Genomic DNA, 57,671 nt, shown 5'->3' with positions numbered 1-57,671 from the left:
GATAACCGCTCAATTCTCCGAAAACAATGTCTGTGTCCTCGTGTGGTGAGACAAAGTTACGTCCTTCGCAAGTGATCGCTATTTGATTGACTTGCTGATAATATTGTCGTGCGGAAAAGTCATCCTTGATCTGCGTTGGCAGTACATTGTATGCGACTTTCTCTAAATGATCAGCCCACTGGACATCTCCGGTTATCTCTAACATTTTCTCGAGAGAGAACATCATCTCGACAGCGGTACAGAGTTCTGATCCTTGTGTCGGGTTACCGAAACGTAAAAGTTCATCTCCCGCCCATAATCCTGTAGGAAAACCAATCGTATGGCGCATTTTCCGTACAGCTTCCTTAACCGCTTCCAGATTTTGAGGATTATGGCTCTGTTGGTAATAAATGACAGGTTCCTTGAATCCTTGGGCGAGATTTACACAATGCAGGCTGTTTTGCCGGGCTAAATGATCTTGGTTCAAGAACACGTCGGTCCAATTGAAGGTTTGCTTATGGATTAACTCTCCTAACTCCAGAAGGAAAGGATCACCCGTGATATTATAAAGCCAATATACGACCATCAGATTATCCCCTCCTCGTTGTTCAGCCCAGAAAGTCCATTTTCCCAGAGGACTTTTAGGTAGTTCAGAAAGCTGGTATTTGAAATAATTAGTGAGGAACGAGATAACTCTTTGATCATTGGTAGCGGAATAATATTGTTGCAGAACTTTGAGCATAACCATTTTGGGCCACCAATCTTGTGCGTTATCCCGTTGTAAGCCGGGTTCATAGTCTCTGTCTGTATCTGGCCCGAAATATCCGTTAGGCTTTTGAGAGGCCAATGTCCATTCAACCCAAGGCTTTACTTTTTGGATCAGGGCCTCATCATTCATGATGTAAGCCAAAGGTAGTAAGCCATCTATCCAGTATGGGCCTCGTTCCCATACGTCTCCATCTCCGCCTAACCAACCGTTACGCGGTCCCATTACTTTCGTATAGATAGAATCCAGATGGCCGGTCATTCCCGTACACATTCGTTCCATTTGGATTTTTAGCCAACCCGCAGGTTTAACATCCCCAATAGGCAACTCTATATAAGGCTTAGAGGCTAATGGATAACGATTGTTCGGGTAATTAATGTTGATAGAACCTTCATTTCCCGGCAAAGTGGCAGAAAAGGAGGTAATTGAGATTAGGCTTGATAATGTTATCGTTAATAAATACTTCATTTTGATGCTTTTTTAGTTATTCGTTATAGGGGATCCATACCCTCATTTTTCCTGCTTTACGGTTATCCCACGCATAATAGGGAATGAAGGTAGCAGATTGTGCCCTACCGTTTGTTTTAATTGTTTTTATCCCATTCAATATATCGGAAACGAAGGCTGTCTGGAATGTTGTACTTGGGCTCAACTGGATTTGATCGAAATATTCCGGGTTGTCTATTTCTTCCATGCAGTATACAAGTGGCCCTCGTTGAATCGCCCGTTTGCCGAAATTTTCCTTGACATGCGGATCTGCCGCAACAATTTCCACGGGCATATCCATATCTAGAGCGATTACATCTTGCGATTTCCAATCCTTGATTACCGCATAGCCTTTTTCCTCAGACACGTTTATTCTCTTACCATTGATACTTAAATCATAGGTTTTGCACCAATTCGGAATGCGGAGGCGTATCTCTTTCTCCAAAGGCTGAGACGTAGAAATTGTTAGTTTTACCGATCCATCCCACGGATAGTCCGTTTCTTGTGTTAATAGGATATCAGTCTCTCCTATCCGTATTTGCCCCGTATTTCCGATATATAGATTTACCCATAACGCATCATCGGAGGAGGCGTAGATATAATTTCCGATAGAAGGCAAGAAGCGTGAAAGCTGACTTGGGCAACAAGCGCAACCATACCATTCTTGTCTATGGTGATCACCCTTAGATTCCAGCGGATTGACATAGAAGAAACGGTCTCCACCCAAGGAGATACCGGCAAGCGCACCGTTATATAAAGAACGTTCCAGTACGTCGATGTATTTAGAGTCTCCGGTAAGTTGGTTCATACGTTGGTTCCAAAGCACCATTCCGACAGAAGCGCAAGTCTCGCAATAAGCATCTAGGTTCGGTAAATCGTAATCCTCCGTAAACCCTTCGTTATCCCGGGATGAACCGATTCCCCCGGTGATATACATATTGCGGTGTACCACATCATCCCATAGACGATCTATGGCGGCTATATATCCCGTATCATTCTTCAAGGCAGCCACATCAGCCATACCGCAATACAAATACATACATCGTACCGCATGCCCGGAGATATCGGTAAGTCGCCGGACGGGAACGATATCTTGATAGTAAACCGGGTCCCATTTACCTTCATCACCCATAGTGCCGTGACCGTGTCCACGTTCCTCCAGCAGCCAATAAGCGAAATCCAGATATTTCTGCTCTTGGGTGGTTTGATAAAGCTTGACAAGCGCCAGTTCTATTTCCTCATGTCCCGGTACCCAATGTCTTTTTCCCGGACCGAATTGGCTCATCATATGATCTGTCATGCGGATACATACGTCTAATAACTTGCGCTTTCCAGTAGCTTGATAATACGCCACTCCAGCCTCAATCATATGTCCGGCACAGTACATCTCATGTTTGTCCATATTGGTCCACCGTTTATCCAATCCGGTGAGTGTATAGAAGGTATTGATGTAGCCATCTGGTTGTTGGGCGGCAGCGAATTTATCAATCCATTCGTCCGCCTTCTTCTCCAGCTCGGGATCCGGATTGTTGATCAGGCTATAAGCCATACCTTCTAACGCTTTATATACATCGGAATCATCAAAGAAAATGCCGGAATGCTCTCCTTCCCCTTTCGCTGCATTCTCGAAATTACGGATACGCCCGGTTTGATTCTCTATTTGATCGATACAGACAGGCAAGGTCGCCGAGACATGTTTACTGAGTCTGGGTGACCAAAAGTTATCATTGATTTTCACATGAGAGAAATCGATCTGCTCGATCATTTTCAAAGGCTGTTCCTTTATATCTTCTTTAGAGGTCTGGCACCCTTGCAAAAGAAAGGCAGACGCAGCGAGTAAAAGGTATTGCTTCATATAGCTTTAGAAATTGAGATTAAAGGAGGGTATGTCAATATAGAGACATACCCTCTATGTTATTATTGATAATTCGGATTTTGTTCCAGATTCGGATTGGTATCTACTACTTTTTGAGGTAAGGGAAATACCGTTTTATAATCTCCATTCGGCTCATGAGATAACCATTTAGCTTTTGTGAAATGACCGAAACGTATCATATCTCTCCGGCGATAAGATTCTCCAGCGAATTCCCAACCTAGTTCATCATAGAAACGTCCGAATTTTTCCGGATAAACTTGATTTTGCGAAGTTAATACATAGTTTTCTACCGTACCGTATTTATAACAGGATTTTTCTTGTAATTGCGCTCCTGAGACAATTGCTTTTTCAGGATGTTCTTTAAAAGCTCTTTTTCTGACCATACTTACAATAGACGCTGCTTGATCTGCTTTCCCAGTACGTAAAAGGCATTCTGCTTTCATCATATGGACTTGCGTAAGTCTGAATAAGACCAAATCATTATTTAGTTCACTTCTGGCTCCCATCTCAACCTCATATTTTAACCAGCGATATCCTTCTGCCTCACCAGTGAAAATTCCGTTGGGCATTTTGTTGACGAAGATAAGCGGTTGTCCCATTAAGTCATAAGAGCCTGTGAGAGGTGTCCGGTCAGATGCGTATTGGGGACCTCCTAGCCAAGTCGCATTTAAACGTTCGTCATCTGGATCATAGGTGTCGATGAATTGAGGTATTCCTTTATAGGCCCCAGCTCCCCAAGGGCTTCCAACTAGATCATACGTTTTTTGGTTTGCTCCGTGTAAGGCGGCTAAATGATAGTTAAATCCAGTGGCAAATATTTCATCATAAGGAATGACTAATATATTTTCTAATGAGTTTTCATTGTGTGCCTTAAATGGATCGCTATAATTAATGTCTAAACTATATTTTCCGGAATTAATAATATCATCACACTCTTGAATACAAGCATTCCATTGGGGATCACCTGTATATACTTCTGCGTTCAAATATACGTTAGCGAGGAGGGCTTTAGCTCCCCATAATGTGAATCTTCCATAATTAGATTCATTTTTCTCTGTTGGGAGATCGCTGAAAGACTCTTTTAGTTCTTTGACTATAAAATCATAAAGATCCTTCCGGGATGTTTTTACAGGTAATTCTGAGGTGGGTTCCGTTACTAAAGGAGCATCTCCGAAATTATCCATGATGTACCAGTAATAGAAAGCACGTAATGCTCGAGATTCAGCGATCATGGCAGCCTTGTTTTCATTTGCGGCAAAAGGAAAATCATCTTGGTTGATAATGCTGATAGCCCGGTTTGCCAAGATAATTCCGGAATAGCAAACTTCCCATAAACGATTCACTTGTAATTGTTCGGAGTTCCATGAATGTTGATGCATTCTACGAAATACACCTCCATCATCCCAACCGGAACCATTAGCGGGGAACACTGCGGCATCGGTACATATTTCTTGACTCAGCATTGGAGCTTGTCCGGAACCGCAATATCCCCAATCTTGAAGATTGGTATAAGCGGCACCAACCACTTTAGTTGCGTCTCCAGCTTCATATTTATAACTATCTTCAGTAATGTCAGAGAAGATTTCTTCGGTTAGGTCTGTGCAGGAAATAAAATTCAATGAACAGCAACCTAATAATAAGATATTTATATGTTTTTTAATTGTATTCATGAGTTTATTTATTTTAAAAAGTAAACATTGCGCCTAAAGTAAAGGAACGTGTAGAAGGGTAACGGCCTAATTCATCACATCCGGGATTAAGTCCTTGCGTATTAACCTCAGGGTCTAATCCACTGTATCCTGTAAATGTGAATAGGTTATTACCGGTTGCGTATATACGTATCCTTTTTAAATAATCATTCTTAAGTTTTAAGGTATAACCAATGGTGATATTATCAATTTTCCAAAAGTTTCCTCTTTCGATGAAATAGCTAACATATTGAAGTTCCTGTTGGTCGTTTAGTACAGTCTTTCCGTACTTCGGTTCATAAGCTGTGGCAAGCAAATTTCCCCGGGTCAAGTTTACAGGACATTCATAAAACATGCGGGGGTAGTTGAGGATGTCATAGTCGAATGCACCTCGCATAGTTATACCTAAGTCGAAATTTTTGAAGGTAAAACTGTTATCCCAGCTTAATAGGTGTTTGGGCAGGCCATTTCCAATAATTTTTTTATCTTCTGCTTGTTGCTCTGAGATCGGTTTTGGATTACCGTTTTTATCTTCAATAATCCAACGTCCTTCGCTATCTATATCAATAGTTTTAAAACCGTAGAAATTACCAACCTCACCCCCTTCAAATATTCGATGGGTATATTGTTGGATAGGTTCGCCAGTCCAGCCATCTTCTATATAACCGGATTTTAATTGGAATTCCTCGTTGGATAAGGCAACCAACTTATTTTTGTTAGTCGAATAATTAAAGCTAGTTGTCCATGAGAATTCTTTTGTTTGTACTGGGATTGCACTGAGGTGTATCTCTAGTCCTTTATTTTGCATAGTTCCTGCGTTTGCGAGGATTTCCTGATATAAATAAGGAGGAGTGGCTACTTGATAGTTCCATAGCATATCTTTTGTCGTGCGTTTATAAAGGTCTATAGATCCACTGATACGGTTATCAAGGACACCGAAGTCTACTCCTAAGTTCCACTCTTCTTTTTTTTCCCAACGCAGGTTTGGATTTGCGTTACTTGAAGGTTTTAATGAAGGGAGCCAGCCAGAACCAGTATAGAGATTCTTATCGCTGGTCAAGCGGCTTAATGACATATATGGATCTTCAGGAATGGAACCCGTTACACCAAAACCTAAACGAGCTTTCAAGCTACTGATAAAACGTAAGGAGCTCATGAATTCCTCATTATGTATATTCCAACCTACGGATACGGCCGGAAAATTTCCCCATTTATAATTAGCTCCGAATTGTGTAGCTCCTTCATGACGGATACTGACAGATGCTAAATAACGATCATTGAAACTATAGTTGATACGAGCAAATACACCGATTAACTTAGACTTGTTTTTTTCAGACTTTTCCTCAACTTCTCCTCTTTTTAAGGCAGCTCCAGCCCCCATATTATTATAGCTATATTGATCGGATGGAAAATCCCAGTTTTGCATCCAATAATTTTCATAAGTATTGTCTTGATAAGAATAACCCGCTAAACCAGTAAGATTATGAGCACCAAAATTATTTTTGTATTGGGCTGTGATCTCTAACAGATTATCGATAGAAGCAGTTGTTCCGCGAGAAGCAAACCCGTTTTTGCCATTGCGGACAGTTGATATGTGTTTTTTAGTTTCAGCATATCCGCGGGTTTGATTATAAGAGGTTCTCGACACTAATGCTTTTACGAAAAATTCATCCATGGGAGTCAATGTAACGGTTCCGAATGTACGTAATTGGGTACTTTTATTCTCGCCATTACTTTCATATAGCGCAGCTACCGGATTCATATATCCGTTCATTGTCGGATGTTCAATCCAGTTTCCGTTATCGTCTTTCGGACGTTCAGTTGGAATATTGATTAACGCATTTCGGTAAATTTCCCCATTGAAGCTTTTGCCATCTCCTAAGGCTGTATATCTTTGTTCTTTACCCATGATGTTTAAATTAAACTTTAATAAATTATCCCACATAGAATGGTTGATTTCCAATCGTGTGGTTAATACTCTATTGTCTGAGCGTTTGATAATGCCTTGGCCAGACTTATAGTTTATGTTTGCGATATAATTAGAGTTGCGATTACCTCCGCGTAGACTGGCATTAGTTACGTAAGAAATAGGAGTCCTTAATATCTGGTCTAGCCAATCTGTGTCGTAACCATAATCAATAGCGCCGGGTTTCCCTTGTTTTACTAATTGACGGTATTGATTGGCATCCATCATATCTAATCTTTTTTTGATTTGCTGGGTAGTGACATAAGCTTGAATATCAATAGTTACAGGTATCTCTCCTTTCACTTTTTTTGTGGTGATGAAAATAACACCATTATTTCCTCTGGTTCCATAAATAGCGGCGGCTGAGCCGTCTTTTATAACATCTATGCTTTCGATATCTTCTGGTGCAACAGTGCTCATATCACCCGGAACTCCATCGACAATAACTAATGGCACCCGGTCTCCTTTTAGTGAGCCGATACCACGCAATACAATTTGGGATGAAGACGTCGGATCACCATTTGGCATGACAATGCCAAGTCCCGCAACCTTTCCTTGAAGCAACTGGGCTGCGTCTTGCACTGAACCTTGAATGAATGTTTCACTTTTTATGCTGGAAATAGATGAAGTTAATTCCCCTTTTTTCTGTGTACCGTAGCCAACCACTACCACCTCGTCTAATTGTTGCGTATCTTCTACTAAACGGATATTGATTTGTTGTTTCCCATTTACAGGAACATCTTGTGTCAAATATCCGATATAGGAAATCTGTAAGATGGCAGAAACAGGAACATCTAACGTATAATTACCATCTATATCTGTAATAGTTCCGTTAGTTGTTCCTTTTATAACGACGTTAGCACCGATAATAGGTTCTCCAGATTTATCTGTAATTGTTCCTGAGACCTTATTGTTATCCTGTTGTTGTTCTGCTTTTTCATCTTTCTTCATCAACATGATATTACTGCCTTCAATCGCATATCCAATATTCGTGTTTCTGAAAATTTGTGACAAAACATCCATTACCGTTTGGTCTTGAGCGTGTACGGATGCTTTACGGTTTAAGTCGATTTCATTTGTATTATAAATGAATAAATAATCAGTTTGCTGTTCTATCTGTTCTAAAATTGAATGCGTAGATTCATTATTAGCATTGATATTGATGCGCATCGTTTGTGAATGTACGGATGCGAGTAAGCTGAAACTGAATACAAATAATGCAATGAATGTTAATCTCATTATTCGAAATGTTTTGTCTTCTGTGTTAAAAGGGGACATAAAATGCCCGTTACAAATTTTTTTCATACATTTGTAATGTCTTATTTGTTAGTACTAAATGAATTTATTTTCGCAAGTCTGGTACTGACTTACGGAAGGGGGATGTTGCAGCATCTCCCTTTTTGTGTAATTTGTGCTGTTAATTGTTTGTTATGTTTTCATTCTCTATATTCTGTATTTAAAAGGTTAACGACTAAATATTTATTTTATCACGATTAGATTCGTCTCTTCATTTTTTGTATAAGTGAATTTATGTTTTAATTGTAATACTTTCAATACATGGTCAATTCCGTCTTTGATACGGAATTTGCCGGAATAACGGTATTGAAGTAAGGATGGTCGTTGAACATCAATTTTAATATCATAATAAAGCTGTAACTTTTCTATTAAACTTTGGATCGACTCGTCTTCGAAACAGAATAATCCCTCTTTCCATTTAAAGTAGTTGTAGTCAGGAATATGGGATGTATTTAATCCTTCCTGACTTGCGATCGCCATCTCGTTCGGCTTTAGGCGTAATCTTTTCGGCATAGTTAAGGAAGATATTTCTACGCTGCCATTTAATAATGCTGTCTCAAATAAAGGACTGTTGTGATATGCCTTAACATTAAATTCGGTACCCAATACATGAATTGCGTATTTTTCGGTTTGTACGGTAAAAGGACGTTTTTTGTCATGATGTACAGAAAAATACCCTTCTCCGTTAAGTTCTACGTTCCGTTTATTTGTACCGAATTTATTAGGAAATTTCAATGTCGAGCGAGAGTTGAGCCAAACATGTGTCCCGTCCGCTAAAGTTAACTCAGCTCGCTGACCTGTGGGTACATGGATGGTTTGTATTTGTATATCCTCTACTTTTTGTTCTACGAATTGTTTAGTAACAAAAATTCCAATTAAAAAGATCGCTGCTATTTTTAGTGTTTCGATTGCGATACGTCGAATTGTTGGAATGAATTTTTTATGAAGTGTTTTTTGCTCTGTATCCGTATGCCAAAGTGAAATATCATATAATTTACGTAAAGCCAGAAATTCACGCATGTTATCAGGACTTTCGTCCAGCCATGACACTACTTTCAGTCTCTCTTCTTCGGAAACTTTACCTCTTATGTACCGTTGTAGTAATTGCTCCATGAATGTCTGTTAATTTATTTTCTATTATAAAAACAACGCTGTGCGCTAAATCCCTAGTGGAAAAATGAAAAAAATTAAGAAAAAAGAAAATAAAATAAGGGTAGATAGTCTTTCAAGTTGATACGCAAAGCTTTTAAAGCCTTGGTTATGTGGTATTCTACACCTTTTATGGTGAGGTTTGTCTCATCCGCTATTTCTTTTACGGTTTTATTTTCGAAGCGGCTCATCTCGAATATTCGATGAGTTTGTTCTGGTAAGTTTTTTAAAGTTTTGTGGATGATCCTATTGACCTCATCAGAGAAGATCTCTTTCGGATCGCAAGCCTCGAGTGTGGAAATTCTAATGCTTAGTTCTCTATTTTTTATTTCCTCTAAATTTTCAATAGCGGCATCATGTATGGCTTTATGGCGTAAATAGTTAAGGGCTTTATTTTTCAAAATCGTGAGCAATAAGGCTTCTGTTATCTCGTTTTCTCCAGCAGAGACCAGTCGCCAATATTTTACAAGCGATTCAGCTACGATATCCTCAGCCACCATGTCATCATGTACATATGATTTGGTGAACAGGAATGACCGTCGGTAATTCCGTTCATAAATGATATTAAAATCGTCTCCTTTCATCTTCAATACAGATTTAGCGGTAAAAGTAGGAATTTTTGATAGAAAAATAGTTAAAGTAATCATACTTTCATTTTCCCCGCTTTCCGGTTATCTCAAGTATAATATGGGATGAAAGAAATTGATTGTTGTCCATTTATCGCATTGATAGTAAAAGGTTAGAGTGGAAAGAGGTCTTGAATACGGAATTCAGACTAAGTTCTATTTACTCAAAATAGTTGGGGTTATCTGCTTTAATTTTAGATCATTATGAGGCGGTGTCTATATGTGGAGACGGGGCATGCCCCGTCTCTCTCTAAATCCGTTGTTCCTTACCATTCACGATAAATCGCTTGATAGGTTGTTTTACTGGTCTTAATAGGTAACTCCAATCCTTTTCAGTTGTATCTAACGTGATTTCCAATCCATCTTCCAGTTGTTTTACTTTATAATTAATCTTATTATTTCCAACAGGAAGATCTTTCATTTCAATAAAGTCCCAATCTGATGGTAAATTAGGACTTAGGGTCAAGGTCTTTTTATAGGCTTCTGGTTGTATGCCATATATATAACGAATCAAAGGTGTTGCTATACCATAGATGGTCCATGCTTGAACAGGGCAGCCATAATCAGGCATCATCTCATTAATTGATCCCGGAAGTGTACGGCCAAATGTATCGACGATGCGATTGATATACCATAAAGCCTCATCTACACGTCCGTAAGCGCATTCGGCCATCGCTTGTACGCCTGTTGCGATAGTCATCATACGATCTCTTTCGACTGCGGATAAATAAGGACCATATTCGCCGCAATGCTCTTTTCGTACTTTATCCAATTGCCGAATAGCTCTGTCTTCTGAGGCAATATGAGTTTCTATTGGAGTGCTTATTACCCAATTCTTGTTAGTTAACCATCCTTTCATAATACCAGTTGGATACGCTTCAAATTGTTTATACATATCCTCATACATTGCGATATGCTTTTTCTTGCTATCCTCATATTCCTGTAAGGAAACCTCGGCAACATCCCACCTGTATTCTGTATTACGAACCTGTTCGATAGCACCTTTAGTCGTTTCTAAGGCTTGCTCTCTCGTTCCATAAAAATCACAATAAATTTCTAAATCCTTATCCCAAAATAGGTCGTTTATCCTTTCTTTCAAATCGATTGCTTGCGAGGCGCACTCACTGGCAAATGCTTCTTCTCCCATTATTAAGGCAATCTGCGACATAACTTCCAGTGCTTGCTGGGTATAAACAGAGACATCAATCAATTCCGCATTTAATCCTCTAACTTCCATGATTCCATACCCTTCGGGGAACATATTCTTATTTGTATCCATATCTTTCAAAAGGAAGTTCAGACCTTTTTGCATATAAGGATACATATCTGCAAGGAATTTGTTATCACCAGTCCATTTATAAACATTCCATACAGCGATGACAAAATGAGCAGTCTCTTGAGTATTTCCTTTGTGGCTGACGAATGCGTTGAATGCCATTTCATGCAAAATACGGCCATTCCCATTGGCTTTCTCTGACATCTCTTTGATAACTCTCAATGTCTCTTTTGCTAATTTTTGGTCACCTGTAGCGACAAGACCTTGTAATGAATAAGAATTATCACAACCGAATAACCATGGATATTCAATTGCGCCCGCTCCCAGAAAGCGTCCTGCACTTTCCATATCTGCCGCAAGCCATTCCGTATTGATTTTGCACCAGTTATAAACCTCTTGTAACTTTTTATATGGAATGCTAATCCGTCCTCTCTCTAATAGTTGGGTGTAATACATTTTTTTATCTTCCAACATTTCGGAATGGTTCGCTAAGATGTCTTTGTAACTTTTTAGGGCATCCTCCTCACTGTCTTTTGATCCTGCGATGACGAAAGAAAGTTTTTTCTCCTGATTCTTAGGAAGTGTAATCGTATAAGTAGAAGAGGCACTTTTACCCGTTCCTTGCGTATTTATATAAGTAGGTGCATCTAGTTGATAAATACTCGTATGTTGATCCGCTCCCCAAATCACGTTCCAGTTATTACCTAAATCTTTCGCTTTAAAAATGGCATCTTGGGCATCCCAGTTCACGACATCATTTGCGTCTTTTAACCCGATTGTCCCGGATGACCATACAGGCAACAAATCTGTTTTTGCGACAAAATCAAAAAGGACCGTTTGCTCTGAATCCGATACATTTTCGATGGTATAGGTAATAACAACACCATTTTTTCCTTGTGGGCAAAATTGGAAACGATTGACACGGATACTATTATTAAATAAAGGAGCGTACTCAAATTTACTTCCAAAAGGATAATTCGTATATTGTATTGCGTTTTCCAACCAACAAGAATTACCTTTATTATCTGTCATTTTTACCCAAAAGCCATCTAATAGCTTGATCAAATGATTCCAAACTCCTCCCATCTCTCCGGGAGTATGTCCGCCAAGATCAGGGAAGTTTCCATCTTGCGTACCTATTATGTAGGTTTTATCTCCTGCTGTCAGATAAGGATTTTTTTCTTGACCCGCTTGATTCGAGATTCCTTCCATGATTGTTTGTATCTCCTCATCTTGAGTGATACTTTCATTTGTTTGACAAGATATAAATCCCCCCAGTAAACAAATGCATAGATAAAGTGACTTTAGATATTGTGTCATATTCAAATCTTTTGTAGATAAAAGTGGAGGGGATATTATGATACCCCCTCACACTTACTATAATTAATATCCCGGATTCTGTGTCAACGTCGGTTTACCATCGACATAGCTTCTATCTATTTCAGTTAGGGGAATAGCGTAATAGCGATGGTTCTTATCAAAAACGGCTCCATTTAAATATTGGATATGTCTTTTTTCTCTTTCGACATATTTATTTAAAAAATCCTCAGCGATATCCCAACGTACCAAATCGAAGAAGAAATGACCTTCTAACGCAAGTTCCAAGCGTTCTTCAAATCGTACACGTTTTCGTAATACGTCTTTACTAAGTCCTGCCCATGAATCTTTATAGATATTCACTTTGTAATTGGCGGCAACTGGACCATTGCCAAAAGGCGCTTCATCTCCTAATCTCACGTAAGATCCGTCTTTTGCCCTTTGACGAATCATATTGACATATTCTTTTGCTTTCTCAGGGTTACCAATCTCCACCTCACATTCCGCTGCCCACAATAATACTTGAGCGTATCGAATAATATTGAAATTCATTGCGTTAAATTTTGCTGTATTGTCATAAGCGTATGTAGCAAGTTGGCTTTCTAATATAATCCATTTCTTTTGGTTATAAGGACCTGCGCTGACTTGATCCCTGATCCAAGCTTTTCCCGGGTGCAATCCCCAATCATGATATGGAACGCCTCTACGACCAACGACCCAGTCTAATCTCGGATCTACAGGGGTTTCCATATCCGGTTCCCATGCCTCGCTAGATTCGATATCTTGGTCGTTTTTGAATTCATGGTCAGCGTAAGTGTCAATCATGGGTAGGCCATTTTCGTCTACTTGATAGGCATTTACTAAGTCGAAAGTAGGTTGTTGGAATCCGGCTCCACTTAAGTTTGGTTGATCTGGAGCGTTGGGATAAGATAAGTCGAAACCACGTTGGCTACGATCGTAACCAGCTCCCGCTACATTTACCGCTACCTGGTTAGACCATACCACTTCTGCGTTATTGTTTTGCTCCGCATTGAAGTTATCAAAATAATTGTCAAGTAACTTATATTTTCCGCTAGTGATGACTTCGTCTAATAAAACTTTTGCCTCGCTGTATTTTTGCTGGAATAAATAAGCCTTGGCCAAGAACGCTTTAGCGGCGTTTTTCGTAGGTCTTCCAGGCTCACTCTGATTATCCGGTAAAATTCCGGTAGCAAAAGAGAAGTCTTCTTCAATATTAGGCCAAATATCTTTGTCATTGGGAACCCTTCTTTGCGGATCTTCTACGTATTCATCAATATAAGGGACCATGTTCCAGATTTTTTTCGCTTCAAAATGATAATATCCTCTTAGGAAACGGGCTTCTGCTCTAATTTCCATTTCACTTTCTTCTGATAAGCCATCAATTTTATTATCATTCAGCATACGAAGTACGTCGTTGCAACGCTCAATAGCTCCATATACCAGTATCCATTTATCCCGGATACGACCATTTTCAGCAGTAGCGACATAACGCTCCATCTGTAGCAGTTCGCCTTGATCGCCGGTAGTACTTCCTTTATGGATATTTCCAGCGCACATATCTCCATAGAAGACATTATCCGGCCCACTTGTTATTCCCCAAACTCCGTTGATAAATCCGTTTAATGGACTATAGCAGGCAATAAGGAGTTTATTCACGGTACTTTCATCTGTTAATACAGACTCATTCAATTTGCCTAATGGTTGTTTATCCAAAAAATCAGAACAACCATTAAACAGGCTAACAGCCATCGTGACGGTTACCCATGTGAACGTTTTTTTCGCTATATGAAATAGATTTTTCATGTTTGTTTAATTTTAAGTATTAGAATGATAAATTGAAACCAATGGAGAATACACGTGCTAGTGGCATATTATTCATATAATCGACACCCATATTCTTGTCATCGCCGTTCTTAACCTCGGGATCAATGTTGTTATACTTTGTCAATGTCAATAAGTTTTCCGCGTTCAAATAAACACGACATTGCTGGAGTCCAATTTTCGAAAGCGTTTGTTTCGGAAAGGTATATCCTAATTCTAATTGTTTCAAACGAATATAAGAACCATCTTCAATTAAGTATGAAGAAACCTTACCTGCCTCATCATTTGGATTCAAGATATTGATCTCCGGCAGTTCCGCATTTCTGTTTTCAGGAGTCCAAGTATTCAATATACGGGTACTTTTATTGAAATAATCTCCCCAGAAATCAAGGCCATCCCTACCGCCTTTCGATGCGAAACAAATATCATTTCCTTGACTGCCTTGGATATAAAGAGACAAATCGAAGTTCTTGTAATAGAAGCGTGAACTCAAAGAGTACTCGAAATCAGGGTGAGGATTACCGATATAGGCCCTATCTTGGCTGTCTATTTTTCCGTCATTATTCACATCTCTATATTTCCAACGGCCGATTGCTTTGTCTGACTGTTCTACATGCGAGTCGACCTCGCCTTGTGTTTGGAAAATACCATCGATCACATAGCCATAGAAAGAGGAAATCGGATGACCTACTTCTGTTCTTGTATATGTGTTCGATATGAATTGATTTGAAGCTAATTTCTTTACCTCATTACGATATCCGGACAAAATGAGCCCTAATTCGTACCGGAAACCATAGTCTGTCGTATTCTGGAAATTGATATTCAATTCATATCCGTTATTTTGCATTTCACCGATATTCATAAATGGGGCACTTGCCACTCCTCCGGTAGAAGGATAAGTAATTCTTTGCAAGATGTCGGTAGTATATTTATGGTAGAAATCGAATGACAAATTCAGTTTATTATTAAAAAGACCTGCGTCGATACCAATGTTTGTTTGTGTAGTCGTCTCCCATTTAAGATCCGGATTACCAATGCTCTCCTTACTGATACCTTGAGTGACAGAGTTTGGATCTCCCGCTATAGGATAGCTGCTAGTTGAGATATTCGTATAATACATGGACGCAAATGCGTAGTTATCGATATCCTGATTTCCTGTCAAACCGTAACTGGCTCTGATTTTCAAATCACTAAGAATATCTTGCCCTTTCATGAAGTTTTCTTCCGTAAGTCTCCATGCGGCGTTTACCCCTGGGAAGTAGCCATATCTATGATTCGCACCAAAACGTGAGGACCCATCTCGACGAATAATAGCCCCTAAATAATATTTGTCTTTATATTGATAATTGACACGTGCGAACAGAGAGAACAAAGCGTATTCATTTGCGTTGCCTGTATTGTCCTTGTTGGATTCGCCAGCGTCAAGGTATCTATAATCGGGATCCTCGATAATAAAATTACTTCTATAAGCAGAGAGATTCTCTATTTTAGAACTAATGGCTTCTGTACCTAGCAAAACATTCAGATTATGTGTTTCACGAAATTTTTTCGTGAAGGTCAAAGTATTGTTCCAAACCAATTCTGATTTACGGCCTCTTGCTTCCTTTAAAGAATTCACTAGCGTATTTGCGTCTCCTTTGTTCCAATAAGTTTTTGGATTGAACTCTTTGGAGCCGCTATCCTCAACGTTTACGCCGACATTTGTCTTGAATTGGAAGTATTTCAAGAAATTGATATCCAAATACAAATTACCTAACAAGTTGAGGTTGTCATTGTAATTCTCTCTTTGATTATAAAGTTGGGCTACCGGATTCTTGGAATCACCTAAACCATTAGCTTTTGTTCCGGCCCAATTACCTTCTACGTCGTAAACCGGAATAAGCGGAGCCATACGTACGGCCTCATGGTCTGATTTGCTTCCTTTGTATTTAGAGTAAGTTGCGCTTAGGTTTGATCCTAATGTGGCGAAGCTCAAAATCTTAAATTGAGAATTGGCTCGTAAAGAGAAGCGATCATAGCCCGCCCATTTTACAAGAGCTTCTTGTTTATAATAGTTTGCGCTCAAGAAATATTTAGACCCATTGCCACCTCCTTGTGCGCTGATATCAATGTTTGTAGTCGGTGCGGGGCGATAAACTTCATCAGCCCAATTAGTTCCGATCTTATTAGCGCGCATAAATTGATTTTCTGCGGTATTATAAGTGCTGAGATCTACCTGGCCTTCCATGGCTCCTGCCGGTAGAATATAATCAGGAATGACGGGTGTAGCTCCGTTGCCATATTGGTCATGCTGTGGTGTTAACCCGGCGTTTCTCATCGCATTCCACAAGACTTCTCCATATTGTTGGGAGTTTAGCATTTCCGGCAAGTTGGTAGGAAGTTGTACACCTACGTTTACTTTTACGTCAACGGTAGGTTTTCCTTCTTTACCTTGCTTTGTCGTGATTAAGATAACCCCGTTAGCTGCTTGGGAACCATAGATAGAGGCGGAGGAAGCATCCTTCAATACTTGTACAGACTCTATACTTGAAGGATTTATTTGGGATGCGATCTCGCTTTTTGTAGGAAAACCATCAATGACATACAACGGGCTGTTATTATTCAGTGTTCCGACACCTCGAATACGGATAGCAGGAGCATCGCCAGCTACGCCGGAAGTTGTTACGGACACACCGGATAACCTACCTTGAAGAAGGTTCTGTATATTCCCGGATGATTGAATAGATAAATCCTTCGTAGATATGGAAGAGATAGATCCGGCTACGTCTTTCTTGCGTTGCGTACCATAACCGATAACAACGACATCATCCAATGCTTGTGCGTCATCCTTCATGGTAATTTGGATGTTCGTCTGCCCTTTGGTCGGGATTTCTTGTGTCTGATATCCGATATAGGAAATTTGCAAGATGGCGTTCTCGGAGACCATAAGGCTGAAATTTCCGTTAATGTCGGTGATTATACCGTTTGTGGTTCCCTTCTCCACGATATTTGCTCCAATGATAGGTTCACCAATTGCGTCTTTCACAACACCGGTAATTCTCCGGTTACTCTGTTGTGTAACAGAAGTGTTTTTTCGCATTAACATGATGTTATTACCCTCCATCGCATATGAGATGTCTGTTTGGGTAAAGACAGATGATAACACATCTGCTACGGTTTTATTTTGCGCCTCTACGGAAACCTTACGATTTAGATCTATTTCTTTGGTGTCGTACACAAAGAGATAGTCTGTTTGTTTTTCGATTTCGTTTAAGACAATTTGAGTGTTTGCATTGTTCACATGGATATTGACCCGTGTATTTTGCGAATTAACAGATGCAAACATTCCTGTGGTTGATAGAAATAGTGTTATAAAAGTTAACTTCATAACTCTTTTTGTTTGATTTTTCATACATTTGTAACTCTTGAATTTGATACTGATGATTTAAGTGCATGTGGTATTGATTCTTTCCGGGGAGTGTTGCCGCATTTCCCGGTTTTTATATACCGTTTCTTTTTTGATATTTTTTATCTCATAGGCATACATGATTTATAAGGTTAACATTCTGTTCTTACTTTATGATTATTAGATTCTTATCGTCATCTTTGATGTATGTGAATTTATGTTTTAACTGAAGTACTTTTAATACATGCTCTATTCCATCTTGAATACGGAATTTGCCGGAATAGTGATGTTTCAACAATGAGGGACGTTGGATCTCAATCGTAGTATCATAATAAAGTTCTAGTTTCTTTATTAGATCTTGGATTGATTCATTCTCAAAACAGAACAGGCCTTCTTTCCATTTAAAATAGTCGCTATTATTAATTGTAGATTTCTTGAGCATCCTATTCTCTATACTAACGATTTCATTAGGCTTGAGTTGTAATCCATTTCTTAAATTAGGGGAACTGATTTTTACACTTCCCTTTAAAAGGGCGGTTTCGAACAAGGATGTGTTATGGTAAGCTTTCACATTGAGCTCTGTACCTAATACTTGAATATCATGATTTTGGGTATGTACGGTAAATGGACTATTTTCATTGTGCTGGACAGAGAAGTAACCTTCGCCGTCTAATTCCACGTTTCGGGTGTTTGCGCTGAATTGTTCAGGAAATTTTAGGGTTGAGCGAGAGTTCAGCCATACATGCGTACCATCGGCTAAGGTGACCTCTGCCCGTTGTCCGGCAGGGACATGAATGGTTTGCATTTGTTTCTTGTTCGATTGTTGTATCTGCAGTTGTTTGCTTCCCCAAAAGCCGATTAGAAAGATGGCTGCGATTTTTAAGATCTCGGCCATTACCTTCCGTATGGAATAATGTACTTTCTTTACGGAATTTGTCTTATCTGTATTGGCTTGCCAAAGTGAAATGTCATATAATTTGCGTAAAACCAGAAATTCACGCATGTTTTCAGGGCTTTCGTCTAACCATGATGCTATTTTCAGTCTTTCTTTCTCTGAAACCTCTCCTTTTATGTATCGTTGTAGTAATTCCTTCATGGTATCTATTAATTTCGCTTTATAAATAATAAACGATGCTGCAAGATAGATCCCTAGTGGAAAAACGAGAAAAGTCAAGAAAAAAGAAAATAGAATAAGGGAAGATAATCTTTTAGATTGATACGTAATACTTTTAAAGTCTTGGTAATGTGGTATTCTACTCCTTTTACGGAGAGGTTGGTTTCTATAGCGATTTCTTTCACTGTTTTGTTTTCGAAACGACTCATCTCGAATATCCTGCGAGTTTGTTCGGGCAATGATTGTAGGGTGCGCTGAAGGATTGTGCGTATCTCTTCCCGGAAAATTTCTTCTGGATCACAAGCCTCTAAAGTGGATATGCGGATACTTAGTTCTCGCTTTTTTATTTCTTCTAGATTTTCGATCGCAGCATTATGTACAGCTTTATGGCGTAAGTAGTCGAGAGCTTTATTTCTCAAGATTGAAAGTAAAAGAGCTTCTGTCGCTTCTCCTTTTTGGGTGGAGATCAGTCTCCAATACTTCACAAGAGAATCGGATACGATATCTTCTGCTATCATATCATCATGTACGTATGATTTAGCGAACATGAACGATCGTTGATAGTTTCGTTCGTAAATAATGTTAAAATTGTCTTTTGCCATTATAAGCTAAATAATAAAAATAAGATTACATGACTTCTGGAGTAAAACTAAGTTCTGCAAAGTTCCCTAGGAACTATATTTGGTATTTACAAACTACGCTTCTTTCTAATTCACATATTGTATCTACAGAGCGTAAATAGACTAACCGGTGAGACTTTTATGCCCTGAAATCATATAGTTATGTCAATAAAATATAAGACAATATTGATTTAGAATAGAAAAGATTGTGTTTTGCTAAAAGAAATCAATATATTTGCCTCATCTTTTGGAGTTTTAACATAAAAGGCATTTGGCACTAAATAGTCATGAACATAGTTCCTAGGGAACTATTTTCTTCACTCCTACAGAAGACAAAAGTTTCGTGCCGAAGAAACCTTAGTTTCCCTATATAGAAACAAAAGTTTCCTAAGCGGAAAACAAAGGTTTTAGCGGTATAAAACTTTAGTTTTTCATGGATAAAAACTGTATAAGCTTATATGTTAATATTTTATCTATATCAAGAAGAGGCCGTATAATGATATACGGCGAATGTGGGGAGATCGTTCTGTTTAGAGATAGAAAAGCAGTAAATGATGGTAGATAGGGCCTGATAATTGTAGATGTTTTTTATCTACCACCATAGGCTAAACCGTCTAACGATAGATGATTACAAGGATAGTTGTAGATGTTGTAGATAAATTGGATATTTTTGAACCTTAGTCAGTAAGAGAGAGTACTGTTCGTGAGTTGATGAAGGAGATCTCCTCATTGGCTATTCGCTTATCTGGATTTGGGAAAATTACGAGATCAAATACGAAACATCCCGTTTCTTTCGTTGTTATATGGAGGATTATCCATATATTTGTAAATAAACTAGGTAAGCTTATGGCAGCGAAGAAAGATAGAGTACTTTGGGCTGATGACGAGATTGATTTGTTGAAACCGCATATCTTGTTCTTGCAGGACAAAGGGTATGAGGTCGTTCCGGTGGTGAGCGGGCAAGACGCTATTGACTGCTGTAAGGAACAATCGTTTGACATTATTTTTCTCGATGAGAATATGCCCGGCTTGACAGGATTGGAGACGCTGTCGCATATCAAGGAGATCGCTCCGAATGTGCCGGTCGTGATGGTGACTAAAAGTGAGGAGGAAAGTATCATGAATCAGGCGATCGGAAATAAGATTGCGGATTATTTGATCAAACCGGTAAATCCCAACCAATTGCTTCTCTCTATCAAGAAGAATGTCCATAAGAACGTGATTATCTCCGAGACGACCACGGTGGGTTATCAGCAGGAATTCGGTCGTATCGGTATGCAAATCAATGATTCCTTGACCACAGACGACTGGATGGAGGTCTATAAGAAATTGGTGTACTGGGAACTGGAACTGGAAAGCAGCCAAGTGGCAATGACAGATATGCTCCGTATGCAGAAGGAAGAGGCCAATAACGCTTTTGCCAAATTCGTGAAGAAGAATTATGTGGACTGGATACAGAATCCGGTCGATCGCCCGTTGATGAGCCCCGACCTGTTTAAGAAGAAAGTCTTCCCAATGTTGGATAATGACGAGAAGGTTTTCTTTATATTGATCGATAATTTCCGGCTGGATCAATGGCGGGTGGTAAAAGAATTGCTTACTGAGTATTTTACGTTTGACGAGAGCTTGTATTATAGCATACTGCCAACCGCCACGCAATATGCCCGCAACTCCATATTCTCGGGCTTGATGCCTTCGCAAATAGAGCGGATGTTCCCGGATTTGTGGGTGGATGAGGAGAGCGAGGAAGGTAAGAATTTGAATGAGGCTCCATTGATTCAAACCCAGATCGATCGGTTCCGTAAGAAATATACCTTCTCATATAATAAAGTACACGATTCCCAATATGGAGAGAAATTGTTGGCTACGATCCCTTCTCTTACTCGTAATCAACTGAATGTGATTGTGCTGAACTTCGTGGATATGCTTTCGCATGCTCGTACGGAGAGTAAGATGATCCGTGAGTTGGCGCAAAGCGAGGCAGCCTATCGCAGCTTGACTAAATCATGGTTCCAGCACTCTTCTACGCTTGAGTTGTTCAAACGAATCGCTGAGCGGGGAGCTAAGGTAATCGTTACGACCGATCATGGGACGATCCGGGTAACGAATCCGATCAAGGTGATAGGCGATAAGAATACGAATACCAATCTACGCTATAAAGTAGGCAAGAACTTGAACTACAATCCGAAAGAGGTATTCGAGATCCGGGATCCGGAAAAAGTAGGACTTCCCTCCCCGAATCTAAGTAGTAAGTATATTTTCGCTTACGGAGAGAATTTCTTCGCTTATCCGAATAATTATAACTATTACGTATCCTATTATAAAAATACATTCCAGCACGGAGGAATCTCGATGGAGGAGATGTTGGTGCCGTTTATTACGATGGAACCGAAATGATAATATGCCGAAAAGTTGCGTATATCATAAATATCACGAACTTTGCAGTCCATATAAACTGTAAACACGAATGCTATGAGCACACTGAAAATAGAAAGTTTGGATAAGATCCATGAGGCGGCCAAGGAGTTTATCGCCGGGATGGATGATCGTACGGTCTTTGCCTTCTATGGTCCGATGGGGGCCGGTAAGACTACCTTTATCAAGGCGATCTGCGAGGAATTGGGTGTGGAGGACGTGATCAACAGTCCCACATTCGCTATTATCAATGAGTACCGTAGCGATACGACGGGAGAATTGATTTATCATTTTGATTTTTACCGGATCAATAAATTGAGTGAGGCCGAAGATATTGGAACGGAAGACTATTTCTATAGCGGAGCTTTATGTTTTATTGAATGGCCGGAGAAAATAGATGAGTTGTTACCCGGAGATGTGGTAAATGTCACGATCTCGGAGAATCCGGACGGTTCACGTACTGTAGAGGTTAAGTAAGTCTATGGATCCTTCCGAATACTTTATCTTATCCTTGTTTATCGCTTTGGGATTGTTCTCAATCGTAGCGGCGATCTGTAATTTTGATTGGTACTTTAAAACCAGCGGGGCGATGACTTTCGTGAACTGGTTCGGTCGTGGCGGCGCACGTATCTTCTATGCGTTGTTGGGAATCGGGCTGATCGCTTGTGGGGCGCTGGGACTTATGTATTGGTGATAAAAAGTAAATTATACTTACTTGTCCTAGTAAGTATAATCAAAATGCCTAAGTAAGTATAACTTCGTTGTCTGATGAAGTTATACTTACTTTGAAAAAGGCCTTATTCCGCTAATTGGAAATCGAGTTGCTTACGTTCCAGATTCGCTTGCGCTACTTTGATAGTGATAGGGTCTCCCAAACGATATTGACGTTTCTTGCGACGGCCCAATAAACAATAATTCTTCTCATCAAACTCATAGTAATCGTCATCCAGATCACGGATAGGTACGAGTCCCTCGCATTTATTCTCGTTCAGTTCTACGTAAAGTCCCCATTCGGTGACACCGGAGATAACGCCGTCGAATACCATGCCGAGCTTATCCTGCATGAATTCTACTTGCTTATATTTGATGGATGCACGCTCTGCGTTGGCGGCGACTTGCTCCATGTTGGAACAATGATCGCATAAATCCTCATACTTCTTTTGTATAACGCTACGGCCACCAGCTAGATAACGTTCCAGCAATCGGTGTACCATCATATCCGGATAACGGCGGATAGGAGAGGTGAAATGTGTATAGTATTCGAAAGCCAAGCCATAGTGACCGATATTCTCCGTGGAGTAACGGGCCTTTTGCATGGCACGGATCGCCACTGTCTCGATCAAGTTCTCTTCCGGCTTTCCTTGTACATTGTCTAATAAGGAGTTGATTCCCTTGGAGACATCCGTCTTCGTGCCGTCTGTTTTCAACTTATAGCCGAAGCGACGGATAAAAGAGGCGAAATTCTCCATTTTATCTGGGTCCGGAAGCTCATGGATACGATAAACAAATGTCTTCTTAGTCTTTCCTTTAGGAGGACGGCCCACGAACTCGGCTACGGTACGGTTTGCCAATAGCATGAACTCCTCGATTAACTTATTAGCGTCTTTTGAGACCTTGAAATAAACACGGACCGGTTTCCCTTGTTCGTCGATCTCGAATTTAACCTCATAGCGGTCGAAGTTGATAGCGCCACTCTTGAAACGGCGTTCCCGCAATTTCTTGGCAAGATCGTTCAAGGCTAGAATCTCCTCTTTATAATCTCCCTCGCCGGTTTCGATCACTTCTTGTGCCTCCTCATAGGTAAAGCGGCGGTCGCTCTTGATGATCGTGCGGCAGATCCGGGAGTTTTGCACTACGGCATCGCTATTTAGTTCGAAGACAGCGGAGAAGCATAATTTTTCCTCGTCGGGACGTAAAGAGCATATTTGGTTGCAAAGTCGCTCAGGAAGCATCGGTATCGTACGGTCTACCAGATAAACGGAAGTCGCACGGCTTTGCGCCTCTTTATCGATGACACCGTCCGTTTTCACATAATGTGTTACGTCGGCGATATGTACGCCAACCTCCCAGTTCCCGTTATCCAAACGGCGTGCGGAAAGGGCATCGTCGAAGTCTTTTGCGTCCTTCGGGTCGATCGTGAAGGTTGTTATCCCCCGGAAATCCTCCCGGTTCTCAATTTCCTCCGGAGAGATCGCTTCCGGGATCTTATCCGCCGCTTTTTCTACCGAGGAAGGATATTTGTAAGGCAATCCGAATTCGGCAAGGATCGCGTGCATCTCGGCGGTATTCTGTCCGGCGATACCTAATATATCGATGACCTCACCCAGTGGATTCTTGGCTTCATCCGGCCATTCCACGATACGTACGATCGCTTTGTCGCCGTTCTTGCCCCCTTTCAGTTTATCCTTAGGGATGAAAATATCGTTTGCCAACGTTTTATTTTCCGTAATCAAGAAGGCAAAGCCTTTAGCTACTTGAAGTTTACCTACGAAAGTACGCTCCTTGCTCTCAAGGATTTCCACGACCTCACCTTCCGGCTCGGCACCTTTACGTTTGGCGAAAAGCTGTACTTTCACTTTGTCTCCATCCATGGCATGCCCGGAATTACGTTCAGCGATAAATACCGGCGTACCTCCGTCTTCAGGGATGAAAGAATTCTTTCCATTGCTGCGGCGTGCGAAAGTTCCTACGGCTAGGGTTCCCAATCCGTTGAGACGGTAACGGCCACGGTCGATCTCGGTGATGATATCCTCGGCGGACAAGTCATACAGGATGTCTACCACCTGCAATTTCTGCACTTGGTTCTCGACTCCGATGATCTTGCTGATTTGTTTATAGTTGAAAGGTTCCTTGGGAGAGGATTGGAATACGGAAATGATAGCTTGGATCATCGCTTCTTTTTTCATACGTTTACCAGATCCTTTGTCCTTTTTGCCTTTTTTCTCTTTGTTATCTTTTTTTGCAGGTTTATTCTTTGCCATTCTGTATAATTATTAGCATTTGTTAGATGTGGAGACAGGAGTATGCCTCTATTTTGCATGCTATGTCTACAAAGTAAACAATTTAAATTGATATTTGGTTTACGATTATGCTACTTTATAACCAAAAATACGGATTATTAATGAAAACAATTCGCCGGCACCCCTTTCGCTCCGGGCTTGCAACAGAATACGCTACCGCTTAGTGGATATTCCTCAAGCTGTTCCTCACTCAATCCAGCACGGGCGGTCGTTATATAAAGCGTGTCGAGCTTATCCCCTCCAAAAGCGCATGACGCTACGTGGGGGGCCGGTACGACAATTTTTGTCAACAGGTCGCCGGTATAGGGATTGTAACAATAAACACCGCCACCTCCCCATTGAGCCACCCAAAGGTTGTCGTTGCAATCTATCGTCATTCCATCCGGGGAGCCGGTGCCCTCGGGTATATTTACGGCTACGCCATCGTACAATATGTCACCGGAGCTATCGTCATACCGGAAACGTATGATCTTACGGGTAGGTGTGTCGTTGTAATACATGTATTTCTTGTTGGCGGACCATACGATCCCATTGGAGATCGTGACTTTTGTCAACTTAGTTTCGACGGTTCCGTCTGCCCATACACAATAAAGGCTGGCAGCCCCTTTAGGTGCGCCAAATCCCATGGTGCCGATCCATAAGCGTCCGGACGGGTCGCATTTCCCATCGTTGCAACGAATCTTCCCGTTATTGTCCGGGATTGGGGCGATGGATGTCGTGTTCCCATCCGTTAGGTTTACACGTATGATCTCGTTTTGTAAAGCGACGACTACCGTACTGTCCGTTTCCGGTACGACGGTAGAGACCATGCGGTCGAACTGCCATGAACGGCAATTTTGCAAGTCCGGTATATACTCATATAACGTCTTTCCTTCAATATCTACCCAGAAAAGTGTATTGCGATCGGGATGCCAAATCGATCCCTCCCCTGTAGTAGCTTCCGCCCGAAACGCCAGATCGGGGCTGATTATAATAGGATCGTTTATACAAGAGGTTCCTTCAAACATGATAAATGCCAATATTAATTTAATAACTATTTTTTTCATGGTATGCTATGAATCTGAGTTTACAAAGGTATAAATTTGTTTTATAATGCCATGATAAAAGATTATTTATGTAACTTTGCATCAAGAAGTTACGAAAAGAGTGTAATTTATTGGAAATGAGCGTAGGTTAATTGCTCTTGATAGTAATAGGTTACGATTTAGTTAGTTATCTACTGCATTATCCTTCTGCGCGTTGCGTAACCTTCAAAGAACTCTTCGTATGCAAAAGTAGCTATTTAATTCGAGATTTTGATATAAACTCCCGTTTTTTATCCCCTCATTCATAAGAATTTTCCGTAAAAGCGGTATTGTCCGTCGGCACACCATTGCCCAAAACGAGTTTGGAACAAACGTGTGCCGACTACCGCATAGCTGGAGAAAAGGGCATTGCCTCACGCCTAAACGATGTTTAGACAGATGAAGCAATGCCCCTTTCTTTTGCGCCTATGCCAAGAGGTGCTTTTACGGGTTTTCAAATGATTTTTCTTTTTTCGCTGTCTCTTTTGCCGGAAGCGGAAAGTGAATGCAGAGTGTGTCAGCCTGCCCCATGAATGAAACAGGCGCCCACACACAGCCGGACAAACCGGGAAGAATGATTGTTGCCACCCGGCTGAACAAGTTCCGTCGGATCGGAAACAATCATACTTCCTTTGTTGTGGTTTGCCCTTTTCACGCTTCCGGTGATGTCTTTTTCCTTTTGGTGATTCTTTTTTTTACGGATTTTCCCCTGAAGTTTTTTTCTACACAATCTGCCTCTGTTTTCGTTTACCTCCATTTTGCGCCTTTCAGTAAGCCGCATCAGTCAGTCATTTTCGTTCTGGGCGCAAAGGTAATTCCGGGATTGGACGGGAAAGCAAGGTCAAGCCTCCTGTTTTCGGTAAAAATCTCCAGCCCTGCGGGTAGTATTTTGACCGAAAAACCTTGCATTCCCTAATCCCTACCTTTTCAAGCACCCGAAACGAAAACGACCGATGCGACAGAAAGACGCATAAAAAAAATGTCGGATAAACGAGAGGCAGATAAGATAGTTTGAAACTCAACTCCCTCAGCTCTTGAATCCGCATTAAAAACAAAAAAATCAAAAACAGCGAAGATATGACGGCAACGGCAAATTTCAGACAAATGGCGCAACACATCGGGTTGGCGATATGCGGCTTGATGATGCGCACCGCCTTCGGGGTGTTCGGCATCCTTTGGGGCATCATCAGAGAGATTGTAAACGGAGTGTTCCGAGTGGCGATAGGTGTAATCGTGGCTATCCTTTCCACCATTGCCTTCTTTGGCTTCATCCTTTGGTTATTCACCCTTTAACCCTTACCGACATGGCAAAAAGAAACAGCAAGACGGCAGCGCAGCAGTGCAGATATTACGAGGTGGACAACATCTTCGTGTATATGGTGGAAACGTACATCAACGGCAATTTTGAAACTTTCCGAAGATTGTACCACGAACTGAACAAGGACGCACGGAGGGATTTCATGGACTTCCTTCTCAGCGAGGTAGAGCCGACCTATTGGAGAGAGATACTGAAACAGATAATCTAAAAATGACAGCGATATGAAAGGAACAGACCATTTCAAGAGAACGATATATATGTACTTGGAACAGCGTGCGGAGGAAGATGCGCTATTTGCAAAGAAGTACCGCAACCCTGCCAAGAACATGGACGAGTGCGTGACCCACATTCTGAACTATGTGCAGAAAAGCGGTTGCAACGGTTTCACGGACGGAGAGATATTCGGGCAAGCCATCCACTACTATGAGGAAAACGAGATAGAGGTGGGCAAACCGATGGACTGCCAAGTGGTTGTGAACCACGTTGTGAAACTCACGGCAGAGGAAAAGGCGGAGGCACGTCAGAACGCTGTCCGCAAATACCAAGAGGAGGAACTCCGCAAGTTGCAGAACCGCCACAGACCGTCAGCGAGAAAAGAAAACCAACCCCAACCCTCATTATTTGATTTAGGCTTATGAAACCGAAGACCAAGATACAGAAAGAGGTGGCAAGACTTTCCGCCAACCTTCGCCCCATATCAGCGACACAAATAGATTGGGCATACCGCCACTGCGTTGAGCATATCGGCTACCGCACCAAGAAAGGGAACATCACCTGTTCCGACTGCGGTCACGAGTGGCACAGCGACAGCGGACTATGCGACACCCTTGAAGGCTGCACCTGCCCCAAATGCCATGCCGAACTCAAAGTGCAGGACACACGCAGACGCATCTACAAGGAAACGCAGAATTTCAGCGTGATAACCACCTGCAAAGGGTATCAGGTAATCCGCGTGGCGCAGGTCAGATGCGAGAGCAGGAAAGGCGAACCGATGCGTTTCTACTGCCACGAGGTCGTGCAGCGTTGGATTTCACCCGACGGCAAGGTTACGGACATGGCGTTGCTCCGTGGCTTCCTTTTCTGCTATTGCGATGTGTGGGCATTAGGCAGCGATATGGAGGTAAGACCGCACAACAGCCTATACGATGATGTGGTGGCAAGAAGCTGTGCATATCCAAAGATGAGGATATTGCCCCAACTCAGACGTAACGGCTTCAAGGGCGATTTCCACGGCATCTCCCCCGTGCGTCTTTTCAAAGCCTTGCTTTCAGACCCAAGAATTGAAACCCTTATGAAAGGCGGTGAGATTGAGGTCATGAAACACTTTCTTTTCAATACCCGTACTGCCGATGAATGTTGGGCATCATATCTGATTGCCAAGCGTCACAAGTATCAGATAGACAACCTCTCAATGTGGTGCGACTATCTGCGTATGCTCAAAAAACTCGGTCAAGACCTCCGTAACCCGAAGAACATCTGTCCCGAAGATTTCATGGCGGCACACGACAACGCAACCCGAAAAATTGAAGCCATACACGAGAAGGAAAGAGCCGCAGAGCAACGCCGTTGGGAGATTGAAAGGCGTGAGCGTGAGCAACAGCGACAACTCCAACGAAAGAAAGATGCGGAGGATTTCATCGCCAACAAATCCAAATTCTTCGGCTTGGTAATCACGGACGAGGAAATAATCGTCAAGGTGCTTGAAAGCATAGACGAGTATTACAACGAGGGCAAGACGCAGGGCATCTGCGTGTTTGGCAGTGGATACTACAAGAAAGCCGACACCCTCATACTATCGGCAAGGATTGGCGATGAGATTATTGAAACCGTAGAGGTGGACTTGCGAACCCTCGAAGTGGTGCAGTGCCACGGCAAGCACAACCAGGACACCGAATATCACGAGCGCATCATAGACCTTGTGAACAAGAACGCCAACCTTATCCGTGAGCGGATGAAAGCGGCATAGCATAACCCCTAAAACAACATTGATATGGAAGTAAGAATTGAAAGTATGATTTGTGTGTGGGATGATGCAATCCCCACGATGTTCCTTGAATTTGTGAACCTCCTCACTCTCACAACGAGTGAGGGGGAATTGAGAAAGAGCGTAAAGGAGTTTGCCGAGAAGCACGAACTTGACAAGTTTTTCCTTTACGGCTTCGGCTCACACCATTTCTACCTGCACCAACGCTACACAAGCAACCCCGAAATGGTGATGAAGAACAGAGTTCTGTCAGTACATTTTTAACCATCTAAAAAGCAACATTATGACAACACGAATGACCATCAACGGAGTAAGCACCTGCGCGGAAGCAGGTACGGAGAAATACGAGCGTTTCCAATCGGGTATCGGAAGACGCAGGCGGACACTTGTGCAGTACGACTACCGCCACCCCATAGACAGAGAATTGTTCTCTTGTGTCAAACCCACGTTGGACGAGTGCCGAGCCGCACGGGACAAGTGGCTGAACGCAAAGAAGGGAAAGGAGGACAGACTATGAACACGACCTATCAAACGCTGATAGTCAAGTTCAGCGAACCTATCACGGCATTGGACGGTATCTTTGACGATACCGGAGCGTGGGGAACGGACACCCTCAAGGGGTGGATAGATGATTACGAAAGCACACGTTTCACCGCCACCGACAGCCATACGGCAGTCATCACGAGCGAGTACAATATGGAATGTGTGAAAGAGTGGCTACAACGGCAGACCCCCATTTCCGAAATGCGAGAATTTTGAACGGGATGGCGGTGTCCGCACCGCCAATACTTAAAACCCTAAAAACAAAAGATATGATAGCCAAGACGATATTACAGCAGATAGGCGGAAAACGCTTCACCGCCATGACAGGTAGCCGTGATTTCATAGATATGGGCAACGGCTTACGGATGAGCCTTGCAAGGAACAAAACAAGTGCCAACCGCCTTGACATCATCTATGACGAAGGGGCAGACCTCTACAATATGCGCTTCTACCGCAGGACGTTCAGCAAAAAGACCTTTGAGTGCAAGACAAAGGACATTGCCGTACACGAGGGTATCTATTTTGATATGCTGGAGGAAATGTTCACGATGGTGACGGGACTTTACACACGCTTTTGAGTGGCGGGGCGGCGAGAGCCGCCCTACTTTCTTTCAGTGAGCATGATGGCGGACAAAGAAAGTAGCAAAGAAACCTTTGTCCAATCTGCGATAACTAAAAAATCCGCAAGTAAAACTTGCGGAGGCTATATATTGGGTCGTTATTTTTTGGTGGAGGGGAATGATAATCTCGAACCGTTGAACTACACATTTCTGCTTCGTCTCCATTTCCCCCAACGATTTGATACGTTCAATCATTTTTGTTGTTCCTTTCTGAATTTTCCTAAATACTTTCTTCATAATTTCGCTATACTTTTTATGGTTAATAACTATGTTTTGTATTGCTCTCACAACACTTACAACTTGAAGTGTTATTTGGAAACCGATAGGCAAAAATGGCTCAACGATGTCAATTAACGAGAAAATCCTACGATAATCTATCAAGTGATAGAGCAAAAGACGTGCCAAGTTAAATATGGCACGTCTTTTGCCAGTTTTGTCAGTCCTTTTATGGGATATACAACAGCGCAAACTCCGCCTTTCTCCGTTTGAGCAGCATGGCGTGGCGTTTTCCTTTGTAGTTGCAGAAGGCTATATACTCACGGTAGATGTTCCTGTCACCAGCTTCCAGCTTCTTGATTAAGGTGCTTTTGGGGATTGTTTTGCTGCCTAACAGCTTCGCCGGTCCCACATTGTAAGCTAACGTGCCAAGCAAAATCGAATCAACCCCGAATTTACGGAACATGGCGACAAATTTGCGCAGGTCTTTCCGCAAAAGTTCATCCGCATCCCGTTTTGTCATGGTTCGTGCCGAATACTTCTCGTTTGGCAAAAGTTTGTGACCCCAACCGACGTATGGGTAGTGTTTTTCTGAGTGCCAGCCTTCAAAGTAGCGGCAGCATAAAAAAGCACGTTCCATAAGCGGCAGTCGGTAGATTGCCGCCTGCCCGTCCGTTCCCTCTTGGCGGCTGATCTGCGCGGACACAGAACAGACCGTCAGAAGTGAACAGAGCATTGTCATGAATACACGCATCATTTCAACAAGGGGCTGAAGTTGCCGATGGGAACGATGGTAAGATCGTCGTCCTTTACATTCCTGTTGTTGAAGTCAAATTCCAGTTCGTAGGAGTTGCTAAAGTTATCCTCCACCACCACGATGAAATTATGCGCCTCATCACCCGCCGCCGTGTAGTACAGGCGGAATTTTTCGTTCTCCAGCAGGTAGCGGTCGTTAGGCAGGAAGGTGATGCCGTTATCCATTTTGAGCGAGCCTTCCCCCTCGAACTGGAAATAGCGGATGGTATAGAGCGTACCCGAAAAGTCGCCCTCCTTTTTCAGTTCACAGCGGATTTCCACTGTCTGCCCCTTTACTACCTTGTTCGGCACGGGCATGACCTCCACCGTGAAGGGATAGGACTGCTGGATGTCCATGTCATCGTCACATGACACGAGGGTGAATGACATGGCGGCTATCAGGCATAACGCCACTGCCTTGAATATTGATGTTCTCTTGTTTCTGTTGTTCAGTATGTTCATTGTTCTTCGATTTTTAGATGGTTGTTTTTCTGTTTTTTCGTTGTCAGTTGCAGGTACTCGTTCAAGTCCTTGCAACCGTCATAGAGGGAGGAACGGTCGGTGACACGTTCCCCGTATCGCATGGTAAGTGCGGCAAGCGTCCGCCGTCCGGCTTCGTCACGGTCGAGGAAGCAGCCGATGCGCCCGTATCCGTCCAGCAATCCCGCCGCCTTCTCCACGTTGGCGACTGAGTTCAGCACAAGACAGTCAGCGTTACCGGTTACACCAAGCGTCACGGCAGAGAGAAAGTCCATGAAGCCCTCGAACACGAGGCACTCGTCAGCCGGGATGTCATTCGCCTTTACCAGTGATACAGACTTCGGAGGTATGCAACCCTTGAAATATCGGCTTCTGACTTCATAGCCACCTGCCATGTTCGGAAAGCCAACGGCAAAATACCGTTTCCCACGCACACCGTAGTTCAAGCGGCAGCAGTGACGGGATGCGATGGCGTAAGGGATGCCCCGTTCCTCTAAATACTCCGTCAGCAGTGAGCGGAGCAGCGGAGCGACCTCCACATCCTCAAAAACGGATTCGGTCGGCTTCGAGAGATAGACGGGCTTTTCCCATCCGGCAACCGTCATATTGGCGGCTTCCGCTATGAACTTCGCTTGCTTCATGAAGTCATCGCTTTGCAGAAACTCCCCGGCAAGCGTGAAGATGTCGCCGCCCTTGCCCAAACCGAAGTCGTACCAGAGCTGTTTCGCCACGTTCACACGGAAAGAGGATGTGCGCTCGCCCCTGTACGGGGCAAGATACCACAGCTCGTTACCGCTCCTTCTGACAGGCTCATGCCCCAGCCGTGCGAGAAAATCCGCAAGCGGCATCCTTCTGACAGCATCTATTTCCGTCCTTTCCATGCCCGTGTCAGTTGATGATGAACTTGATACCGACCCCGAACTGCGTGTGGAACTTCCGTGTGTCGCCACCCCAAAGGCAACGCTCCCGCAGGTTGGCAAGCAGGGCGATACGGTCTGCCACGTAACACTCCACATCGAGCGTCAGCGCACCGCCGTAGATGAAGGCGTCCCGGTCGTGCAGCGTGGAGCCGTCATGCAGCACCTTCTTCCCCCAATTTACCGCCTCATATCCGGCGAGAGCCGAAGCCCCGGCATAGACGAAAACAATCTTTCGGGCGTCCGACAGTATCTTGAAGTAATAGCCGCCCTCCGCCGTGAACTGCGCCACGGGTATCTTGGTGTCCTTGTAGGGATTGTTCTTCAACAGGTATTCGCCACCGAACACCCACTTGTTCCCCTTCTTCGTGTAGGTGGAGAGAGCCGCCCCGAAGCTGTACCCGCCGTCCTTGCCGCCGAGATTGAAGCCGTCCGCCATGTCCGCCCTCACCTCGATGCCCTGCATCTTCGGCAGACACCGCTGGGCGTGCGCCTGCCCTGTAAAAAGGGCAAGCGACGCGATGATTATTGCGATGTACTTTCTCATGGTCAGCGTACTTGAAGTTCGTTGATGGTACCCGCGCGTACCAAATCCTCGTTCTCAATCACGAAGGACTGGTGACGGCCGCCGTTCTTCTCGTTCAATTCCACCACGAGGCACTTGTCATCGGGGATGGTGAACTTCGCCATCGTGAAGACCGTGCGCTCGCTCTTTTTGCCCGGCACGAGGGTGGCGTAGTTCTGCGCGCGGAGCGGCAGAATAATCTGCTCCTGCACGGCAGTACGCTTCGCAACCTTCTTGTCCACGATTTTCCAAGTGATGTAGTCCACATCGAAAGGCACGTTGCTCTGGTTCTTTATCTCCGTGTGGAAATAAAGCAAGCCGTTGTGCGTGTAGATGCCTTTCAACAGGTATTGGATGCCGAAACGCTTGCAGCCGATATGCTTCACCTCGCGCTTGTTCTGTTTGTGGATGGACTTCATGATAAGGCGCACCAGCATCGGGCTTTCGCTGCCCAGCTCTTTCAGATAGATTTCCTGCGCGTTGTTCGGGCGGTTCACCGTGCTGCCGTCATGGATGAAGTCGCACATCTCCACGTTGAGCAACAGCGGTTCGGCGGCGTACTTCACGTTGAAGGTGTAGAAACTGCCGTCCTCCGTGATGACGGACATATTCGTTTCGTTGGGAAAATTCCTTACGGTAGCCTTCACACGGATGATGTTCTCCGCTCCGTCGGCTTTCCCGGCAATCAGGTCGGGCGAGCCTAAATCGACATAGCGCACCTCCGCCGGAAAAATGACGTGGACGGTCTTGTCGTAGGTCACTTCCAGACCGTGCGGCGGTATCATGCGGTCGAAGGTCAGCTTGCGTGACAGCCCGTGATATAGGTCGCCGTCCGCCTCCTTCTGCGGATAGACCTCCTTCGTCAAGGTCGGTTGTTCACTTCCGTTGGTCGTTTCAACGGTTACATTCTCCTGCGCGTTGGCAGTTATGATGCCCATAGCGAGGGCAAACATGATGATTACTTTTCTCATTACTTTTGGATTTTAGTGGTAATTTTTATTGTTTTCAATATTTTTCTTGGTAAAGCATGACCCTGTACCCGGCTTTCAGATGCACCTTGACGGTTCGCATCTTTTTGGCGATGTACTGGCTCGTGCCTTGTATCAGCCCCTTGCCCAAGTCGGAGGCGAGCTGCGCCCCGGCATTGGTGGAGATGTTGATGCTGCTTCCCAGCGAGCCGCCCATGTTGGCGGCGACCTCCCGGACGGCGTTCATCTCCATCGAGTTCGGGATGAAGATGCCGGGCTGTCCGTCCGTGTCATAGACCGCAAGCTCCACGGGGATAATCGTGCCGTCGTATTCCAGCGAGGTAATCTCGATGTCGAGCCGCTCACCCTGTATCTTGCCCGTGCCGACCACCACCGCACCCCGGGGTATTGTCCTGCCTGCCACCGCCATAGGCTCCAGCAGGCGCAGCCTTACCGTCTGCCCGTCCGTCACGCTCTGCGCCCCATGCACGCACGCCGGTATGGTGTTCCTGTCCAATACCTCCGCCGTGCCGACAGCCGTGTTGAAACCCCGGTTGCGTTCCTGCGATAAGGCGGCGACAAACTCCGCGTTACTCATAGGCTGTGAGAGTGAAGAAACTACTTGATGCTCCACCTGTCTGATAGGCATTGCCTTGTTCTTCTTCCCTTTCTGCACGGTAGTTGGCTCTGCCCTCTGTTCCGCCGATGGCTGTCCTCCGTTCTGACCGCCCATGTACTTTGCCGCCAGCTCGTAGGACTTCTCCATAAGAGCCACCTGCTCGTCCATAGAGGAAGCCTTGCCCCTCTCGCTTTCCAGTTCCGACTCCAGCGATGCGATGCGCTCCAACAATTCGTCCATCTCCGCATTGTCGTTTTTCGGCTGGTCGTAGAAGTTTCCGAGCGTGGCGTTCAGGTCACGGTAGGCGGCTGCGGAGGACTGGATGGTCTGCGGCGTGGCTGGCTTTGCCCTTTCTTCCTTGCCGCCCGGATTGGCGAGGTCGAAGTCCACTCCGTTCTCCGTTCCCGCTATCTCGCGGTCGAACATGTCGCCCAGCTGCCCGATGGCACGGTTGCGGCTCTCCTGACGCTCTTCCATCTCCCCATGCTCGTAGGCTTTCAGCTTGTCGCCGATAATCTGCCGGTTCGCCTTGTCAGCGTCGGGCATCTCGGTGTTGTATCCGTCCGTTCCCGGCGGTTGCTCCTTGCCGGAGGACGGGGCGAATATCAGCCACATCGCCCCGATGAACACCAACACCATAGCGGGCAGCACGATCATCTTCTGCCGTTTCAGCCGTTGCGCCTCTGTCAGCGGTTCGCGCTCCTTTTTCGGTTTCCCCGTTTCGGGAGCAGCTTTGTTCTCTTTCGTCGGTTCATTCTTTGTCTGTTCCATATAAATAAGGTGTTAAGTGATTGCCTGTTTCCGCCGGGGTCGGCAGTTCCACCCGTCCGGCGTGTCCCGTTTCCATATGTGAGCCGTCGTTCCTGCCGATGTCATAGACGGCTCTGCCGAAGGTGTAAAGGGCAAGCACCGCGAAGGCGGCGAACATCCCCAGCACGATGCGGCGGCGTGTTTCCGGCGGCAAGCCGTCCAGATACCCTTTGAGACTTGCCGCCAAGCGTTTCCGTTTGTCGTGGAGTTTCCAATACATGCCCCACATTGATTTTCTGATACTTTTCATGTCCTGTTACCGTTTGATAGTCTGTAAATCCTTGTTCTCAATGATGGTGAAACCCTCGATGGTAAAACCGTTCGGGTTGTCATCCGACCGCGATGCGTTCAGCAGGCGGCAGGTGGTCACGAGGCTGCGCTCGGTGACGTTGCTCTGCCGGATGATTTTCTGTGTGGCGTAGGTCACGGCACGGTAGGGATAGGCGTTGAAGTCGCACACCACGCTGTCCACCTTCAGCACTTGGTTGATGTTCCCGGCGATGATGCGGTTGTAGTACCCCTTCTCCGCGAAGTCCGAATAATAGTGGTACACGCTCTTGTCCGCCAGCAGCAAGGCACGTTTCACGTTGTGTTCAATCGCGCTTTTTTCAGGTGATAGCGTGAAGAACATCTCGTGGAAACGGCGCACATGTTCCCGTGCCTCCGCCGGGCGGTTCTGCGACAAATCCTGAGACAAGGCGAGCATCAGGCTCTTGCCGTTGTCCAGCACATAGATTTTCTCCCGTTGCTTCTCTGCGAAACGGTAGGAGTTCCACACGCTCCACACCGTCACCACGGCGCACAGCGAGAGGAAGACGATACCGAACAGGCGTATCTGCCTGAACGACGATTCGATGTTTCTAAGTGATTTGAATTCCATTTATATTTTCCAATTTATGATTGCACATTGATTATTTCAGCAATTTGCCGACACGTCCGACTGCGTTTCCTGCGGCTGCACCCGCCACGCTGCCCGCCATGCTTCCGGCTCGTCCCGCCATCTGGTTCACGTTGCGACCGTAACCGCCCATGCCTCCGGCTTGGATAATCCAGCCCGCAACGGTGGGAATGGTAAAGTAGCCGATGATGCCGATGCAGAGGAATACGATATACACCCCGTCGCTCGAATCCAGCGAGAAGTTCGGGTCTGCCTGCATCCGCTCGATGTCGTTTTGCAGCATCAGAACCTGTATCTTCGCCAGTATGGTGCTGAACATGTCCGATACCGGTAGCCACAGATAGACCTGTATATAGCGGCATATCCACTGCGTGAGCGTGTTTTGGAAACCGTCCCATACCGACAGGGCGAAGGCTATCGGACCGAGAATCGCCAGCACCACGAGAAAGAAGGTGCGGACGGTGTCTATCACGAGGGCGGCGGCTTGGAACAGCAGTTCGAGTATCTCGCGGAAGAAGTCGCGGATGCTCTTCTTCATGTTGTACATTCCCCGGTCGATATACATTCCCGCCATCGTCACCATGTCGGAGGGCGACCAGCCGAGTTCCTCCAGTTGCTTGTCAAATTCCTCGTTGGACACGAGGTAGGCGGTTTCGGGGTTGCGTACCATCGCCTCGTATTCCAGTTTGTCCTTCTGCTCCCGGTATCGGTTCATGTCCAGCGTTTCCGCCTCCAGCATCTTTGCCGTGCCCTGTACGACGGGTGAGAGGATGCTGTTTATCGTGCCCAGCACCACAGTCGGGAAGAACATGATGCACAGACCGATGGCAAAAGGACGGAGCATCGGGAATACGTCTATCGGTTCAGCTCTCGCCAGCGACTGCCATACCCGGTAGGCGACGTAGAACAGCGCACCCAGCCCGGCGATGCCTTTCGCCACACCAGCCATGTCCCCACACAGCGGCATCATCTGCTCATAAAGTGAACGTAAAATCTGATGAAGGTTGTCGAACTTCATAGGCTACCAGTATCTTTCGTTCATGTTCCCGTACAGCCCCATGATGCGGTCGAGGTCGTTCTTCTTTTTCGCACGCAGGTAACTCACGGAGATGTTCTTGTTCGTGTAGTAGCTCACGAGGTTGCGGTAACGCTTCATCTTCGAGTGGCAGCGTTCCACCACGTCCATGCGCTCCTTGTCGGTCATGGAGAGCGTGGTGATGTTCACCACGTTCCTGAGTTCCGTCAACACTTCGTTGCTTTCCTCCAGCAGTTTCGTGTAGCCGAAAGCGATTGCGGAAAGCTCTTCGGGTCTGAAATTCCCGTCACGGAGCATCCGTTGGAAACTGTTCACATAGATGTCTGTGATGTCGCCCACCATCAGGATGGTCTGCTGCACCTTGCGGGCGTCCTTGACCAGATTGTTCACCGATTTGAGGGCATCGTAATACTTCTTGCCCTGCTGATAGATTTTCACCGTCTCCTGAAAGTTGCTCACCATGTTCGTGGCGGTCTTGGAGGTATGGATGATGTTTTTGGAGGCATTGATGATGCCCTGCGCTAGATTGCCCGGATCGCTTACGACCCACTGTGCGCTTGCCCTGCCCGCGAAAAGCAGGCACAGGCAGATAATCATTGTTATTCTTGTTCTCATGTTACTTTGGATTTTAGTGGTTGTTATTCTTCGGTCGGATGTCCCGGCTGCGGCTTCACCCGCACATAGTCCCCGTTTGGCGAGAAAGTCAGCACATCCGTGGCCTCGTTGTAGGACACGTCGATGCGGAAGCCGGTGTTCATGAACAGGTTGCCGTTCTCCTCCTGCAAGAGATAGGTTTCCGGCTTGAGCTTGCGGCGCAGACCGCTACGACGGAACACCGTCACTTTGTAGGCTTCGCCCTCCTTGTAGATAAGCACGTCAGGTTTTCCCTCCACGCTCTCCCAGTTCCCGCACAGCATGTCGCGGCGGTTGTCGGCCACGTCGCAGGATTGCAGCATCATGACCGCCAATCCGATAAGGCACTTGCTGACTTGCAGCATTTTCACTTTTGGTAAATTCATACGCGTTTTTCTTTTTTGGTTGATACATTCTGTTTTTTAGTTATTCCTTGTTTCTCCGCCTTTCGGCAAGCTGCCGGATGGCGGCTTCGATGTCGTCGCCCAGCTTCTCCGCCAGACGGTAAACCTCCACTTTTTCCGTTTCCTCGGTGGTGTACGCCAGATACTCTTCCGCGCTGACCTCCGTGGCATAGACCGCCGACTGCGTGCCGCCCAAGCCTATCCACACCTCCTTGTAGAGCCGTGAAGGGTTGTTCGCCATGTTGATGGAGAGTATCTGCGACTTCTCCTTTTCCGTCAGTCCGAGCAACGCCTGTATCTGGTCGAACTTGTTCATATATTTCCTTTGGTCAAGCAGGATTTTACAATCCGAGTTGTTGATAATGCTCTCTTTGACCACCGGAGAACTGATAATGTCGTCCACCTCCTGCGTCACCACGATTGCCTCGCCGTAATATTTTCTGACCGTCTTATACATATAGCGCAGATATTCAGCCATGTTCGCCGATGAGAGGGCCTTCCAAGCCTCTTCCACGATAAGCTGTTTCCGCACGCCTTTCAGCCGCCGCATCTTGTTGATGAAGGCTTCCATGATGATGATGGTCACGACGGGGAACAGTTCGCGGTTTTCTTTAATCGAATCTATCTCGAAGACGATGAACCGCTTGCCGAGCAGGTCGATGTTCTCCGTGGAGTTGAGCAGGAAATCGTAACGCCCGCCCCGGTAATACTGCCGCATGGTGGTGAGCATGTTGTCGATGTTGAAGTCGGACTTCTCCACCTTGATGTCACGCTGTGCCAGTTCCTTGCGGTAGTCGTCACGCATATACTCGTAGAAGGTGTTGAACGACGGCACGATGCTACGGTCGGATTGGATGCGCTCAATATAGGCACTCACGGCACTGCCCAGCTCGCCGCTCTCCGTCTTTGTCACCTTGTCGTCCTCCGACTTCCAGAGCGTCAGCAACAGGGTCTTGATGCTGTCCTTCTTCTCCACGTCGAAGATGTAATCGTCGGTGTAGAACGGGTTGAAGCTGATGGGCTTATCTTCCGTGTAGGTGAAATACACACCGTCCGCTCCGCCTGTCTTGCGTCGGATTATGCCGCACAAGCCCTGATAGGAGTTTCCCGTGTCCACCAATACCACATGTGCGCCTTGCTCATAATATTGGCGCACGAGGTGGTTCATGAAGAAAGACTTGCCGCTGCCCGAAGGACCCAGCACGAACTTGTTGCGGTTGGTCGTGATACCTCGCTTCATGGGCAGGTCGGAGATGTCAAGGTGCAGCGGTTTTCCCGTGAGCCTGTCCACCATCTTGATGCCGAAGGGCGAGAGCGAGCTGCGGTAGTTGGTTTCCTCTGTGAACAGGCACACCGCCTGTTCGATGAAGGTGTGGAAACTCTCTTCCGCCGGGAAGTCCGCCGCATTGCCGGGTATCGCCGCCCAGTAGAGTGTCGGGCAGTCGATGGTGTTGTGGCGCGGCACGCATTCCATGCTTGCCAACTGGCTGCCCACGTCGTTCTTGATATGCTTCAGTTCCTCCGCATCGTCGCTCCACGCCATGACGTTGAAGTGTGCCCGTACCGAGGTCAGTCCGTAGGAATGGGCTTCGTTCAGGTATTGGTCTATCCACTCGCGGTTGATGCTGTTGCTCCTTGAATAGCGAGATAGCGACTGCATGTTACGGGCGGACTTCTCGAACTTCTGCAAGGTTTCCTCACTGTTGTCTATCAGCACATACTGGTTGTAGATATGGTTGCAGGAGAGCAGAAGCCCCACCGGGGAGGCGAATGACAGTCGGCAGTCACTCCGGTCGGTGGAGAGCTTCTCGTAACGGGTGTCGGTAGCCACCTTGCCCGGCAGGTCTTCCGCGTCGGAGAGGGTGTGCAGACACAGGCGGTTGTCGCCGATGCGCATCTCCCTTGCCGAAAGCTCGATGTCCTGCAAGGTGGTGTCACCTTCCGGCATGAGCGAGAAGTAGCGTTCAATAAGTCCCGTCTTTCCCTCAGTACCCACAATCTCATCGGTGGAGAGGCGGCGCAGCCTGACAAGCCCGCTGTCGTTCATGATGCGCTCGAACTGTTCGCAGGCTTCCAAGAACTTGGTCGTGGTTTCCCTGTCCAGCTCCTTCGGGATGATATGTCCCCGGCACAGCGTGCTGAAATTGCTCTGCATCCGGTTACGCTCCTTTGTTGTCTTGGTCAGGTAGAGGTAGCAGGTGTGTTTCAGGTACGGACGCTCGTTGAAGTGACGCTCGAAAGAGCGGCTTAAAAAGCTCATGTCGTCCTTCTGAAGCTCCGGTTTGTAGCGTTCCTTGATGAACCAGTCCTGTTTGTGGACGACGGAGTAGTCCGGCAGCACCTTGATAGCCTTGCACCAGCAACTGTGTATCGCCTCGTACTCCGCACCCGTCACGGTGTAAAGTTCCGGTAGTTCCACCTCGAAAGCCACCGTGATGTCGGCGTCCTTTGAGATGATGCAGCCATGCTCCACCGCTAAAAGTGGGAACCTGTTTTCCAGTGTTGTCATTTTCGATGTATTCCTCATTGTCTTTCTTCCTTTCGTTGTCGTTTGAACAGACGGGTTATCCGCCGCCGGTTGATAAGGTATCGGGGATGGCTCCGTGCCGCTCCTAATTTCATCAGCCCGTGTTCACCGTACCGGGCGTTCAGCGCGAAGGTCTGCCATACAAGGAGGGAGGACGATGCCGCGCCGAAGCCGATACATATCCACTGGTCGATACCGACCATGTAGAGGATGACGAACAGGACGAAGAGAGCCAGCAGACCTCCGCAGAAGATGAAGAGGTACTGTGCCTTCAAGCCCTTGAACTCTACCGGACGGCCGATACCCTTGTTGATTGGGTATTCAGCCATACATTATTTATTAAAGGAAGAATGAGCGCAGGATGGTGGCGGCAACAATCAGGAAGATGCACGCGCCGAACCACGAGGCGGCTGTCTTGCTGGTGTCGGGGTCGCCCGATGAAAACTTGCCGTACACTTTTACGCCCCCGATAAGCCCGACGACTGCACCGATGGCGTATATCAGTTTAGTTCCGGGGTCGAAATAAGAACTCACCATAGAGGTGGCTTCGTTGATGCCCGCGATGCCGTTTCCCTGCGCGAAAGCGGAGGCGGTTGCGGCGATGACAAGTGCCGCGGAGAGGATTGCTTTTCTGTTTTTCAAGATGTTCTTGTTCATAAACTGTTCTTGTTTTTTGCCGTCAAAAGGGTGGATGGTCCTTTGTCGGGCGGTTGATACTTTGTTTCTTTACTTTGGTTTTAGTGGATGCCCGTTTGTTTCCACGGACGTGGGCGTGTCCGTTGCGGATGGGGATGCGCCTTGCGTTTCCTCGCCGCGTGGGTTGATGTCATTCTTTCATGTTCATTTCTTTTATTGTTGTCATACATAGTTGCGAATGTCGAACTCCTCGATGTTGTCCGGCACGACGAACTCCTTTTCAGATTTCTTCAGCCGAATCTCGATAAGCCCCTTGATGCGGATGCCTATCTCCGAAGAGCCTTCCATCATTTTCTCGTACAACTCCGTGCCCTCCATGTCGGTGAACACCTTAGCCGCCTTTTCACGTTCCGCCTGTGTCGCGTCCGGGTTTTTGGCGGTCTTGCAGGCGTCGTCAATCTCGTCAAAGCTGCTGCCCGAAGCCCGTGGCGTGTCCGAGGCGTCCTCTTCCGGTTCGTCGTCCCCGTATCCCAGTTCCTCCGGCGGTATGCTCGTGAAGGTCTCATCGAGTTTTTCCTCCGGGACTTGTGCCGGGCGGGATGCGTTTCCCGTTTTTCCGTCGTCAAAAGTAGCCTCTTCCTCCGACAGCTCAATGCCTTTTTCAATAGTGGCGGCTTCTTGCGTCGGTATGGCAGCGGTTGTCCGGGTGGATGCCATCCTGAAACGGCTCTTGCCGATGATGTCCGCCTTTTCCGCAGGGACTTCCTCGTGTGCCGCTATGCGTTTAGCCTCATTCCCGTCCAGTGACCGCCATAATCCGACAATGCCCTTGAAGAAGCGGACAATCCGCGTGTCCATGATGCGCTCGTAAAGGAGCAGGAACAGGAACCAGAGGTTGCAGCCGACCGATACCGCCAGCAGAATGTCTGTCATGCTGATTGTGTAATTCATATCCTTCCGTTTTTGGTTAGAATACTGAATTGTAATTTCGGGCATAAAGGCTCTTTATCGCATCTTCGCACTGGTTGAAGTGGTGCGTCAGCACATGGTCGATGTAAGCGGACAGCGTAAGCCGGTCATGCCCGATTACACGGGTGATACGCATGATACGCTCGTGGTACTCCGGGCGCACATACGCCATCTTCCCCTCACGTGCCTTTACTTCCGGGTCGCGGATGAACAGGCGTTCATAGTCCTTCTCACTGCATTTGCCGCTTACCGGGACAGGCGACAGTATTTCCACACTCGCCTGCACTTGGGTAAACATACCTCCGCAGTCTTGCTGTGGTCTTTTTTCATTCGGTGTCATTTCTTTTTCCATTTTCAAATCAGATCTTCACGTTGTTTCTTGTACAGTTCGTTGATTCTCTCCTTGTGCTGTTCCAGATGCTGGCGCAGCACGGTATCCACATATCCGCCTACTGAGATTTCCCCTCCGGCGATGTCGTTCACGATTCTGAGGATCTTGCCGTGGACGTCACGGCTGATATAGACACATTGGCGGGTCTTTATCTCGTTGCGGCGCAGGAATAGCTCGTTGTAGTCCTCGTCCTGCCTTTTCCGGCGTCCACTTTCCCTCTGCGCTTTTTCCCGTGTTACGGGTTGCACAGGAGATGGTTCCGGTGCGGCGGTGTCCTCTTCGGTCGGTGCAGCTGCGGGTACTTCCTGTGCGGGGCGCAGTGTCCCGTCCTGTGTGCGCCGCCCGATGGAGGCTAACAGCAGTTCCTCGTCGATGCCTTCCGTGTTCACTTTCCTGCTGCCCATGCTCACTGCGGTCTGATGATGTCGCTTATCTCTTCGGAAAACTCCCGGATGCCACTCCCTTTCAGCAGTGCCGTGTCCATCGGGAAGATGGTGGAGCGGAAAACGCTCTTGCGCTCTTCCGAAAGGTCACGGCGGAACTTCTTGCTGTCGGGCAAGCGGGTGGAAAGTACCGGAAAGCCCATTTCGGCTATCACTTCCTCGTAGATGCCGTACAAGTCGTTCCTCTCCCTGCCGTCCACCATCGTCCAGAACAGATGCAGCCCCTTTGTTTTCGCCTGTCCGGTAGTCATCAGCCTGTCGCGGAACATCGTGACGAATTTCAGGGTACTCTCCACGACAAAGCGGTCGGCACTCAGCGGAGTGAAAATGTAGTCCATCTGCGAGAGCGTCTTTATCACGCCGTTGCTTCGGAGTGTGCCGGGCATGTCGAAGAACACCACGTCGGGTTTCACGTCCTCAGTGGCAATCATCCTCTCGGCATCGTCGAGGGCGTTCACCGCATTGCTTTTGACGATGGTGTAGGCGTTCTTTTTGATCCGGCGGAAATGGTCGCAAGCGAGAGCCTTGAAGTAGGTGCTGCTGTCGATAAGCCCCATTTCGTGTTCGCGCAGCCCGTGGATGCTGTGCTGCGGGTCGTCGCAGTCCACGACGGCGACATTGTAGCCTTTCACGTTGTGCAGGTAGCTGGCGGCAAGTGCCGTGACAGTGGATTTGCCGATGCCACCTTTCTGTGTTGCGAATGCAACGAAGATTTCCTTACTCATAGTTCCATTTATTTTAATTGTTGATGATTTGTTTTTCTGTTTCCATACGGATTTGGCTGTCGCACCATCCGCTTCCGTGACTACACACGCAGGCGGGTCGTCGCGTATCCGGTTCTGTGGTGAAGCGGTGCGTCGGACAAATGGTGATTGACGACATTGCGTCATGAAGTCATTGAATCCATACGTCACCGAATTGTCGGAGAACCGGGTTTCCGACGGTTCGGGTATCCGTTTCGGCAAGTATCCGAAGAAGCGGATTTCCGGGTATTTGAATGTTCCGTTTATCATATCTTCAAATCGTTCGTTTCTTGAATCATGCTGCAAATAAACAAGTATATTTTGGAACCTGTATCACTTCTCCGGCAAGTGGCGGCACGTTGCGCCGGTTGGCAGTCATTGACCGGGTCAAGCATCTGTCCGATACCGCTTTAAGGGCGTAACTTTGCACCCGGACAGCAGGGTTCGCCGATGACGCGCGGCCCGGAGTCCTGAAAGGTATTTTCCCAATCCGTCCCCTGACGGATTTTTATGTTCACCTGAACATAGCAAGATGTCTTTTCAGCCGCTCAAAATATTTTGAGCAGCCACGAAAAGCACTTGCCCTTGCAGGGGGCGGGCTTTCCCTCCGAAGTCGGGAAGCCTTTCAGAACTGCGGTGCTGTAATCCGAAGCGGCGGCTTATGCCGTCAATCCGCTAAATCCAAAGTAATATGAAAGAGAAAAGGAAAAGCAAATCAGGGAGAAATCCCAAACTTGATCCGGCGGTGTACCGGTACACCGTCCGTTTCAACGAGGAGGAACACAACCGTTTCCTCGCCATGTTCGGAAAATCGGGTGTCTATGCACGGTCTGTTTTCCTCAAAGCGCACTTCTTCGGGCAACCGTTCAAGGTGCTGAAGGTGGACAAGACGTTGGTGGACTATTACACCAAACTGTCGGATTTTCATGCACAATTCCGTGCCGTGGGTACGAATTACAACCAAGTCGTGAAGGAACTGAGGCTGCATTTTTCAGAGAAAAAGGCGATGGCGTTGCTCTACAAATTAGAGCAACACACCGTCGAACTCGTGAAACTGAGCCGCCGGATTGTGGAACTTTCAAGGGAAATGGAGGCAAAATGGTCGCAAAAATCAGTGTAGGAAGTTCGTTGTACGGCGCGATTGCCTACAACGGGGAGAAGATTAACGAGGCGCAGGGGCGGCTTCTCACCACCAACCGCATCTACAATGACGGTTCGGGAACGGTGGACATAGGCAAGGCGATGGAGGGTTTTCTCACCTTCCTGCCACCGCAGATGAAGATCGAGAAGCCGGTGGTGCATATCTCTCTCAACCCGCACCCGGAGGATGTGCTGACCGATATTGAGTTGCAGAATATCGCCCGCGAGTATCTGGAAAAACTCGGTTTCGGAAACCAGCCTTATCTTGTATTCAAGCACGAGGACATCGACCGCCACCACCTGCACATCGTGACGGTCAACGTGGACGAGAACGGGAAAAGGCTCAACCGGGATTTTCTCTACCGCCGCAGCGACCGTATCCGCAGGGAACTGGAACAGAAGTACGGATTGCATCCGGCAGAACGTAAAAATCAGAGATTGGATAATCCGTTGCGCAAGGTGGCCGCATCGGCAGGTGATGTGAAGAAGCAGGTAGGCAACACCGTGAAGGCTCTGAATGGGCAGTACCGTTTCCAGACGATGGGCGAATACCGTGCGCTCCTTTCCTTATATAATATGACGGTGGAGGAAGCGAGGGGCAACGTGCGCGGACGGGAGTATCACGGGCTGGTCTATTCCGTCACGGACGACAAGGGTAACAAGGTGGGCAACCCGTTCAAATCCTCGCTTTTCGGGAAGTCCGCAGGCTATGAAGCCGTACAGAAGAAGTTTGTCCGTTCCAAATCGGAAATCAAGGATAGGAAACTGGCAGACATGACGAAACGCACCGTCCTTTCCGTGCTGCAAGGCACTTATGACAAGGACAAATTTGTATCCCAACTCAAAGAGAAGGGCATCGACACCGTACTGCGCTACACAGAGGAAGGGCGCATCTATGGGGCTACCTTCATCGACCACCGCACGGGATGCGTGCTGAACGGTTCGCGCATGGGTAAGGAGCTTTCGGCGAATGCCTTGCAGGAACACTTCACCCTGCCATACGCCGGACAACCGCCGATACCGCTATCCATCCCTGTGGATGCTGCGGACAAGGCACACGGGCAGACCGCCTACGACAGTGAAGATATATCGGGCGGTATGGGCTTGCTCACTCCCGAAGGTCCGGCGGTAGATGCCGAGGAAGAGGCTTTCATCCGGGCGATGAAGCGCAAAAAGAAGAAAAAACGCAAGGGCTTGGGTATGTAATCAGAGTATCAACAATTAAAAAATCAATGTATGTCACAACAAGAAGACGATTTGAGGGCATTGGCGAAAATCATGGATTTTCTGCGTGCCGTGAGTATCATTTTAGTGGTCATGAACGTGTACTGGTTCTGCTACGAAGCCATCCGGCTGTGGGGCGTGAACATCGGCGTGGTGGACAAAATCCTTCTGAACTTCGACCGCACGGCGGGGCTGTTCCATTCCATTCTCTACACGAAGCTGTTTTCCGTCCTTTTGCTTGCCTTGTCCTGTCTGGGTACGAAGGGTGTCAAGGGTGAGAAAATCACTTGGGGGAGAATCTGGACAGCATTTGCCGTCGGGTTCGTGCTGTTTTTCCTGAACTGGTGGTTGCTGCCCCTGCCGCTGCCGCTTGAAGCGGTGACGGGACTGTATGTCCTTACCATTGGAACGGGCTATGTCTGCCTGTTGATGGGTGGTCTGTGGATGAGCCGCCTGTTGAAACACAATTTGATGGAGGATGTTTTCAACAACGAGAACGAGAGTTTCATGCAGGAAACGAGGCTTATCGAAAGCGAGTATTCGGTCAATCTGCCGACACGTTTCTATTACAGGAAACGCTGGAACAACGGTTGGATCAATGTAGTTAATCCCTTCCGTGCGTCCATCGTGTTGGGTACGCCGGGCAGCGGCAAGTCCTATGCCGTGGTAAACAATTTTATCAAGCAACAGATTGAAAAGGGCTTTAGTCAATACATCTACGATTTCAAGTATCCCGACCTATCTACTATTGCCTACAACCATTTGCTGAACCACCCGGACGGCTACAAGGTAAAGCCGAAGTTCTATGTGATCAACTTCGACGACCCGCGACGCTCTCATCGGTGCAATCCCATTCACCCGGATTTTATGGAAGATATTACGGATGCCTATGAGAGTGCCTACACAATAATGCTCAACCTCAATAAAACGTGGGTGCAAAAGCAGGGCGACTTCTTCGTGGAGTCACCTATCATTCTGTTTGCCAGTATTATCTGGTATCTCAAAATCTATCAGAACGGGAAGTTTTGCACGTTTCCCCATGCTATCGAGTTTCTGAACCGCCGTTACGAGGATATATTTCCGATACTGACCTCTTATCCGGAGCTGGAGAACTACCTTTCGCCGTTCATGGATGCGTGGCTTGGAGGGGCTGCGGAGCAGCTCATGGGTCAGATAGCGTCGGCAAAAATCCCGCTTTCGAGGATGATTTCACCGCAGCTCTACTGGGTGATGTCAGACAGCGAGTTTACGCTGGACATCAACAATCCCGAAGAGCCGAAAATCCTCTGCGTGGGTAACAATCCCGACCGTCAGAATATCTACGGTGCGGCACTCGGTCTGTATAATTCCCGTATCGTGAAGCTCATCAACAAGAAGGGGATGCTGAAGTCATCGGTCATCATCGACGAGTTGCCCACAATATACTTCAAAGGGTTGGACAATCTTATAGCTACCGCCCGAAGCAACAAGGTTGCCGTGTGTCTGGGCTTTCAGGATTTCAGCCAGTTAGTGCGTGACTACGGGGACAAAGAGGCGAAAGTGGTGATGAACACTGTCGGCAATATTTTCTCCGGTCAGGTGGTGGGGGAAACAGCCAAGACGCTCTCCGAGCGGTTCGGTAAGGTGTTGCAGAAACGGCAGTCCATCTCCATCAACCGGCAGGATGTTTCCACCTCCATCAACACGCAGATGGACGCGCTCATTCCACCGAGTAAGATTTCCGGGCTTACGCAGGGAATGTTTGTCGGTTCTGTATCCGACAACTTCAACGAGCGTATCGAGCAGAAGATTTTTCATTGCGAGATTGTGGTGGATGCCGAAAAGGTGAAACGGGAAGAAAGTGCCTACAAGAAAATTCCCGTCATTACAAACTTCACGGACGAGGACGGCAACGACCGCATGAAGGAAACGGTGCAGGCGAACTACCGGCGCATCAAGGAAGAGGTGAAGCAGATTGTGCAGGAGGAACTGGAGCGTATCAAAAACGATCCGGTGCTGTGTAAACTGCTACCAGATAATGAGACTGTCTAACAAGTCCCCAAAATTGAAAATTATCCCTATCGAAGTTTGAAGTGACCCCCAAAAGTTGGATACAATTTTTTTGGGGGGCACTTCAGTTCTGACGGGTAAAATCGTAAAATTCGGACTTGTTAGACAAATACTTACGCGGTTTCAACCTCAGGTACTGAATCTATCGAATTGACAAATTTAACCAATTGCGGATCTGAATCTTTTTGTATGAGGTTTCGGAGACTCTTTTTCAATTCATAAGCATCATCCCCTGCTGTATTTATTAAATCCATATAAAAATCTTTGTTTTGCAGAATCAATGAACGGCATGCCCCATCGGAAATTACAGGTTTCACTATTTTATCAATAACGTCTCCAGCTTGACTTTTCAAATTACCATGCGATCTAAGCCATGTTTCGAAAAATTGAAACTTTATTGCATTGATAGTCTTTTTACCGATGCAGAAATCATTTCTTATATCGGTAACTGTCGATTTAATTTTTCGTTTATCCAATCTTTCAACTATATTCTTGAAACAATTAGGGAAAGGATTCAAACTTTGAGTTCCAGAAGCAATATCCATCAGAATCTTTTTGCCAAATTCAGTCAAGTTATCTGGCAAGGATTTGATTTTAGCCAGTAAATGTTTTATTGCGACAAACCAATAATATGATGTATGTGCTGTTCTTTGGGCGTATAATGTATCAACACTTATTTCAGACAACGCTTCGAACGCTATTTTATTGATATGATCGGTCAGGACATTGCTTATTTTAGTGGTCAAATCGTAAAAAGATGCGTCAGGAATTACATCTTTAATATTGTTCTTAGTGATATACTTATCCAAATCGGTATTCCACTCTGCTAAATGCTCGATAAATACCTCATCCGTTACACCTATTCTGTTCTTAATATCTTCAAATTGGGGCAATATGTCTGAGAGCAATAATTTATAGCCAAGTTTATGATTTACCATGTATTGTAGTGTTTCATTTAATAGCGGTATATTCCATCCCACACTATTTACTAATAAGTCTCCATGATCCACATAATAGTCCATGAGTTCTGCAACATATTTTATATCTCCACCCTCTATTAAGGAAACGGAATGACCATGTGCCAATTGCATGGCGACTAAATCGTAATATCCAGACTCTTTAATGTTTCGGCCATCAGTTTCTAATTCAGAATGCAACTGATTTATGTAGGTTGAATCTAACGTTACAGGTAAAGGTCTTTCTTCGTCAGATGCCAATAAACGATAGGTTGTAAATATAGCCCCTATATTATCTTTATTTACATTCTGTTCATCAATGCAATTCGTGATCGCTTGCAAAAGCGTTGGAAACGTATAGGTAGAATTATCTTTTAACGTTTTTACAATATCTGCATGGTCGAAATTATCGGGTAGTAAGTTTGCCAAATAATTATCGAGCGCCTCCGAATTTGTTGCTACTTGATAATATTTATATGCTTTAGTTGTCGCGTTATCCCGATAGGCAGCATCTGTTGCATTTGCAGCTTGAATATAATCGATAAATGTATTTGGCTTGACTGTTTTTGCTTCAATCAATGACGTAAAATCGCACGCCAACTTATTTTGCGCAATAAACCTGTCTATTGCATCTAACGTTTTGAAATAGTCGCCGCCATTGAAGTCATTGAACCGAACTATCTTCTTATATAATTGAGCAATCACATGGTTTTGGCTTTCCGTGTCTAAATGCAACAGCAGTTCTTGGTATTCGACAGGGAACACCTGCTTCTCTATGGATTCTTTTAATTTCAATTGTGCTATTCTTTGCCATACACGCAGAATAACATCGCTCTTTCGAGTTAATTTATGCAAACAATGTATAATCTTATCGATAAGCGCATTGTCCATACATTGTATAACTTCTTCTAATACAGTGTCAAATTGTTTATTAGTCTCTGCATATTGATTTATGTCGTGGTCTTCTTCTCCGTTGATGCAGCCTTCAATATATTTTTTCAATGGAATTTGTCGAGCATCTTCAACATCGACACCATATACCAAAGCTGCAATTTCGCGTTGTGTTTGCAGATCATTGTTAATTATTGTTTGAATGCCATTCAGATAGTCGCCGGACAATATTTGTTCTACTGGATTTGCCAGAATATCCGTCTTCTTCAAACAGAACAATGCTATGTTTATCATCAAAATTTCGTTACACCACTCTTGTTTAAGAGCGACCATCTCATTGATATATGATATAATTTCCCTAACATTGGCATTAGGATTTACCAATCTGAATATCCGATTTATAGTTTCTTTCGCTTCATTTTCTGTTTCTCCAAATGCTTCAACAAACAGTTTGTTGAATATACTTCGATAGTCGGTAATAACAGGAGGAGCAACACGATAAACAATAGGGAAAGTTTTATTGATAAAATACTTGGTCAGTTGTTTCGTTTGTTCGTCGGTCTCATCTCCGAATGCACAAGCTAAATGTGTTTCATCGAAAGGAATAACAGCCCAAACATTTTCAAAACCGCTATCGGCGAAGAACGTATGGATAGAAGACCATAATTCTTTTACTTTTTCAGCGGGGAGACGATCCATGTTGTCAAAAACAAGGACTAATTTACGTTGTCCTTTTTCCTTGATAAAATCAGAAATGTCTTGCATCCATGTTTTGAACTCGTAAACCGTTGGTTCGTCTTCGCTCAAAGTCTCATAGCAAACGTCCTTTTCGACTTTATCTTGATAAATAGCTAACATATAACTCCATCCATATTTATGATCTTTGCTATATGCCCATTTCCAAACGCACAATGCAATAAGAACTGGCAGTGCAGCTATGATAATAGACAATAAAGAAAACCACCATGTTGTGGGTGTAGGTTTTACTGCATACGCAATAAATGTAAATATCGGAGTTAAAACTGCAACCAAAAATGCCGCAACCATACCATTACTGATAAGGGGATATTTTTCGGTTACGGTCTCCGTTTTACGGGCTAATAAATATTTCAGCTTTTCAGACCATGATACGGTTTTCGTACCTCCACCTTTGACTTTTATTGTTGCATTTCCAGATAGGATACCATCATCAATAAGTTTGCTTGTAAGCAATTCCAATATAGAGCGGCGTTGCAAGTCCTCTTGATGTCCCCATGCGTCATACTCAAAAAAGTAATAGTCGTCTGATAATTCACGTTCCAACATTTTAACCACGTTGGATTTTCCAGATCCCCAAATACCTTCGATGCCGATAATTCGAGGTAAAGTACATTCCTCATCCAATGAATCATTCTGACAAAAATGGCGAGCAATAGTTTTTGCCAACCTTTCTTGCGAACCTCCATCGAATTTGTCAATACCACACGGTTTATTTTGGATAAACCGCGGATATTGCTGTTTGGATTGTAGTTTTGTTTCCATATACGTAATTTATTGATTATACGAACTCCAAATAATTCTCCCGATTTACCACATGAAACTCGGCATAGGGATAGGCTTCTTGGAAGGCTTTCGGTGCGGCCGGCATTTTATTTCCCCACTTGAACTCCAAGGCGGTAAGACTGTCGGCACTCTCCTCAATCAGGTCGATTTCCTGTTTGTCGTAGGTGCGCCAGAAATAGAACTCCCTGTGCAGTCCCTCATTGAAGTTCGCTTTGCGCCGCTCTCCGATGATGTAGTTCTCCCACAGCGCACCGACATCCTGCCGAATGGCCAGCGGTGAGAAAGCCCCGATAATGGCATTGCGAATGCCGTTGTCGTAGAAGTACCACTTGCCAGCTTTTGTAACCTCCTTGCGTAGGTTACGCGAATAAGCCCCCAGACGATAGATAACGAAGACCTTTTCCAATAGGTCGAGGTATTTTTCAACGGTCGTCTTGCTCATGCCGAGTTGTTTACCTAACTCTTCGTAAGAAACTTCGCTGCCCAACTGAAAAGCTATCAATCGCAGTAGATCGCGCATCTTGCTCGAATTTTTTAAGCCGTCAATTGCTAAGATATCTTTAAGCAGGTATGCACCGACAATATCACGTAGGTAGTCTGTTTTACGTTCATAGTTCTCCATCATTACTACTTCGGGATAGGAACCGTAAATCAAGCGCGCTTCGAGGTTCTGGCGGGTTTCAAGTGCCGTTTCCGTCTGTGCGATTTCCCGTTGCGAGAATGGTGTAAGGAGAAATTGCGTACTGCGGCCGACCAACGGTTCACCAGTCTTATTCAGCAAATCGAATGACGAAGAACCACTTGCCAAGACACTTATTCCCGGTATTTCATCAACTATCAACTTCAGAATACTACCGATTTGTGGTATGTTCTGTGCCTCATCAATAGCCAGCAAATCAATACCATCCAATAAATGCCGATAATTGGCTATTGAGCGATTCTCCAATAGTGCTAATGTGTCGTAGTCTTCGCCGTTGAGCATCATCGTCCTACCTGAATAGTTGTCCACAATTTTACGCATCATTACCGTTTTACCAACACGGCGAGCACCAAAAATCAGTACTGCTTTATTGGGCGCGATTCGTGCTGTAATCTTCTCTTGAAGTATTCTATTTACTGTTTCCATACCTTATAAAATATAATGCAAAGATAATCATATTTTTTTAATTGGCGAATTTTACAAAAAAAACGGGCTATTAAATGGCGATTTTTACAACCACAATCTTATGGAAGTTGTTTCATTGTTTTTAGTAATGATATATGTTCATACTATGATGACTCAATAATTTACCAGACATACGTTTCTGAAATTTGTCCTTATAGGAATGAAAAACTCACATATATTGTGCTAATTAATATATAATTAAATGAAAATAAAAAGACAGGATACGAGTATTCCTGTCTTCTCATATGTAATGGATATTTTTTTATTTTCTCATCCGCTCCAACTCCTCATCACGCAACATTCTCTCGTTCAGTTTTTCCTGCATCCTGTCAATGAAATAGGTGCGGCTTTCGTTCTTCCGGCGTTTGATATCAGTGTAGAAGCGGTAGCAGTCTTTAGAATCAACCCCGAATATCTTATAGAGAAGTGGGGCGAGCTGTTTGAGCGGCATATTGCCGTTGTTGATGCAGCCCATCACGTCTATGCCGTAGATAAGTTCCACGAGGTCGATGGCATTGCCCGTCCATTGAAGAAGGCTGGCGGTGGTTTCTGTTGCGTTGTTGGCGGATATTAGTGGTGGCACTTGGGGCGTGGCAAGGAATTTCTGCATCTTTCTTACGAAAGACAGAGCCTTGCTGACGTAGGCGGCAATCTCTCTTTTTTCTTCTGACAGATTACGTACGGGATGGTGCTGCAACTCGATTTCGATGTAGGCAAGCGCGATGACGGTAAGGTTCATGTCCATGCCGCCGTTGCACAGTTCGATCACTTGGGTGGCGAAAGCCGTGTATGCCGTTTCCATATTGCAGTCGCCGGCTTCGTTTATCAGGCGGAAAAAGTCGGTTTCCGCCAGCAAGAAATAATTCATGGTTCTGTCAATTTTGAAAATTACACTTTGTTTTCTGCGTGCGCACATGAATATAATTGGCAAAAAACGCGGCAGAAAATAAAAAATCCAACACTCAATTTTACAAAGTGCTGGATTTCAGAGGTATAAAATTCAGTATTTTTTCACAAGGACAAATTATCTCCGACTTAAATTGTTTGTAATCGGAACATTTATTCTATTCCTGAAAATAGAAATGTATGCTTGCCGCACATTTTGGCTATCTTGCTTTTTTATCAAGGATATAGATAATGCGACATACACCGTTGGGATAGCTTTTCAAAGAGGAAAGCGTCCAGTGTTGCTCTGGCAGAGCCGACTTAAAAAAATGTCGTCCGCTTCCGGATATGAAAGGAACGGTGTATAGTATGATTTCATCCACAGCGTGCATCCGCAGCAGTCCGTTTATATAGTCTGCCGTGTCCGGTGTGGCTTCCGCGAGGTAACGGATGTTTGTGCAGTCTTTTCTCCATTCGTGCAGCATTGAAATGGAATAGTCCGGTGTCACACGGTAAAAGGCTTTCTTCCTGATTTCATCAAGACCGCAACGGTCAAGGCACAAATCCTGATGTGCTTTATCATATAACTCTGAAGAAAGACATCCGTCCATCGTCAGTACGGCGAGAATCTGAACTTTACCCATAATCGTTTCCTTTCGTTAGGCAAGGGTAAAAAAGTAGCGTGCAATTCACACTACCTTCAAGCGATGGCTCTGGTAAAGCCTTTACGGAGAGTACGTGAATGCACGCTATGCGTAAGCATAGCATAAGCATCACGCAATCGTCTCCGTAGTTCCAATTTACCAGATTTTCGCTTGAAACGCCTTGCGGTCTTATCCTATATGTTGGCGGCGAAAAGCTCCTGCCAATCGCCGTTTTTCTCAAATGTTATGCAAAGATAGCCAAATTCAGTGAATTACGGGCTATGATTGCTTGAATTTATATTTAAGTCCATACTCTTCAAGTTTGCTGTATAGTGTTGTCCTGCCTATGCCGAGCAGTTCTGCGGCGACACTCCGGTTGCCGTTTGCCTGTTTCAACGCACGCAATATCCGCTCCTTATCCTCCGCGTCATTGCGCAAGGCGAAGCTGACAGTAGAGGTCGGTTTCGTCACGGCAAGTTCCAGATGCTCTTTCATGACAACACCTTCCTGCGCCTGCAATACAGCACCCATAACTTTCTGCCGAAGTTCCCGCACGTTGCCCGGCCATGCGTGTGTCAGCAACGCTTTACGTGCTTCGGAACTGAACCCGCTCACGCTACACTCCAGCTCTCTGTTTGCCATATCACGGAAGAACTCTGCCAGCGGCATAATGTCTTCTTGACAGTCACGCAACGGAGGAACGGTTATCCCGAAGTCGTGCAGGCGGTACAGAAGATCCTGCCGAAAACGCTTTTCATTCACCGATACCTCCAAATCTTCATTGGTAGCAGCGATGATGCGGACATTGAAATTCCGGTCTGCCTTGTCTCCGACCGGGCGATACCGCCTCTCCTGTATGGCACGGAGCAACATCTGTTGGGTTTCCAACGCGAGGTTTCCTACCTCGTCCAGAAACAACGTGCCGCCTTCCGCCTCATGGAAATATCCTTTCTTGGCATTGTCCGCACCTGTAAATGCACCTTTGACGTGTCCGAAGAAAGCCGACGGTGCAAGCTCTTTGGAGAGTGAACCGCAGTCCACCGCCACAAATGGCTTGCCTGCACGTTTGCTCTTGTCATGCAACAGGTGGGCAATATGCTCCTTGCCCGTGCCGTTCTCACCAAATATCATCACGCTCATATCGGTGGCGGCTACCAGCCTTATGCGGTGCATGATTTTCTGAAAGGCGGAACCTTCACGGGCGAATATAGGCATACGGCGTTGTCCTGCCTGACGTTCTTTCAGTATGGAACGGATCAGGGGGACAAGTTTATCCTCCACAAGCTGTTTGGGAATATAGTCTATCGAGCCGAGTTTCATGCTTTCCACGGCGGTATTAACTTCGGCGTAGTCGGTCATAATGATGAAGGGCTGCATCTTTCCCTCCTTTCGCATCCAGCACAAAAGGTCTATGCCACTGCCGTCAGGCAGACGCAGGTCGGCAACCACGATATCATTATCTGTTGCCTGTTGCAGATGTTTCTTCGCGGTTGAGAGGTGGTAAGCCTTCATATTGCGGTAGCCCTCCCGTGACAGCATATTGCAGACATATTCGCAATACACGATGTTGTCTTCCACCACAATTATTTTTGTCTTATTCATCTTCGTATTTTCTCCTTTCCTCTTCTGCCAACCGTATTATTTCCACTCCCTTATCCAGCACGGCAGTCACGGCATGGCTTAACGCTTCACCATCCGGGAGAGCATCGCCACGAAGCAATCCGTAAAGTACATTCAGCGGTTGGTCGGCACGGAGCACCTCCCACGAACTGCGCAGGTGGTGGATCAGGGAATCCAGCTTTTGCAGGTCTTTTTCTTTTGCTGCATCCCGTACCGCCTGCATTTCCTTTTCTGTTTCAGTTATCAACTTTTCCAGCATGACGGCTTCATTGCCATAGGACAATAAGGCGGAAAAGTCCGGTTTCCCGTCCGGTGTCGCTTTTATGGCACACCTGTCGGAAACCTCCATCAGTTCCGATATGGAGAACGGTTTGAACAGGCATCCGGCAAAGCCTTTTGCCAATAGTTCCCCTTTGTTACAACTGCCCGAAGCGGTTGCCACAACCACCGGGATTGTTGGTGAATTGCCCACGTTGGACGAACGCAACAGTTCCAGCAATTCGAAACCGTTTATATCGGGCATATTCAAGTCTGTCAGCAACAGGCTGTATTCTTTCTGGCGTATCATTTCCATCAGTGCCGCAGCATCGGTGCAAGTGTCGCAGTGTATTCCTTCTTGGGAATACATCTCTTTCAGCATCAGAAGTAATACCTCATCATTGTCAATGGCGACAACATCATGGAATTTATTGTTATGATAAACAGGTGTATTGCTTGTATATCCAAGCTGTTCTTCAGCTTCCTGCATAGAAATTTCAACTGTGAAACGACTGCCTTTCCCTTTCTTGCTGTCTAAACGGATTGTTCCGCCAAGCATCGACACAATATTACGCATTATGGCAAGCCCAAGCCCGAAACCCTCCTTTGCGGCGGCATTTGATAGACGTTCAAACGCACCGAACGCTTGTTTCTGTTCCTCTTCTGTCATGCCTGTACCTGTATCTTCAACGACCAGTGTCAGAACTCCATTATCATATTCAGTAATCAAAGAAACACCGCCTTCTTCTGTGAACTTGACAGCGTTTGACAGCAGGTTATTCCCGATTTGTATTATTCGCTCTTTGTCGGTCAATACAATGGCATCGTGTCCAGTCTTCACGGACAAGGACAGCCCTTTGTTCACGGCAACAGGCATGAACTCCGTTTCAAGTGTGT

At 45.5% G+C, this 57,671-nt stretch carries 54 protein-coding genes (2 of these 54 only partly in view); 15 read left to right on the top strand and 39 right to left on the bottom strand.

Features of this window, described 5'->3' with window-relative positions:
- The 11 genes from D7V92_RS01090 to D7V92_RS01040 form a co-directional block, all read right to left on the bottom strand.
- Positions 1-1,213: the 5' portion of a beta-L-arabinofuranosidase domain-containing protein gene (locus D7V92_RS01090; protein WP_121772091.1), read on the bottom strand. It extends 830 nt beyond the left edge of the window; the window shows 1,213 of its 2,043 coding nt (coding positions 1-1,213); it begins with the start codon at positions 1,211-1,213; its stop codon lies beyond the left edge, outside the window.
- A gap of 16 nt (positions 1,214-1,229) precedes the next feature.
- Positions 1,230-3,086 (bottom strand): glycoside hydrolase family 127 protein, encoded by a 1,857-nt coding sequence (locus D7V92_RS01085; RefSeq protein WP_121772090.1) that lies wholly within the window; start codon positions 3,084-3,086, stop codon positions 1,230-1,232.
- Between the two features lie 62 nt (positions 3,087-3,148).
- Entirely contained in the window at positions 3,149-4,777 is a 1,629-nt protein-coding gene (locus D7V92_RS01080) for a RagB/SusD family nutrient uptake outer membrane protein (RefSeq protein WP_005863235.1), read from the bottom strand.
- Positions 4,778-4,790: 13 nt separating this feature from the next.
- Positions 4,791-8,000 carry a TonB-dependent receptor gene (locus D7V92_RS01075; RefSeq protein ID WP_009016559.1) on the bottom strand — a complete coding sequence of 1,070 codons (3,210 nt, stop codon included), beginning with the start codon at positions 7,998-8,000 and terminating at the stop codon, positions 4,791-4,793.
- A 240-nt stretch (positions 8,001-8,240) separates the two neighbouring features.
- Positions 8,241-9,170 (bottom strand): FecR family protein, encoded by a 930-nt coding sequence (locus D7V92_RS01070; protein WP_008772924.1) that lies wholly within the window; start codon positions 9,168-9,170, stop codon positions 8,241-8,243.
- 74 nt (positions 9,171-9,244) lie between these two features.
- Positions 9,245-9,790: an RNA polymerase sigma-70 factor gene (locus tag D7V92_RS01065; RefSeq protein WP_005867296.1), complete on the bottom strand. Its 546-nt coding sequence runs from the start codon at positions 9,788-9,790 to the stop codon at positions 9,245-9,247.
- 292 nt (positions 9,791-10,082) lie between these two features.
- Positions 10,083-12,428 (bottom strand): amylo-alpha-1,6-glucosidase, encoded by a 2,346-nt coding sequence (locus D7V92_RS01060; RefSeq protein ID WP_121772089.1) that lies wholly within the window; start codon positions 12,426-12,428, stop codon positions 10,083-10,085.
- 63 nt (positions 12,429-12,491) lie between these two features.
- Entirely contained in the window at positions 12,492-14,249 is a 1,758-nt protein-coding gene (locus D7V92_RS01055; protein WP_057329570.1) for a RagB/SusD family nutrient uptake outer membrane protein, read from the bottom strand.
- 19 nt (positions 14,250-14,268) lie between these two features.
- Positions 14,269-17,484 (bottom strand): TonB-dependent receptor, encoded by a 3,216-nt coding sequence (locus tag D7V92_RS01050; RefSeq protein ID WP_233572769.1) that lies wholly within the window; start codon positions 17,482-17,484, stop codon positions 14,269-14,271.
- 334 nt (positions 17,485-17,818) lie between these two features.
- Entirely contained in the window at positions 17,819-18,748 is a 930-nt protein-coding gene (locus D7V92_RS01045; RefSeq protein ID WP_121772136.1) for a FecR family protein, read from the bottom strand.
- 74 nt (positions 18,749-18,822) lie between these two features.
- Complete coding sequence (locus D7V92_RS01040; RefSeq protein WP_036617282.1) at positions 18,823-19,368, bottom strand: RNA polymerase sigma-70 factor; 546 nt, start codon at positions 19,366-19,368, stop codon at positions 18,823-18,825.
- 864 nt (positions 19,369-20,232) lie between these two features.
- On the opposite strand from D7V92_RS01040, the gene D7V92_RS01035 reads away from it, so the two are divergent.
- The 3 genes from D7V92_RS01035 to D7V92_RS01025 all read left to right on the top strand — a co-directional run bounded on the left by D7V92_RS01035 (position 20,233) and on the right by D7V92_RS01025 (position 22,495).
- On the top strand, positions 20,233-21,783 hold the full coding sequence (locus D7V92_RS01035) for a PglZ domain-containing protein (RefSeq protein ID WP_121772088.1): 1,551 nt from the start codon (positions 20,233-20,235) through the stop codon (positions 21,781-21,783).
- Positions 21,784-21,858: 75 nt separating this feature from the next.
- Complete coding sequence (gene tsaE, locus D7V92_RS01030; RefSeq protein WP_005867326.1) at positions 21,859-22,278, top strand: tRNA (adenosine(37)-N6)-threonylcarbamoyltransferase complex ATPase subunit type 1 TsaE; 420 nt, start codon at positions 21,859-21,861, stop codon at positions 22,276-22,278.
- 4 nt (positions 22,279-22,282) lie between these two features.
- A complete protein-coding gene (locus D7V92_RS01025) occupies positions 22,283-22,495 on the top strand; it encodes an immunity 17 family protein (RefSeq protein WP_005859813.1) in 213 nt (70 codons plus the stop codon).
- Positions 22,496-22,598: 103 nt separating this feature from the next.
- Here the strand turns inward: D7V92_RS01025 and rnr are convergent, their stop codons facing one another.
- The 3 genes from rnr to D7V92_RS22675 form a co-directional block, all read right to left on the bottom strand.
- Positions 22,599-24,782, bottom strand: a complete 2,184-nt coding sequence (gene rnr / locus D7V92_RS01020; RefSeq protein ID WP_121772087.1) for a ribonuclease R — start codon at positions 24,780-24,782, stop codon at positions 22,599-22,601.
- Between the two features lie 137 nt (positions 24,783-24,919).
- Entirely contained in the window at positions 24,920-25,828 is a 909-nt protein-coding gene (locus tag D7V92_RS01015; RefSeq protein WP_005859808.1) for an SMP-30/gluconolactonase/LRE family protein, read from the bottom strand.
- A gap of 243 nt (positions 25,829-26,071) precedes the next feature.
- Positions 26,072-26,284 carry a hypothetical protein gene (locus D7V92_RS22675; RefSeq protein ID WP_007567577.1) on the bottom strand — a complete coding sequence of 71 codons (213 nt, stop codon included), beginning with the start codon at positions 26,282-26,284 and terminating at the stop codon, positions 26,072-26,074.
- A gap of 106 nt (positions 26,285-26,390) precedes the next feature.
- Between D7V92_RS22675 and D7V92_RS01005 the strand changes: the two genes are divergently transcribed.
- The 9 genes from D7V92_RS01005 (at position 26,391) to D7V92_RS00960 (ending at position 30,308) form a co-directional block, all read left to right on the top strand.
- Positions 26,391-26,801: a hypothetical protein gene (locus D7V92_RS01005; RefSeq protein WP_004291538.1), complete on the top strand. Its 411-nt coding sequence runs from the start codon at positions 26,391-26,393 to the stop codon at positions 26,799-26,801.
- Between the two features lie 161 nt (positions 26,802-26,962).
- On the top strand, positions 26,963-27,178 hold the full coding sequence (locus D7V92_RS00995; protein WP_004291535.1) for a hypothetical protein: 216 nt from the start codon (positions 26,963-26,965) through the stop codon (positions 27,176-27,178).
- An 11-nt stretch (positions 27,179-27,189) separates the two neighbouring features.
- Positions 27,190-27,411, top strand: a complete 222-nt coding sequence (locus D7V92_RS00990; protein WP_004291534.1) for a hypothetical protein — start codon at positions 27,190-27,192, stop codon at positions 27,409-27,411.
- A 13-nt stretch (positions 27,412-27,424) separates the two neighbouring features.
- Positions 27,425-27,841 (top strand): PcfK-like family protein, encoded by a 417-nt coding sequence (locus D7V92_RS00985; protein ID WP_004291533.1) that lies wholly within the window; start codon positions 27,425-27,427, stop codon positions 27,839-27,841.
- A complete protein-coding gene (locus D7V92_RS00980) occupies positions 27,838-29,169 on the top strand; it encodes a PcfJ domain-containing protein (protein WP_004291532.1) in 1,332 nt (443 codons plus the stop codon). The genes D7V92_RS00985 and D7V92_RS00980 overlap by 4 nt, the downstream gene beginning before the upstream one ends.
- A 24-nt stretch (positions 29,170-29,193) precedes the next feature.
- Positions 29,194-29,451 (top strand): hypothetical protein, encoded by a 258-nt coding sequence (locus D7V92_RS00975; RefSeq protein ID WP_004291531.1) that lies wholly within the window; start codon positions 29,194-29,196, stop codon positions 29,449-29,451.
- A gap of 19 nt (positions 29,452-29,470) precedes the next feature.
- Positions 29,471-29,704 (top strand): DUF3873 domain-containing protein, encoded by a 234-nt coding sequence (locus D7V92_RS00970; protein WP_004304291.1) that lies wholly within the window; start codon positions 29,471-29,473, stop codon positions 29,702-29,704.
- Positions 29,644-29,946 carry a hypothetical protein gene (locus D7V92_RS00965; RefSeq protein WP_005783104.1) on the top strand — a complete coding sequence of 101 codons (303 nt, stop codon included), beginning with the start codon at positions 29,644-29,646 and terminating at the stop codon, positions 29,944-29,946. The genes D7V92_RS00970 and D7V92_RS00965 overlap by 61 nt, the downstream gene beginning before the upstream one ends.
- Before the next feature lie 53 nt (positions 29,947-29,999).
- Positions 30,000-30,308 (top strand): hypothetical protein, encoded by a 309-nt coding sequence (locus D7V92_RS00960; protein ID WP_004304290.1) that lies wholly within the window; start codon positions 30,000-30,002, stop codon positions 30,306-30,308.
- A gap of 33 nt (positions 30,309-30,341) precedes the next feature.
- On the opposite strand, the gene D7V92_RS22670 is transcribed toward D7V92_RS00960, so the two are convergent.
- The 19 genes from D7V92_RS22670 to D7V92_RS00865 form a co-directional block, all read right to left on the bottom strand.
- Positions 30,342-30,731 carry a hypothetical protein gene (locus D7V92_RS22670; RefSeq protein ID WP_004291527.1) on the bottom strand — a complete coding sequence of 130 codons (390 nt, stop codon included), beginning with the start codon at positions 30,729-30,731 and terminating at the stop codon, positions 30,342-30,344.
- 64 nt (positions 30,732-30,795) lie between these two features.
- Positions 30,796-31,323 (bottom strand): hypothetical protein, encoded by a 528-nt coding sequence (locus D7V92_RS00950; protein WP_004291526.1) that lies wholly within the window; start codon positions 31,321-31,323, stop codon positions 30,796-30,798.
- Positions 31,320-31,823, bottom strand: coding sequence for a DUF3872 domain-containing protein (locus tag D7V92_RS00945; RefSeq protein WP_004291525.1), 504 nt, complete (start codon positions 31,821-31,823; stop codon positions 31,320-31,322). Before D7V92_RS00945 ends, D7V92_RS00950 begins: the two co-directional genes overlap by 4 nt.
- Positions 31,820-32,722: a toprim domain-containing protein gene (locus D7V92_RS00940; protein ID WP_004291524.1), complete on the bottom strand. Its 903-nt coding sequence runs from the start codon at positions 32,720-32,722 to the stop codon at positions 31,820-31,822. Before D7V92_RS00940 ends, D7V92_RS00945 begins: the two co-directional genes overlap by 4 nt.
- Positions 32,723-32,729: 7 nt before the next feature.
- Positions 32,730-33,305, bottom strand: a complete 576-nt coding sequence (locus D7V92_RS00935) for a conjugal transfer protein TraO (protein WP_004291523.1) — start codon at positions 33,303-33,305, stop codon at positions 32,730-32,732.
- Between the two features lie 2 nt (positions 33,306-33,307).
- The gene (traN, locus tag D7V92_RS00930) at positions 33,308-34,294 is read right to left on the bottom strand and encodes a conjugative transposon protein TraN (RefSeq protein WP_004291522.1); all 987 of its coding nucleotides are present in this window, start codon (positions 34,292-34,294) and stop codon (positions 33,308-33,310) included.
- Positions 34,295-34,328: 34 nt separating this feature from the next.
- Entirely contained in the window at positions 34,329-35,681 is a 1,353-nt protein-coding gene (gene traM, locus D7V92_RS00925; RefSeq protein WP_004291521.1) for a conjugative transposon protein TraM, read from the bottom strand.
- Positions 35,662-35,970: a TraL conjugative transposon family protein gene (locus tag D7V92_RS00920; RefSeq protein ID WP_004291520.1), complete on the bottom strand. Its 309-nt coding sequence runs from the start codon at positions 35,968-35,970 to the stop codon at positions 35,662-35,664. The genes traM and D7V92_RS00920 overlap by 20 nt, the downstream gene beginning before the upstream one ends.
- A gap of 6 nt (positions 35,971-35,976) precedes the next feature.
- Positions 35,977-36,600, bottom strand: coding sequence for a conjugative transposon protein TraK (gene traK / locus D7V92_RS00915; RefSeq protein WP_004291519.1), 624 nt, complete (start codon positions 36,598-36,600; stop codon positions 35,977-35,979).
- Between the two features lie 31 nt (positions 36,601-36,631).
- On the bottom strand, positions 36,632-37,636 hold the full coding sequence (gene traJ / locus D7V92_RS00910) for a conjugative transposon protein TraJ (RefSeq protein WP_004291518.1): 1,005 nt from the start codon (positions 37,634-37,636) through the stop codon (positions 36,632-36,634).
- 3 nt (positions 37,637-37,639) lie between these two features.
- Complete coding sequence (locus tag D7V92_RS00905) at positions 37,640-38,269, bottom strand: DUF4141 domain-containing protein (protein ID WP_004304283.1); 630 nt, start codon at positions 38,267-38,269, stop codon at positions 37,640-37,642.
- Between the two features lie 23 nt (positions 38,270-38,292).
- On the bottom strand, positions 38,293-38,673 hold the full coding sequence (locus D7V92_RS00900; protein WP_004291516.1) for a DUF3876 domain-containing protein: 381 nt from the start codon (positions 38,671-38,673) through the stop codon (positions 38,293-38,295).
- 40 nt (positions 38,674-38,713) lie between these two features.
- Complete coding sequence (locus D7V92_RS00895; protein ID WP_121772086.1) at positions 38,714-41,218, bottom strand: TraG family conjugative transposon ATPase; 2,505 nt, start codon at positions 41,216-41,218, stop codon at positions 38,714-38,716.
- Positions 41,215-41,547 (bottom strand): DUF4133 domain-containing protein, encoded by a 333-nt coding sequence (locus D7V92_RS00890; RefSeq protein WP_004291514.1) that lies wholly within the window; start codon positions 41,545-41,547, stop codon positions 41,215-41,217. The genes D7V92_RS00895 and D7V92_RS00890 overlap by 4 nt, the downstream gene beginning before the upstream one ends.
- Before the next feature lie 10 nt (positions 41,548-41,557).
- Positions 41,558-41,875 (bottom strand): DUF4134 domain-containing protein, encoded by a 318-nt coding sequence (locus D7V92_RS00885; RefSeq protein WP_002560983.1) that lies wholly within the window; start codon positions 41,873-41,875, stop codon positions 41,558-41,560.
- Positions 41,876-42,076: 201 nt separating this feature from the next.
- Positions 42,077-42,805 (bottom strand): hypothetical protein, encoded by a 729-nt coding sequence (locus D7V92_RS00880; RefSeq protein WP_004304280.1) that lies wholly within the window; start codon positions 42,803-42,805, stop codon positions 42,077-42,079.
- A gap of 16 nt (positions 42,806-42,821) precedes the next feature.
- Positions 42,822-43,175: a DUF3408 domain-containing protein gene (locus D7V92_RS00875; RefSeq protein WP_004291505.1), complete on the bottom strand. Its 354-nt coding sequence runs from the start codon at positions 43,173-43,175 to the stop codon at positions 42,822-42,824.
- A 2-nt stretch (positions 43,176-43,177) separates the two neighbouring features.
- On the bottom strand, positions 43,178-43,618 hold the full coding sequence (locus D7V92_RS00870) for a DUF3408 domain-containing protein (protein ID WP_004291503.1): 441 nt from the start codon (positions 43,616-43,618) through the stop codon (positions 43,178-43,180).
- A gap of 2 nt (positions 43,619-43,620) precedes the next feature.
- Positions 43,621-44,670 carry a ParA family protein gene (locus D7V92_RS00865; RefSeq protein WP_004291492.1) on the bottom strand — a complete coding sequence of 350 codons (1,050 nt, stop codon included), beginning with the start codon at positions 44,668-44,670 and terminating at the stop codon, positions 43,621-43,623.
- Between the two features lie 421 nt (positions 44,671-45,091).
- Between D7V92_RS00865 and mobA the strand changes: the two genes are divergently transcribed.
- From mobA to mobC, 3 genes are read left to right on the top strand one after another with little or no spacing between them, the layout of a single operon-like run.
- Positions 45,092-45,520 (top strand): conjugal transfer protein MobA, encoded by a 429-nt coding sequence (gene mobA, locus D7V92_RS00850; protein WP_004291488.1) that lies wholly within the window; start codon positions 45,092-45,094, stop codon positions 45,518-45,520.
- A complete protein-coding gene (gene mobB, locus D7V92_RS00845) occupies positions 45,499-46,746 on the top strand; it encodes a conjugal transfer protein MobB (RefSeq protein WP_004291483.1) in 1,248 nt (415 codons plus the stop codon). Before mobA ends, mobB begins: the two co-directional genes overlap by 22 nt.
- A gap of 30 nt (positions 46,747-46,776) precedes the next feature.
- Entirely contained in the window at positions 46,777-48,795 is a 2,019-nt protein-coding gene (gene mobC / locus D7V92_RS00840; RefSeq protein WP_004291482.1) for a conjugal transfer protein MobC, read from the top strand.
- Between the two features lie 131 nt (positions 48,796-48,926).
- Here mobC and D7V92_RS00835 read toward each other — a convergent pair whose 3' ends face one another.
- The 6 genes from D7V92_RS00835 to D7V92_RS00810 all read right to left on the bottom strand — a co-directional run.
- Complete coding sequence (locus D7V92_RS00835; protein WP_004291481.1) at positions 48,927-52,181, bottom strand: P-loop NTPase fold protein; 3,255 nt, start codon at positions 52,179-52,181, stop codon at positions 48,927-48,929.
- 16 nt (positions 52,182-52,197) lie between these two features.
- Positions 52,198-53,328, bottom strand: coding sequence for an ATP-binding protein (locus D7V92_RS00830; RefSeq protein WP_004291480.1), 1,131 nt, complete (start codon positions 53,326-53,328; stop codon positions 52,198-52,200).
- Between the two features lie 301 nt (positions 53,329-53,629).
- Positions 53,630-54,235, bottom strand: a complete 606-nt coding sequence (locus tag D7V92_RS00825; RefSeq protein WP_004304269.1) for an RteC domain-containing protein — start codon at positions 54,233-54,235, stop codon at positions 53,630-53,632.
- 238 nt (positions 54,236-54,473) lie between these two features.
- The gene (locus D7V92_RS00820) at positions 54,474-54,896 is read right to left on the bottom strand and encodes a dihydrofolate reductase family protein (RefSeq protein WP_004291474.1); all 423 of its coding nucleotides are present in this window, start codon (positions 54,894-54,896) and stop codon (positions 54,474-54,476) included.
- Between the two features lie 279 nt (positions 54,897-55,175).
- Positions 55,176-56,498, bottom strand: coding sequence for a sigma-54 dependent transcriptional regulator (locus D7V92_RS00815; RefSeq protein WP_004291471.1), 1,323 nt, complete (start codon positions 56,496-56,498; stop codon positions 55,176-55,178).
- Positions 56,491-57,671 carry the 3' portion of an ATP-binding protein gene (locus tag D7V92_RS00810; protein WP_004291467.1) on the bottom strand. It continues 1,138 nt past the right edge of the window, so only the last 1,181 of its 2,319 coding nucleotides appear in the window; the start codon falls outside the window, past its right edge; its stop codon occupies positions 56,491-56,493. The genes D7V92_RS00815 and D7V92_RS00810 overlap by 8 nt, the downstream gene beginning before the upstream one ends.

The organism is Parabacteroides sp. CH2-D42-20 (assembly GCF_003670185.1).
Classification (GTDB): Bacteria; Bacteroidota; Bacteroidia; order Bacteroidales; family Tannerellaceae; genus Parabacteroides; species Parabacteroides distasonis.
This window is presented reverse-complemented; position numbering and strand designations above follow the sequence as displayed.

Bases quoted from the DNA above. Each gene is read 5' to 3' on its own strand.
- D7V92_RS01070 (WP_008772924.1), bottom strand. From the start codon at position 9,170: ATGGAGCAATTACTACAACGGTACATAAGAGGTAAAGTTTCCGAAGAA.
- D7V92_RS00985 (WP_004291533.1), top strand. From the start codon at position 27,425: ATGAAAGGAACAGACCATTTCAAGAGAACGATATATATGTACTTGGAA.
- D7V92_RS00890 (WP_004291514.1), bottom strand. From the start codon at position 41,547: ATGGCTGAATACCCAATCAACAAGGGTATCGGCCGTCCGGTAGAGTTC.
- D7V92_RS00950 (WP_004291526.1), bottom strand. From the start codon at position 31,323: ATGATGCGTGTATTCATGACAATGCTCTGTTCACTTCTGACGGTCTGT.
- D7V92_RS01040 (WP_036617282.1), bottom strand. From the start codon at position 19,368: ATGGCAAAAGACAATTTTAACATTATTTACGAACGAAACTATCAACGA.
- D7V92_RS01065 (WP_005867296.1), bottom strand. From the start codon at position 9,790: ATGAAAGGAGACGATTTTAATATCATTTATGAACGGAATTACCGACGG.
- D7V92_RS00815 (WP_004291471.1), bottom strand. From the start codon at position 56,498: ATGAATAAGACAAAAATAATTGTGGTGGAAGACAACATCGTGTATTGC.
- rnr (WP_121772087.1), bottom strand. From the start codon at position 24,782: ATGGCAAAGAATAAACCTGCAAAAAAAGATAACAAAGAGAAAAAAGGC.
- D7V92_RS00885 (WP_002560983.1), bottom strand. From the start codon at position 41,875: ATGAACAAGAACATCTTGAAAAACAGAAAAGCAATCCTCTCCGCGGCA.
- D7V92_RS00905 (WP_004304283.1), bottom strand. From the start codon at position 38,269: ATGAGAACAAGAATAACAATGATTATCTGCCTGTGCCTGCTTTTCGCG.
- D7V92_RS00960 (WP_004304290.1), top strand. From the start codon at position 30,000: ATGATAGCCAAGACGATATTACAGCAGATAGGCGGAAAACGCTTCACC.
- traM (WP_004291521.1), bottom strand. From the start codon at position 35,681: ATGGAACAGACAAAGAATGAACCGACGAAAGAGAACAAAGCTGCTCCC.
- D7V92_RS00970 (WP_004304291.1), top strand. From the start codon at position 29,471: ATGACAACACGAATGACCATCAACGGAGTAAGCACCTGCGCGGAAGCA.
- D7V92_RS00825 (WP_004304269.1), bottom strand. From the start codon at position 54,235: ATGAATTATTTCTTGCTGGCGGAAACCGACTTTTTCCGCCTGATAAAC.
- D7V92_RS01045 (WP_121772136.1), bottom strand. From the start codon at position 18,748: ATGAAGGAATTACTACAACGATACATAAAAGGAGAGGTTTCAGAGAAA.
- tsaE (WP_005867326.1), top strand. From the start codon at position 21,859: ATGAGCACACTGAAAATAGAAAGTTTGGATAAGATCCATGAGGCGGCC.
- D7V92_RS01015 (WP_005859808.1), bottom strand. From the start codon at position 25,828: ATGTTTGAAGGAACCTCTTGTATAAACGATCCTATTATAATCAGCCCC.
- D7V92_RS00830 (WP_004291480.1), bottom strand. From the start codon at position 53,328: ATGGAAACAGTAAATAGAATACTTCAAGAGAAGATTACAGCACGAATC.
- D7V92_RS00995 (WP_004291535.1), top strand. From the start codon at position 26,963: ATGACGGCAACGGCAAATTTCAGACAAATGGCGCAACACATCGGGTTG.
- D7V92_RS00940 (WP_004291524.1), bottom strand. From the start codon at position 32,722: ATGGAAAGGACGGAAATAGATGCTGTCAGAAGGATGCCGCTTGCGGAT.
- D7V92_RS00865 (WP_004291492.1), bottom strand. From the start codon at position 44,670: ATGATAAACGGAACATTCAAATACCCGGAAATCCGCTTCTTCGGATAC.
- D7V92_RS00870 (WP_004291503.1), bottom strand. From the start codon at position 43,618: ATGGGCAGCAGGAAAGTGAACACGGAAGGCATCGACGAGGAACTGCTG.
- D7V92_RS00945 (WP_004291525.1), bottom strand. From the start codon at position 31,823: ATGAACATACTGAACAACAGAAACAAGAGAACATCAATATTCAAGGCA.
- D7V92_RS01085 (WP_121772090.1), bottom strand. From the start codon at position 3,086: ATGAAGCAATACCTTTTACTCGCTGCGTCTGCCTTTCTTTTGCAAGGG.
- D7V92_RS00895 (WP_121772086.1), bottom strand. From the start codon at position 41,218: ATGAGGAATACATCGAAAATGACAACACTGGAAAACAGGTTCCCACTT.
- traJ (WP_004291518.1), bottom strand. From the start codon at position 37,636: ATGAAGTTCGACAACCTTCATCAGATTTTACGTTCACTTTATGAGCAG.
- D7V92_RS00820 (WP_004291474.1), bottom strand. From the start codon at position 54,896: ATGGGTAAAGTTCAGATTCTCGCCGTACTGACGATGGACGGATGTCTT.
- D7V92_RS01080 (WP_005863235.1), bottom strand. From the start codon at position 4,777: ATGAATACAATTAAAAAACATATAAATATCTTATTATTAGGTTGCTGT.
- D7V92_RS00880 (WP_004304280.1), bottom strand. From the start codon at position 42,805: ATGAATTACACAATCAGCATGACAGACATTCTGCTGGCGGTATCGGTC.
- D7V92_RS01025 (WP_005859813.1), top strand. From the start codon at position 22,283: ATGGATCCTTCCGAATACTTTATCTTATCCTTGTTTATCGCTTTGGGA.
- mobB (WP_004291483.1), top strand. From the start codon at position 45,499: ATGGTCGCAAAAATCAGTGTAGGAAGTTCGTTGTACGGCGCGATTGCC.
- traK (WP_004291519.1), bottom strand. From the start codon at position 36,600: ATGGAATTCAAATCACTTAGAAACATCGAATCGTCGTTCAGGCAGATA.
- D7V92_RS01035 (WP_121772088.1), top strand. From the start codon at position 20,233: ATGGCAGCGAAGAAAGATAGAGTACTTTGGGCTGATGACGAGATTGAT.
- D7V92_RS01060 (WP_121772089.1), bottom strand. From the start codon at position 12,428: ATGACACAATATCTAAAGTCACTTTATCTATGCATTTGTTTACTGGGG.
- D7V92_RS00975 (WP_004291531.1), top strand. From the start codon at position 29,194: ATGGAAGTAAGAATTGAAAGTATGATTTGTGTGTGGGATGATGCAATC.
- mobA (WP_004291488.1), top strand. From the start codon at position 45,092: ATGAAAGAGAAAAGGAAAAGCAAATCAGGGAGAAATCCCAAACTTGAT.
- D7V92_RS00900 (WP_004291516.1), bottom strand. From the start codon at position 38,673: ATGAATTTACCAAAAGTGAAAATGCTGCAAGTCAGCAAGTGCCTTATC.
- mobC (WP_004291482.1), top strand. From the start codon at position 46,777: ATGTCACAACAAGAAGACGATTTGAGGGCATTGGCGAAAATCATGGAT.
- D7V92_RS00990 (WP_004291534.1), top strand. From the start codon at position 27,190: ATGGCAAAAAGAAACAGCAAGACGGCAGCGCAGCAGTGCAGATATTAC.
- D7V92_RS01005 (WP_004291538.1), top strand. From the start codon at position 26,391: ATGCAGAGTGTGTCAGCCTGCCCCATGAATGAAACAGGCGCCCACACA.
- traN (WP_004291522.1), bottom strand. From the start codon at position 34,294: ATGAGAAAAGTAATCATCATGTTTGCCCTCGCTATGGGCATCATAACT.
- D7V92_RS00935 (WP_004291523.1), bottom strand. From the start codon at position 33,305: ATGAGAAAGTACATCGCAATAATCATCGCGTCGCTTGCCCTTTTTACA.
- D7V92_RS01075 (WP_009016559.1), bottom strand. From the start codon at position 8,000: ATGAGATTAACATTCATTGCATTATTTGTATTCAGTTTCAGCTTACTC.
- D7V92_RS00980 (WP_004291532.1), top strand. From the start codon at position 27,838: ATGAAACCGAAGACCAAGATACAGAAAGAGGTGGCAAGACTTTCCGCC.
- D7V92_RS01055 (WP_057329570.1), bottom strand. From the start codon at position 14,249: ATGAAAAATCTATTTCATATAGCGAAAAAAACGTTCACATGGGTAACC.
- D7V92_RS00920 (WP_004291520.1), bottom strand. From the start codon at position 35,970: ATGAAAAGTATCAGAAAATCAATGTGGGGCATGTATTGGAAACTCCAC.
- D7V92_RS00835 (WP_004291481.1), bottom strand. From the start codon at position 52,181: ATGGAAACAAAACTACAATCCAAACAGCAATATCCGCGGTTTATCCAA.
- D7V92_RS00875 (WP_004291505.1), bottom strand. From the start codon at position 43,175: ATGGAAAAAGAAATGACACCGAATGAAAAAAGACCACAGCAAGACTGC.